At 68.7% G+C, this 56,012-nt stretch carries 55 protein-coding genes, 1 tRNA gene and 2 pseudogenes (2 of these 58 cut by a window edge); 33 read left to right on the forward strand and 25 right to left on the reverse strand.

Features of this window, described 5'->3' with window-relative positions; translation table 11 throughout:
* The 3 genes from GEV07_05570 to GEV07_05580 form a co-directional block, all read left to right on the forward strand.
* A protein-coding gene (locus tag GEV07_05570; GenBank protein MQA02203.1) for an antibiotic ABC transporter crosses the window boundary here: on the forward strand, positions 1-311 show its 3' end. Its footprint begins 1,285 nt before the window's first position; only the last 311 of its 1,596 coding nucleotides appear in the window; its start codon lies beyond the left edge, outside the window; its stop codon occupies positions 309-311.
* A gap of 67 nt (positions 312-378) precedes the next feature.
* A complete protein-coding gene (locus GEV07_05575) occupies positions 379-1,485 on the forward strand; it encodes a ring-opening amidohydrolase (protein MQA02204.1) in 1,107 nt (368 codons plus the stop codon).
* 204 nt (positions 1,486-1,689) lie between these two features.
* Complete coding sequence (locus GEV07_05580) at positions 1,690-2,637, forward strand: amidohydrolase family protein (GenBank protein MQA02205.1); 948 nt, start codon at positions 1,690-1,692, stop codon at positions 2,635-2,637.
* A 7-nt stretch (positions 2,638-2,644) separates the two neighbouring features.
* Here the strand turns inward: GEV07_05580 and GEV07_05585 are convergent, their stop codons facing one another.
* Entirely contained in the window at positions 2,645-3,916 is a 1,272-nt protein-coding gene (locus tag GEV07_05585; GenBank protein ID MQA02206.1) for a hypothetical protein, read from the reverse strand.
* Complete coding sequence (locus GEV07_05590; GenBank protein ID MQA02207.1) at positions 3,913-4,245, reverse strand: hypothetical protein; 333 nt, start codon at positions 4,243-4,245, stop codon at positions 3,913-3,915. The genes GEV07_05585 and GEV07_05590 overlap by 4 nt, the downstream gene beginning before the upstream one ends.
* A 180-nt stretch (positions 4,246-4,425) precedes the next feature.
* Here GEV07_05590 and GEV07_05595 point away from each other — a divergent pair, with 180 nt between their 5' ends.
* Both GEV07_05595 and GEV07_05600 read left to right on the forward strand, forming a co-directional pair.
* Positions 4,426-4,836, forward strand: coding sequence for a MerR family transcriptional regulator (locus GEV07_05595; protein ID MQA02208.1), 411 nt, complete (start codon positions 4,426-4,428; stop codon positions 4,834-4,836).
* On the forward strand, positions 4,833-5,180 hold the full coding sequence (locus tag GEV07_05600; protein ID MQA02209.1) for a thiol reductase thioredoxin: 348 nt from the start codon (positions 4,833-4,835) through the stop codon (positions 5,178-5,180). Before GEV07_05595 ends, GEV07_05600 begins: the two co-directional genes overlap by 4 nt.
* A 22-nt stretch (positions 5,181-5,202) precedes the next feature.
* Here GEV07_05600 and GEV07_05605 read toward each other — a convergent pair whose 3' ends face one another.
* The gene (locus GEV07_05605) at positions 5,203-6,291 is read right to left on the reverse strand and encodes a hypothetical protein (GenBank protein MQA02210.1); all 1,089 of its coding nucleotides are present in this window, start codon (positions 6,289-6,291) and stop codon (positions 5,203-5,205) included.
* Positions 6,292-6,371: 80 nt separating this feature from the next.
* Positions 6,372-7,466: a hypothetical protein gene (locus GEV07_05610; protein ID MQA02211.1), complete on the reverse strand. Its 1,095-nt coding sequence runs from the start codon at positions 7,464-7,466 to the stop codon at positions 6,372-6,374.
* Between the two features lie 353 nt (positions 7,467-7,819).
* Between GEV07_05610 and GEV07_05615 the strand changes: the two genes are divergently transcribed.
* Both GEV07_05615 and GEV07_05620 read left to right on the forward strand, forming a co-directional pair.
* Positions 7,820-9,283: an NAD(P)-binding protein gene (locus GEV07_05615; protein MQA02212.1), complete on the forward strand. Its 1,464-nt coding sequence runs from the start codon at positions 7,820-7,822 to the stop codon at positions 9,281-9,283.
* A gap of 59 nt (positions 9,284-9,342) precedes the next feature.
* The gene (locus tag GEV07_05620) at positions 9,343-10,893 is read left to right on the forward strand and encodes a UDP-N-acetylglucosamine 1-carboxyvinyltransferase (protein ID MQA02213.1); all 1,551 of its coding nucleotides are present in this window, start codon (positions 9,343-9,345) and stop codon (positions 10,891-10,893) included.
* Between the two features lie 12 nt (positions 10,894-10,905).
* On the opposite strand, the gene GEV07_05625 is transcribed toward GEV07_05620, so the two are convergent.
* The 3 genes from GEV07_05625 to GEV07_05635 form a co-directional block, all read right to left on the reverse strand.
* The gene (locus GEV07_05625) at positions 10,906-11,442 is read right to left on the reverse strand and encodes a cupin domain-containing protein (GenBank protein ID MQA02214.1); all 537 of its coding nucleotides are present in this window, start codon (positions 11,440-11,442) and stop codon (positions 10,906-10,908) included.
* A gap of 48 nt (positions 11,443-11,490) precedes the next feature.
* Positions 11,491-11,889 carry a TIGR03618 family F420-dependent PPOX class oxidoreductase gene (locus GEV07_05630; protein MQA02215.1) on the reverse strand — a complete coding sequence of 133 codons (399 nt, stop codon included), beginning with the start codon at positions 11,887-11,889 and terminating at the stop codon, positions 11,491-11,493.
* Positions 11,890-11,956: 67 nt separating this feature from the next.
* On the reverse strand, positions 11,957-12,646 hold the full coding sequence (locus GEV07_05635; protein ID MQA02216.1) for an FCD domain-containing protein: 690 nt from the start codon (positions 12,644-12,646) through the stop codon (positions 11,957-11,959).
* Between the two features lie 191 nt (positions 12,647-12,837).
* Here GEV07_05635 and GEV07_05640 point away from each other — a divergent pair, with 191 nt between their 5' ends.
* From GEV07_05640 to GEV07_05710, 15 genes and pseudogenes are all read left to right on the forward strand, one after another.
* Positions 12,838-13,308, forward strand: coding sequence for an SDR family NAD(P)-dependent oxidoreductase (locus tag GEV07_05640; GenBank protein MQA02217.1), 471 nt, complete (start codon positions 12,838-12,840; stop codon positions 13,306-13,308).
* The gene (locus tag GEV07_05645) at positions 13,155-13,628 is read left to right on the forward strand and encodes an SDR family oxidoreductase (GenBank protein MQA02218.1); all 474 of its coding nucleotides are present in this window, start codon (positions 13,155-13,157) and stop codon (positions 13,626-13,628) included. The genes GEV07_05640 and GEV07_05645 overlap by 154 nt, the downstream gene beginning before the upstream one ends.
* 76 nt (positions 13,629-13,704) lie before the next feature.
* A complete protein-coding gene (locus tag GEV07_05650; GenBank protein MQA02219.1) occupies positions 13,705-14,865 on the forward strand; it encodes an acyl-CoA dehydrogenase in 1,161 nt (386 codons plus the stop codon).
* Between the two features lie 10 nt (positions 14,866-14,875).
* Positions 14,876-15,469 carry a hypothetical protein gene (locus tag GEV07_05655; GenBank protein ID MQA02220.1) on the forward strand — a complete coding sequence of 198 codons (594 nt, stop codon included), beginning with the start codon at positions 14,876-14,878 and terminating at the stop codon, positions 15,467-15,469.
* Positions 15,445-15,906 (forward strand): hypothetical protein, encoded by a 462-nt coding sequence (locus GEV07_05660; protein MQA02221.1) that lies wholly within the window; start codon positions 15,445-15,447, stop codon positions 15,904-15,906. Before GEV07_05655 ends, GEV07_05660 begins: the two co-directional genes overlap by 25 nt.
* Positions 15,843-16,388 (forward strand): hypothetical protein, encoded by a 546-nt coding sequence (locus tag GEV07_05665; protein ID MQA02222.1) that lies wholly within the window; start codon positions 15,843-15,845, stop codon positions 16,386-16,388. The genes GEV07_05660 and GEV07_05665 overlap by 64 nt, the downstream gene beginning before the upstream one ends.
* Positions 16,388-17,887, forward strand: coding sequence for a tripartite tricarboxylate transporter permease (locus GEV07_05670; GenBank protein ID MQA02223.1), 1,500 nt, complete (start codon positions 16,388-16,390; stop codon positions 17,885-17,887). Before GEV07_05665 ends, GEV07_05670 begins: the two co-directional genes overlap by 1 nt.
* 28 nt (positions 17,888-17,915) lie before the next feature.
* On the forward strand, positions 17,916-18,671 hold the full coding sequence (locus GEV07_05675; protein ID MQA02224.1) for an SDR family oxidoreductase: 756 nt from the start codon (positions 17,916-17,918) through the stop codon (positions 18,669-18,671).
* A gap of 13 nt (positions 18,672-18,684) precedes the next feature.
* A complete protein-coding gene (locus GEV07_05680) occupies positions 18,685-20,589 on the forward strand; it encodes a SidA/IucD/PvdA family monooxygenase (GenBank protein MQA02225.1) in 1,905 nt (634 codons plus the stop codon).
* Positions 20,586-22,136 carry an AMP-binding protein gene (locus tag GEV07_05685; GenBank protein MQA02226.1) on the forward strand — a complete coding sequence of 517 codons (1,551 nt, stop codon included), beginning with the start codon at positions 20,586-20,588 and terminating at the stop codon, positions 22,134-22,136. The genes GEV07_05680 and GEV07_05685 overlap by 4 nt, the downstream gene beginning before the upstream one ends.
* Positions 21,995-23,611, forward strand: coding sequence for an acyl-CoA carboxylase subunit beta (locus tag GEV07_05690; protein ID MQA02227.1), 1,617 nt, complete (start codon positions 21,995-21,997; stop codon positions 23,609-23,611). Before GEV07_05685 ends, GEV07_05690 begins: the two co-directional genes overlap by 142 nt.
* Positions 23,612-23,614: 3 nt before the next feature.
* Positions 23,615-24,786, forward strand: a pseudogene (locus tag GEV07_05695) (acetyl-CoA C-acyltransferase).
* Between the two features lie 14 nt (positions 24,787-24,800).
* A complete protein-coding gene (locus tag GEV07_05700) occupies positions 24,801-25,604 on the forward strand; it encodes an enoyl-CoA hydratase (protein ID MQA02228.1) in 804 nt (267 codons plus the stop codon).
* Between the two features lie 12 nt (positions 25,605-25,616).
* Positions 25,617-26,159, forward strand: coding sequence for a hypothetical protein (locus tag GEV07_05705; protein ID MQA02229.1), 543 nt, complete (start codon positions 25,617-25,619; stop codon positions 26,157-26,159).
* Positions 26,104-26,421 carry a hypothetical protein gene (locus tag GEV07_05710; protein MQA02230.1) on the forward strand — a complete coding sequence of 106 codons (318 nt, stop codon included), beginning with the start codon at positions 26,104-26,106 and terminating at the stop codon, positions 26,419-26,421. Before GEV07_05705 ends, GEV07_05710 begins: the two co-directional genes overlap by 56 nt.
* 7 nt (positions 26,422-26,428) lie before the next feature.
* Here the strand turns inward: GEV07_05710 and GEV07_05715 are convergent, their stop codons facing one another.
* Genes GEV07_05715 through GEV07_05740 form a run of 6 tightly spaced genes read right to left on the reverse strand, consistent with a single transcriptional unit; the run spans position 26,429 to position 32,152 of the window.
* Positions 26,429-27,907 (reverse strand): AMP-binding protein, encoded by a 1,479-nt coding sequence (locus GEV07_05715; GenBank protein ID MQA02231.1) that lies wholly within the window; start codon positions 27,905-27,907, stop codon positions 26,429-26,431.
* 20 nt (positions 27,908-27,927) lie between these two features.
* The gene (locus tag GEV07_05720) at positions 27,928-28,659 is read right to left on the reverse strand and encodes a glutaconate CoA-transferase (GenBank protein MQA02232.1); all 732 of its coding nucleotides are present in this window, start codon (positions 28,657-28,659) and stop codon (positions 27,928-27,930) included.
* Positions 28,652-29,479 carry a CoA transferase subunit A gene (locus tag GEV07_05725; protein MQA02233.1) on the reverse strand — a complete coding sequence of 276 codons (828 nt, stop codon included), beginning with the start codon at positions 29,477-29,479 and terminating at the stop codon, positions 28,652-28,654. The genes GEV07_05720 and GEV07_05725 overlap by 8 nt, the downstream gene beginning before the upstream one ends.
* Complete coding sequence (locus GEV07_05730) at positions 29,476-30,195, reverse strand: enoyl-CoA hydratase/isomerase family protein (GenBank protein ID MQA02234.1); 720 nt, start codon at positions 30,193-30,195, stop codon at positions 29,476-29,478. Before GEV07_05730 ends, GEV07_05725 begins: the two co-directional genes overlap by 4 nt.
* Complete coding sequence (locus GEV07_05735) at positions 30,188-31,336, reverse strand: CoA transferase (GenBank protein ID MQA02235.1); 1,149 nt, start codon at positions 31,334-31,336, stop codon at positions 30,188-30,190. The genes GEV07_05730 and GEV07_05735 overlap by 8 nt, the downstream gene beginning before the upstream one ends.
* A 24-nt stretch (positions 31,337-31,360) precedes the next feature.
* Positions 31,361-32,152: a helix-turn-helix domain-containing protein gene (locus GEV07_05740; GenBank protein ID MQA02236.1), complete on the reverse strand. Its 792-nt coding sequence runs from the start codon at positions 32,150-32,152 to the stop codon at positions 31,361-31,363.
* A gap of 158 nt (positions 32,153-32,310) precedes the next feature.
* Between GEV07_05740 and GEV07_05745 the strand changes: the two genes are divergently transcribed.
* From GEV07_05745 to GEV07_05775, 7 genes are all read left to right on the forward strand, one after another.
* The gene (locus GEV07_05745; protein MQA02237.1) at positions 32,311-33,651 is read left to right on the forward strand and encodes an MFS transporter; all 1,341 of its coding nucleotides are present in this window, start codon (positions 32,311-32,313) and stop codon (positions 33,649-33,651) included.
* Between the two features lie 51 nt (positions 33,652-33,702).
* Entirely contained in the window at positions 33,703-34,497 is a 795-nt protein-coding gene (locus tag GEV07_05750) for an FCD domain-containing protein (GenBank protein MQA02238.1), read from the forward strand.
* 78 nt (positions 34,498-34,575) lie between these two features.
* Positions 34,576-35,322 carry an SDR family oxidoreductase gene (locus tag GEV07_05755; protein ID MQA02239.1) on the forward strand — a complete coding sequence of 249 codons (747 nt, stop codon included), beginning with the start codon at positions 34,576-34,578 and terminating at the stop codon, positions 35,320-35,322.
* A gap of 19 nt (positions 35,323-35,341) precedes the next feature.
* Complete coding sequence (locus GEV07_05760; GenBank protein MQA02240.1) at positions 35,342-36,043, forward strand: SDR family oxidoreductase; 702 nt, start codon at positions 35,342-35,344, stop codon at positions 36,041-36,043.
* Positions 36,044-36,054: 11 nt separating this feature from the next.
* Positions 36,055-37,392, forward strand: coding sequence for an MFS transporter (locus GEV07_05765; protein ID MQA02241.1), 1,338 nt, complete (start codon positions 36,055-36,057; stop codon positions 37,390-37,392).
* Positions 37,385-38,203, forward strand: a complete 819-nt coding sequence (locus GEV07_05770) for a polysaccharide deacetylase family protein (GenBank protein ID MQA02242.1) — start codon at positions 37,385-37,387, stop codon at positions 38,201-38,203. Before GEV07_05765 ends, GEV07_05770 begins: the two co-directional genes overlap by 8 nt.
* Positions 38,200-39,639: a hypothetical protein gene (locus GEV07_05775; GenBank protein MQA02243.1), complete on the forward strand. Its 1,440-nt coding sequence runs from the start codon at positions 38,200-38,202 to the stop codon at positions 39,637-39,639. Before GEV07_05770 ends, GEV07_05775 begins: the two co-directional genes overlap by 4 nt.
* Here GEV07_05775 and GEV07_05780 read toward each other — a convergent pair.
* The 9 genes from GEV07_05780 to GEV07_05820 form a co-directional block, all read right to left on the reverse strand.
* Positions 39,634-42,009 carry a beta-galactosidase gene (locus tag GEV07_05780; GenBank protein MQA02244.1) on the reverse strand — a complete coding sequence of 792 codons (2,376 nt, stop codon included), beginning with the start codon at positions 42,007-42,009 and terminating at the stop codon, positions 39,634-39,636. The two genes, GEV07_05775 and GEV07_05780, sit on opposite strands and share 6 nt — an antisense overlap.
* Positions 42,006-42,839, reverse strand: coding sequence for a hypothetical protein (locus GEV07_05785; protein ID MQA02245.1), 834 nt, complete (start codon positions 42,837-42,839; stop codon positions 42,006-42,008). Before GEV07_05785 ends, GEV07_05780 begins: the two co-directional genes overlap by 4 nt.
* Before the next feature lie 63 nt (positions 42,840-42,902).
* Entirely contained in the window at positions 42,903-43,697 is a 795-nt protein-coding gene (locus tag GEV07_05790; protein ID MQA02246.1) for a TIM barrel protein, read from the reverse strand.
* A gap of 10 nt (positions 43,698-43,707) precedes the next feature.
* A complete protein-coding gene (locus GEV07_05795; GenBank protein ID MQA02247.1) occupies positions 43,708-44,742 on the reverse strand; it encodes a zinc-binding dehydrogenase in 1,035 nt (344 codons plus the stop codon).
* A gap of 27 nt (positions 44,743-44,769) precedes the next feature.
* The gene (locus GEV07_05800) at positions 44,770-45,624 is read right to left on the reverse strand and encodes an ABC transporter permease subunit (protein MQA02248.1); all 855 of its coding nucleotides are present in this window, start codon (positions 45,622-45,624) and stop codon (positions 44,770-44,772) included.
* Positions 45,621-46,538: an ABC transporter permease subunit gene (locus GEV07_05805; GenBank protein MQA02249.1), complete on the reverse strand. Its 918-nt coding sequence runs from the start codon at positions 46,536-46,538 to the stop codon at positions 45,621-45,623. The genes GEV07_05800 and GEV07_05805 overlap by 4 nt, the downstream gene beginning before the upstream one ends.
* A gap of 1 nt (position 46,539) precedes the next feature.
* The gene (locus tag GEV07_05810) at positions 46,540-47,823 is read right to left on the reverse strand and encodes an extracellular solute-binding protein (protein MQA02250.1); all 1,284 of its coding nucleotides are present in this window, start codon (positions 47,821-47,823) and stop codon (positions 46,540-46,542) included.
* Between the two features lie 37 nt (positions 47,824-47,860).
* The gene (locus GEV07_05815; protein ID MQA02251.1) at positions 47,861-48,781 is read right to left on the reverse strand and encodes a TIM barrel protein; all 921 of its coding nucleotides are present in this window, start codon (positions 48,779-48,781) and stop codon (positions 47,861-47,863) included.
* Complete coding sequence (locus GEV07_05820) at positions 48,778-49,902, reverse strand: gfo/Idh/MocA family oxidoreductase (GenBank protein MQA02252.1); 1,125 nt, start codon at positions 49,900-49,902, stop codon at positions 48,778-48,780. Before GEV07_05820 ends, GEV07_05815 begins: the two co-directional genes overlap by 4 nt.
* Before the next feature lie 124 nt (positions 49,903-50,026).
* On the opposite strand from GEV07_05820, the gene GEV07_05825 reads away from it, so the two are divergent.
* Positions 50,027-51,220: an ROK family protein gene (locus GEV07_05825; protein ID MQA02253.1), complete on the forward strand. Its 1,194-nt coding sequence runs from the start codon at positions 50,027-50,029 to the stop codon at positions 51,218-51,220.
* Between the two features lie 48 nt (positions 51,221-51,268).
* A tRNA-Lys gene (locus tag GEV07_05830) sits at positions 51,269-51,341 on the forward strand.
* Positions 51,342-51,399: 58 nt separating this feature from the next.
* Here GEV07_05830 and GEV07_05835 read toward each other — a convergent pair.
* Both GEV07_05835 and GEV07_05840 read right to left on the reverse strand, forming a co-directional pair.
* Positions 51,400-51,909 carry a hemerythrin domain-containing protein gene (locus tag GEV07_05835; protein MQA02254.1) on the reverse strand — a complete coding sequence of 170 codons (510 nt, stop codon included), beginning with the start codon at positions 51,907-51,909 and terminating at the stop codon, positions 51,400-51,402.
* A 311-nt stretch (positions 51,910-52,220) separates the two neighbouring features.
* Positions 52,221-52,895, reverse strand: a complete 675-nt coding sequence (locus GEV07_05840) for a TetR family transcriptional regulator (protein MQA02255.1) — start codon at positions 52,893-52,895, stop codon at positions 52,221-52,223.
* Positions 52,896-52,981: 86 nt separating this feature from the next.
* Here GEV07_05840 and GEV07_05845 point away from each other — a divergent pair, with 86 nt between their 5' ends.
* Positions 52,982-54,184: an MFS transporter gene (locus GEV07_05845; protein MQA02256.1), complete on the forward strand. Its 1,203-nt coding sequence runs from the start codon at positions 52,982-52,984 to the stop codon at positions 54,182-54,184.
* On the opposite strand, the pseudogene GEV07_05850 reads toward GEV07_05845, so the two are convergent.
* A pseudogene (locus tag GEV07_05850) lies at positions 54,181-54,704 on the reverse strand (TetR family transcriptional regulator). The gene GEV07_05845 and the pseudogene GEV07_05850 sit on opposite strands and share 4 nt — an antisense overlap.
* 54 nt (positions 54,705-54,758) lie before the next feature.
* Between GEV07_05850 and GEV07_05855 the strand changes: the two are divergent.
* Positions 54,759-56,012: the 5' portion of an MFS transporter gene (locus GEV07_05855; protein ID MQA02257.1), read on the forward strand. It continues 132 nt past the right edge of the window; 1,254 of the gene's 1,386 nt are visible here — the first part of the coding sequence; its start codon is at positions 54,759-54,761; its stop codon lies beyond the right edge, outside the window.

Consider the following 56,012-nt stretch of genomic DNA (forward strand, 5'->3'; position numbering starts at 1 on the left):
TGCTGGGCCTGACGGTGGGCATCGCGCCGGCGATCTGGGTGCTGGTGGGCGTAGGCGTCGCCGCGTACGGCGTGTTCGGGCGTGGCACGGCGGTGATCGCCTGGTTGGCGCTTGCCGTGATGCTCGGCGTCGAGATCGCTGTGCACTGGGGCTTGCCGCAGTGGGTGTTCCGGTTGCTTTCGCCGTTCGCACACGTGAATCCGTTCTACGAGCGGACCGCGGTGACGTACCTCGCTCTGACGATGGTCGCCGCGGCGTTGACGGGCGTCGGGCTGTGGTCGTTGCGCCGGCGCGACATTGCATCTAGCTGAGCGCGGTGTCGGTGTGGTGGGCTAGGCGCAACCGTTCTTCGGTTCGTGACCACGGAGGGAGCCGTCGATGCCGGAAGCCATCGAGGTACGCAAGATCCCGTTGCACTCGGTCAGTGACGCGTCCGAGCTGGTGCGCCTGATCGATGCCGGTGTGTTCGACGCAGACCGGGTCGTCGCGGTGATCGGCAAGACCGAGGGTAACGGTGGCGTCAACGACTACACCAGGATCATCGCGGACCGCGCGTTCCGTGAGGTGCTCGAGGAGAAGGGCACCAGGTCGTCGGCCGAGGTCAAGCAGATACCCATCGTGTGGTCCGGTGGCACCGACGGCGTCATCAGCCCGCACGCGACGGTGTTCGCGACGCTCCCACCGGAACGAACCGTCGCGACCGAAGAACCGCGGCTGACCGTCGGCTTCGCGATGAGCGAGGAGCTGCTGCCCGAGGAGATCGGCCGCACCGGCATGGTCACGAAGGTTGCGGCGGCGGTGAAGGACGCGATGGCACGCGCGGGCATCAGCGATCCGTCCGACGTGCACTATGTGCAGACGAAGACACCACTGCTCACCATCGACACCATTCAGGACGCGAAGAGCCGCGGACACACGGTGTGGACGGAACACACGCTCGAGTCGATGGACCTGTCGAACGGTTGCACGGCACTCGGGATCGCGGTGGCACTGGGCGAGACCGAGCAACCTACCGACGACCAGGTGCTGCGTGACCGTTCGCTGTACTCGTCGGTGGCGTCGTGTTCGTCCGGGGTGGAACTGGACCGTGCACAGGTCGTAGTAGTCGGCAACGCGCGCGGCGTCGGCGGTCGTTACCGGATCGGTCACTCGGTCATGCGTGACGCGCTCGACACGGACGGTCTGTGGGCCGCCATCGAGGACGCGGGACTCGAGTTGCCGCAGCGTCCGCACCCGTCCGACCTGGACGGTCGGCTGGTCAACCTGTTCCTGAAGTGTGAGGCGAGCCAGGACGGCCGCGTGCGTGGCTGGCGTAACGCCATGCTGGACGATTCCGATGTGCATTGGCACCGGCAGATCAAGGCTTGTGTCGGTGGCGTGGCGGCGTCCGTCAGTGGGGATCCTGCGGTTTTCGTCTCCGTATCGGCTGCACACCAGGGGCCGGACGGCGGCGGACCGGTCGCCGCGATCGTAGATCTTGGCTGAGGAGGTCTGGTTCTTGCCGGCCGGATGTCTCGACATCTGGACGAGCTAGGGCGTAGTTGCGCTACCGTGGGTGCACTCGGTGCAGGCGACGGCCGGGTGATCGTGGATGCGTGACACAGCGCTACTAACGCCCTCGGCGGGGTTTCGTACCCTTCAACGTCTTGGTAGGAAGGACGCCAGAGCTTCAGCAAAGCTTGACGCCTCGTGCACCAGACCCGACTGGGCCGAGGTACTGGGGGACAGGGGGAAGTTGCCGTGAGAGGTGTCCGGGTTGATGCCCACGCTCACGTGTTCCGGTCGGTGACCGACGACTATCCACGTGGCGCGAACGAGATGGTCCCTTCGGACCGGGAAGCCAGCATCGAACAGCTGTCCGCGGAGATGGACACCGCGGGTGTGGACGCTGCCGTGCTGGTTCCGCTCGACCACCACGACCGTTACGTCGCGGAGGCTCTCGCGAGCGAGCCGAACCGCTTTGCGGCGGTCGGCGTTGCTGGCGCGGCGGTACTGGGCAAGACCGACGACGATCCGGTCGAGGTGCTGCGTATCAGGCGCACGCTGTTCCCTTTCCACGCGTTGCGGGCCAGCTGGTTGGGTGATGCCGAACGCTCGGTGAAGGAGTCACCCTTCCTGCCGGTCGCGGAAGCGTTGAGCGAGCAGGGCTTGCCGCTGTGGACGTACCTGCCGCCCGATCAGCTGCCGCTGCTCGAAGAGCTGGTCCAGGTGGTGCCAGACCTCGTCGTCGTGCTCAACCACATGGGGTTCTGCCCGTTCGAGAAGCGGGTGGACGGACACGGTCGGCCGTGGTTCCCGGACCCGTTCCCGCAGTCCACCCTGGCGGCGTTGCAGCGGCTGTCCGACGTCGAGAACGTGCACGTCTCGTTCGCGGGGCAGTACGCGTTCTCCAGGCAGCAGCCGCCGTACCAGGACCTCAACGAGGTCGTCGCGTCGATCGTCTCGTGGTACGGCGCCAGCAGGATGATGTGGGGCTCCGACTACCCGTGGATCGAGGAGGAGCCCGGCTACGGCGCCATGGCCGACCTGCCGCGCGCGTCCCTCCCGCAGCTGTCCCAGGCCGACCTGGCCGAAGTGAGCGGCGGCACGGCACTCCGCCTGTTCCCGCACCTGGCCGGCACCCTGCAAGCGGTCTGACAGCCGATTACGGGTCCGTCGCCAGCGCGTCGTCCAGATCGGCGAGGACGTAGCGGGCCACCTGGCGGTCCGCTGCCGATGCGTCCGGGTTGTCGGTGAGCCAGCTACGCAGCTCGCCGCGTAGCTCGGTCGCCTGGCGCACCGCGTCGCGCTCCGCCAGCGGTTGGCCGGTCAGGTCTTCCACCAGGTCATTCAGGCCGGCGGACGGACTGAGCTGCTGACCGGTTGCCCGCTGGTATCTGGCGAGGTCGGCCAGCGTCCCTGAGCCACGGCCTACCGTTACGTCCCCCGCAGCCACGTCGAAGTGGGTCGTGACGATGCCGCGCAGCTCCGCGTCGTCGACTTCGGGTGTACGGCCTGCGACGTTCCCGGGCGCGCCGCCGCGGTCCGGCAGTTGTACGCCTTCGAGATAGGGCTTGAATATCCCGTACAGCGACGGCCCGACATGGAACGTCGCGACTCCACCGCCGGCAACCGCGGCGACAACTGCCACGGGTGGGTTCCACGGTGCGAAGAATCCGGCCGCGGCGAAGAACGGACCGGAGTCGTGCACTGCGGACTCGATTGCCAGCGGCAGCCCCGCAAGTGCTTCGAGCGCTCGGGCGTCGAGCTCACTGGCCAGTTGGAGGTACTGCGCGTACGTGACCGGCGGTGCCTGCTCCCATGCGCGCAGTCTGGCGCGGGCGAGCGCGCCTTCCCGCAGCGCCGCGTCGAGCGCCTGCGTGTTGCGGGCGAGGAAGCCGGCGTCGGCGACGTCGGAGAACACGGGCGTGTTGTGCGCGATGCGGTCGAACGCCGTCCGTGCGGTCGCGTCCGCGGTCTCGGCGAAGATCAGTATCAGCCTGATCACCCGCGTCAGTGCGGCCGCCTTGTCACCGCCGGCTCCGTCGCTGAAGCCGCTGCCGTGCCTGATGGGCTCGCCGACGAACTCCACAGTGCCCTCGTCGGTGAGCCTGAGGTCGGGATCCGCGTCCACCTCGCGAACGGCCTCGAGTAGGCCGCCCCTGGCGCGGTGCAGCGCGAGGCCGAGCGTGCGCGCCGTGGTGTCCGCGGCGGTCATCTGCGCTCGCGCGACGGCCAGGGCGAGCGCGTCGATCTGGACGACCGTGCTCGCCTCCGGCTGGCCTTCGCCGCTCCACACCCGACCAGCCCTGACGGCGCTCCTGACCCGGTCGAAGGCATCAGCTGCGCTGCCTGCCCGGTCCGCCGCGGTGATGAAGCCGAGCGACTCGAGCGCGCCCGGGTTGACCCCGCGTAGCGTGTCGACGGTGACGGTCATCGGATCCCCACGTCTCCCGGGTCGGTGGTGACGACCCGTCGGTAGGCCGCGGCCGAGTCCACGTCGGCGGATCCTGCCTGGTTGGCCGTCGCGTCGAACTTGTCGCCGACGCTGACGAGCTTGGTGGCGATGCCGCCGAAGATGCCCTCCCACACCTGCAGACAGCGCTCGATCGATGGCCGTGATCCGAACCCGGCCAGGCGAGCGGCGGCCAACGTGCCTGTGCCGGCGTCCAGTACGCGCACTGCGGGCCGTACGTCCTCGTCGCCGATCGCTCTCGTGACGCCTGCCAGGTTGCGCAGGTCGCCTACGCGGACGCTGAGTTCCATCAGGGACCTCCCTCGAACTGTTACGTCCCTTCGACAAGCAGTGTCGCGAAGCCGTTCCGGACAAGGGATTACGTGGCTCTTACACCCGATTACGAGGTTCTTACCCAGCGAGGGCGCGGGTCACCGAACAGCCGCTGTCGACGTTGGCCTTGATGTCGGCGGCAAGGTCTACCGTCGGGTATGCGGATAGGAGAGCTGGCCGAGCGCGCGGGTATCACGACCCGTGCGTTGCGGCACTACGAGAACGGCGGGCTCCTGTCGGCCAGGCGTACGACCAACGGCTACCGCAGCTATGACGAGTCCGACCTCCGCGTGGTCGAACAGATCCGGGCGCTGGTGGACATCGGGTTCTCGCTCGACGAGACCCGCCCGTTCGTCGAGTGCCTGCGTGAGGGCAACGACGCCGGCGACTCGTGCCCCGCTTCGCTGCACGCCTACCGGCAGAAGATGCGGGAGCTGGAGACGTGCATCGCCAGGCTGCAGGAGGTGCACGCCAGGCTGGGCCAGCAGCTGCAGGACGCGCTCGTACGCCACGGCGTCGGCGCCCCCGACCCCGCGTGCGCCTACTTCCCACCGAAGGAGCAAGCATGACCACGGCCAGCAGCGAGGGCACGGTGGAGATCGTCGACGTGACCGAGGCGACGTTCGCGGAGCTCGTGCTCCGCAGCGGGACGCCGGTGCTCGTCGAGTTCTGGGGACGCGGCTGCGCGCCGTGCCGGATGCTTGCGCCGATCCTCGCGGAGATCGCCGCCGAGTTCGCCGGCCGGTTGCGGGTCGTGCGGGTGGACGGCGACTACGAGTCCGCGCTCGTCATCGCCGGCGGGGTGATGGGTTTCCCGACGCTCCACCTGTACAAGGCCGGCGAGCTGGTGTCGAGCATCGTCGGGGTCCGCTCGAAGGCCAGGCTGCTCGGTGCTCTCCGGGAGGCACTCTGACCCGACTCTCCGCTGACCGCGGTCAGCCCTGGTACTCCCAGTGCCACGGCTCGAGCCGCGTAGTCTCGGCCCACCGCGGGTGCACCCAGCCGAACTTGGGCGCGTTGCGTTTCATCCAGCGGTACGGGGTCGAGCCGAAGATCTGGATGCCGCAGCCGAGGTCGACCGCCATGCCCAGGCCGTGCCGGCTGGTGCCTGGCACCGCGGCAAGGCCGGGCTTCGCCCGGTAGACGGCGTGCTGCGCCGCCAGCGAGCGGTACGAGTCGGTGATGCAGATGTGGCGGTCGAAGCGCATCTTGTACGCGGTGTCGAGCAGCCAGAAGCCGCGCGCCGCGTCGGCGCGCAGCGAGTGGCCCGGCTGCGGCAGCGGGCACAGCAGCGCCATTGGGATCAGCCCGTTGGGGAAGCCGCGCACGGTCGGCTTCTCGCAGGAGGCGCCGCTCGCGCCGCTGCGCTTCAGGCGCTCCCTGCTGACCTGGAACGCGTCGCCGTACCGCTTGGCCTTGACCAGCCGCACGGTCAGCCGGTCGAGCCGGTCGAGCAGCTTGTCCGTGATGCGCTTGGACTCCGCCTGCAGCCGCTTCTGCTGGGCGGCCAGCCGCTTCTGCTGGCCGGTGACGGACCGTTCGAGCGTCTTCGCCTGCCGGTGCAGCGCCCGTTGCCTGGCCAGCTCCTGGCCGTACGAGCGGACGGCGTGGGCGCGGCTGTCCGCGAGGTACGCAGCGTCGCTGGTGGAGCGGGAGCGCGCGACCGTCGCCAGCGGGTTCTCCAGCAGCCCGCTGAGCTCGTCGCCGCCCGGTCCCTGGTACGCGGCGACGGCGAAGTCGACGAGCCCCTGCCGTGCCTGCTCGCGGTCGTCGCTCACCCGTTGCTCGTGTTGTGCGGTGGCGAGCAGCCGGCGTTCGGTCTGCCGCAGCCGTCGCCGCGCCTCCTCGTAGCGGCTGGTGTTCTTCGTCAGCGCCTTGGTGGCCCGGTTGGCTTCGACGCGAAGGTCGGCCACCTGCCGCTGCAGCGTCGTGACGCTGTCCGCGGAGACCGGCCGGACGGGAAGGAGGAGCGACGTCGCGAGGACGGCGAAGGTGGCCAGCACGCGTACGACGAGCTGGAACACGGTGTCACGGTAACCGGCGACGGTGCGGTGACCGCGCTACGACACACGGTTATCGTGCTATTGCCCGCAAATCGGACGTGTCAGCCGGTCCCGGGCTTGTACTCGAAGTGCCAGGCCTCGGCCGGGCAGCACTTCGCCCAGTCCGGGTGCACCCACCCGTACTTCGGGCCGTTGGCGGCCAGCCAGTTGTGCTCCGCGGTGCCGAACCGGTTGATGCCACCACACAGGTCGAGAGCGAGACCCTCGCCGTGGTTGCTCGTGCCGGGTACGGCGGCCAGGCCGGGCTTCTGTGCGTACACCGCCTGCTGTTCCGACAGGCTGCGGTACGAGTCGGTGATGCACATCTTCTTGCCGAACTGGTCGTGGAACGCGGCGTTCGCGTCCACGAAGCCGCGTGCGGCGTCGCCGCGCAGCTGCTCACCCGAGTAGCCGGGCAGGCTGCACAACGCCCACTCGGGCACCAGTCCGTTGGAGAACGAGCCCGAGTCGTAGTCGGCGTTCTTGCACCGCGCGTCAAGCACCGCACGCGAGGCGTAACGGGACGCGGCGCCGCCGGCGAGCCGGTTGAGCAGCTTGGTGAGCTTCCTGGTCGACTCCGCGGACCTCTTCCGCAGCGTCTTGACCTCGGCGGCGAGCTTCTTCTGCATCGCCGTCGTCTTGGCGGCCAGCTTCTCGGCCTGCTCGGCGAGCACGTCGGCCCGCCGCTTCTCCGTGCTGGCCAGCTCGACGGCGGCCTGCTCGCCCTTGCTCATGATGTTCAGCGAGGTGGCCTTGTCGATGGCTTCCTTGCCGTCCTTGGAGGTCAGCAGGACGCTGTTCTGGTCCGGCAGCGGAGCCTGGTACGCCGAACCGGCGAACGAGCCGACCCTGCTGCGGTACTTCTCGTAGACCTGGTCGGCGCGGGCGGATGCGACCTGCGTGCGCTGTAGCCGTGCCTTGGCGAGCTTGACGCTGCTCTTGTTCTTCTCGTACCGCTTGGTCGCGGCGCTGAGTTCGGCGGACGACTTGTCGGCCTGCTTCTTCAGCTTGGCCAGGGTTGCCTTGACGTCCTTCTTGACAGGGCGGGCCTGATCCAGGGACAGCGCTCCCTGGTCGCCCGCGGGCCCTGCGGCCTGCAGCAGGGCAAGGAACATCAACGCTGGGAGCACCCATGCGAGTGCGAGGGCACTGCTCAAGCGTCGTCGGTGGGGGGGTCGGGGCTGGGAAATAATCCGCAGGCCTCGCCGACTCGGCAAGGTCACAGGAAGATTTCTCCTCGGGGCATGAATGGTTACGTACTAGGGGCGAAAAGCACGATACATAGTCCGTCCATGCCCCTCAATCCCCGGGGGGTCCCCGCGTGTTGTCACTGACCGTAGTTGGGCCTTGGCGGACCGCCTGACCACCAGGGAGTCGCCGTCGTGGTGCCTGCTGTCCTCGCAGCTCATGCTGGCTTCCGCGGGATGCACGCGGAGTGTCCGCGGCGGGCGGTGCAGACTGGCAACCGGGGTACCCGCAGAGCGTGGCTGCACGGAGAGTAGGCGTCGGTATGACGGACTGCCCGGATGCGATCGTGGTCGGTGCCGGCCCGAACGGGCTGGCCGCCGCGGTGACGCTGGCGGCCGCGGGACTCGGTGTCCGCGTCTACGAGGGCGCCCCTGAGATCGGTGGCGGATGCCGGACGAGCGCGCTCACCTCGCCCGGGTTCGTGCACGACGTCTGCTCCGCGGTGCACCCGATGGCCGTCGCGTCGCCGTTCTTCCGCGCGTTCGACCTCACCGCACGCGTCGACCTGCGGGTGCCCGAGGTGGCGTACGCCCATCCGCTCGACGGCGGCCGCGCCGGGGTGGTGCTCGGCTCGGTGGCGGACACGGCGGCGCGGCTGGGGCCGGACGCGGACGCGTACCGCCGCATCTTCCGGCCGCTTGTGGCGTCCGCGACCGAGCTGAGTGAGCTGCTGCTCGCGCCGCCGCTTCGCCGGCTGCCGACCGACCCTGGCGGCGCCGCGGCGCTGGCGGCCGCGATGTTGCGGCTGACCGGCCGGGGCGTGCCCCGCACCTTCCGCACCGAGGAGGCCCGCGGCCTGTTCACCGGCGCCGCGGCGCACGCGGTGCAGCCACTGCGCCGGCTGGCCACCGCGCCGTTCGGGCTGCTGCTCACGATGCTTGCGCACACCACCGGGTGGCCGATGCCGCGCGGCGGCAGCCGGGCCATCACCGACGCGCTGGCCGCCGCGCTGCGCAGCCTCGGCGGTGAGATACGCGTCGGCGAGCCGGTGCGGGACCTGCGGGAGCTGCCGCGCGCGCGAGCCGTGCTGCTCGACCTGGCGCCGAAGCAGTTCCTCGCCCTTGCCGGCGGCCGACTGCCGGCGTGGTACGCGGCCGCCGTACACCGTTTCCGGCCGGGTGCGGGCGTGTGCAAGGTCGACTACGCGCTGTCCGAGCCGGTGCCGTGGGCGGCGGCGGAGTGCCGCCGTGCCGGCACCGTGCACGTGGGCGGGCGCTGGGCCGAGGTCGACCAGGCGATGGCCGACGTGGTCGGCGGCCGGCACCCGCAGCGCCCGTTCGTCCTCGCCGCCCAGCCGAGCCTGGTCGACGACTCGCGGGCACCGGCCGGCCGCCACGTGCTGTGGGCGTACTGCACCGTGCCCCCTGGCTCGGACGTGGACGTCTCCGACCGCATCGACGCCCAGCTCGAACGGTTCGCCCCCGGCTTCCGCGACGTCGTCGTCGACCGGGCCGTCCGTACGGCGGTCGACTACGAGCGCTACAACCCGGCGTACGTCGACGGCGACTTCACCGGCGGCGCAGCCACCGTGCGGCAGCTGCTCTTCCGGCCGGTGCCGCAGTGGGACCCCTACCGCACCCCGCTGCCCTCGGTCTTCCTCTGCTCGTCGTCCACGTCCCCGGGTGCGGGGGTGCACGGTATGTGCGGCTTCCAGGCGGCGAAGTCGGCGCTGCGGCACCGGTTCGGCGTCCGCCGTGCCCCCGAGCTGGGCGGCGTCGGCCGCTGAGCGCCCAACACGCGGGTCGTGCCACGGTTTAACTCATATGTGAGATATCTTCTCCTCTCGTGTCCGAGGAACGAGAACTCCAGTCCACCGACTACCTGCGCAAAGTCGGCATCCTGATCCGCGATGCCCGCAAGCACGGCGGGTGGACGCAGGCCCAGCTGGCCGAGGCCATCGGCACCAGCCAGAGTGCGATCAACCGGATCGAGAACGGCCACCAGAACGTCAGCCTCGAGATGCTGGCGCGGATCAGTGAGGCGGTGGACTCGGAGATCGTCTCGCTCGGGCACGCCGGCACCATGCATCTACGGGTCGTCGGCGGCCGCCGGCTGTCCGGCAGCATCAACGTGAAGACGAGCAAGAACGCCGGTGTCGCGCTGCTGTGCGCCGCGATGCTGAACAAGGGCCGCACGACGTTGCGCAAGGTCGCCAGGATCGAAGAGGTCAACCGGATCGTCGAGGTGCTGACCAGCATCGGCGTGAAGATCCGCTGGCTGAACGAGGACAACGACCTGGAGATCGTGCCGCCGGAGCAGTTCGACCTGGCGAACATGGACGTGGAGGCGGCGCGCCGCACCAGGAGCATCATCATGTTCCTCGGCCCGCTGATGCACACCGAGGAGAAGTTCGAGCTGCCGTACGCCGGCGGCTGCAAGCTCGGTGCGCGTACCGTCGAGCCGCACATGACGGCGCTGCGGCCGTTCGGCCTCGAGGTCAAGGCGACGTCGGGCAGCTACCACGCGGAGGTGGACCGGACGATACGGCCGACGCGGCCGATCGTGCTGACCGAGCGGGGCGACACCGTCACCGAGAACGCGCTGCTGGCCGCGGCCGGTCGCGAGGGCGTCACGGTGATCCGCAACGCCAGCCCGAACTACATGGTGCAGGACCTCTGCTTCTTCCTCGACGCACTCGGGGTGAGGATCGAGGGCATCGGCACCACCGCGCTCACCGTGCACGGCGTCGGCCAGATCGACTTCGACGTCGACTATGCACCGTCCGAGGACCCGATCGAGGCGATGAGCCTGATCACCGCCGCGATCGTCACCGACTCGAAGATCACCATCAAGCGGGCGCCGATCGAGTTCCTTGAGATCGAGCTGGCGCTGCTCGAGGAGATGGGCCTCAGCTACGAGCGCAGCGACGAGTACCCGGCGGCGAACGGCCGTACCCGGCTGGTCGACCTCACCATCCACCCGTCGGTGCTGAAGGCGCCGATCGACAAGATCCACCCGATGCCGTTCCCCGGCCTGAACATCGACAACCTGCCGTTCTTCGCGCTCATCGCCGCGACCGCACACGGTTCCACGCTGATCCACGACTGGGTGTACGAGAACCGCGCGCTCTACTTCACCGAGCTCACCAAGCTCGGCGCGAGCGTCACCCTCCTCGACCCGCACCGGGTGTACGTGGAGGGCCCGACGCACTGGTCGGCCGCCGAGGTGATGTGTCCCGCCGCCCTGCGTCCCGCGGTGGTCACGCTGCTCGCCATGCTCGCCGCCCGCGGTACGTCGGTGCTGCGCAACGTCTACGTGATCAACCGCGGCTACGAGCAGCTGGCGGAGCGGCTGAACCTGCTCGGCGCCAGGATCGGGGTCTTCCGCGACATCTGAGCCGCGGCTGGATCAGGCCCGGTAGCCGAGAGCGCGCGCGGGCACGGCCAGCACGCAGCCCACGGCCGCGGCGACGGGGTAGGGCGGCGAGGTGAGCCGGAACTCCTGCCGGTACGTCCACATCAGCAGCACCGACTGCAGGAACGGCGGGCGCGGCTGCCCGTGCCTGCCCATGGTGCCGGCCTCGACCAACCCCCACATCGTCTCGAACATGTTCTCCGTACGCAGCGCGGGCGTCGTGCGCCAGCGGAAGCGCACCGGCTGCGAGCCCGCGTTCCACGCCATGTGCGGCTGCCGGCGGGGGATCGTCAGCTCGTCGCCGGCAGCCACGGTACGGAGCTCGCGGTCGAGGTCGAACGTCAGCTCCCTGTCGAGCACCTGGAACAGCTCGACCTGGTGCGGGTGGTAGTGCATGGGCGGCCGCAGCTCGCCCATCGGCCCGTACGTCGTCTCCACCTCGAGGTACTCACCGTCGCTGTCCGCGCCGGTCGTGTGGAACACCATCGTGTCGGTCTCGCCCTGGTGCAGCGTGTCTCCCGCCTCGACCACCGTCGGTCACCTCCGTCAGCGCGGCATCCCGCTTTCTGCGGACCACGGTCAGTGCGTGCTGGTCTTCGTCGGCCGCACCACGAGCACGGCCCGGTCCGCCGCGTCCTTCGGCGGTTTGGTGCCCCACGGTGCGCCGTAGCGCTGCGCCAGCTCGACGTAGAGGTCGCCACGGGGATCGGGGTCAAGCCGCTCCACCACACCGCGTACTTCCAGATGCCGGTACGGGTTGTCCGGGTCGATCACGGAGAACGCGACGGCCGGGTTCGCCTCCACGTTGCGGTGCTTCTGCCTGGTGACGACGTGGGTGAACAGGAGATGCTCACCGTCCCACTTGAACCACATCGCGTTCACCTGCGGAGTGCCGTCCGGCCGCACCGTGGCGAGATCGCCTACCAGCGGACGCTCGAGCAGGTCACGGTAGTCCTCGGGAATCGTAGTGGCGGTCATCGATGCATCGTCCTCTCCCTCGCCTGCGGACGACAACACCTCATCACACAGTCACATTCCGAGCCGGTTACGACTCCTCGTGGTCCCAGAAGCCGTTCTCGCGCAGCATCTGGACCGCTTCCTTGCCCGTGTGGGTGAAGTGCTCGATCAGCGCGGTCGACGCGGCCTGACCGTCCCCGTTACGCAGCGCCTCGAGGATGGTGTCGTGTTCGTCGAGCGCCTGCTCGCGAAAGCCACGGCCGGTGTGGTGCTCGAAGAAGTGCGTCGGCATGGAGCCGGACAGGGTTCGTAGCACCGCGACGAGCCGGCGCGAGGCTCCGGCCTTGTTGATGACCTGGTGGAACATGAAGTTGAGCCGGTCGTGCTCGCGTGGGTCGGTGTTCACGCGCATCTGGGCGACGATCTGCTCGAGCTGTTCGACCATGCCGTCCGGTCGTGCGATGGCGGCCCTGGCGGCCGCGAGGCCGCTGAGCAGCCCGTACATCTCGAACTGGTCGCTGATGTCAGCCGGCTCCAGGGACGCGACGTACGAGCCGTGCCGCGCGACGTTCTCGACCAGCCCCTCGCCTTCGAGGGTGATCAGGGCCTCGCGCACCGGCAGTCGGCTGACGCCGAGCTCCTCGGCAATGCGGTCCTGGTCCAGTCGCTGGCCGGGGCGTGCGCCGCCGGACAGGATCAGGTCACGGACGTACTTGGCGACCTCCTGCTTGAGGTTGGGGCGCTTGACGGTCACGTCAGCAGCATCGAGCTTCGCCACGCGCGGCTAGCACCTCCATCGTCGGTCGTGTCCGTCCCCATCGAAGGACCGCTTTGATACTTAATCATAGCGGTCCAATCCAGCGCTAGTCCGCAGCCGTGCGACCTGTGGACCGATCCAAGTGGCTTGTTTTGATAAAAAATGTTTGATAGACACAGCCCTAACATCGCAACGCTGCGAAGGAGTCATTCATGCGTCTGGGGCTCGAGGGACGGACGGCGCTCGTGACGGGCGCCACGAGCGGGATCGGTCGCGCCGTCGCCGTCGAGCTGGCCACCGAGGGTGCCGACGTGGTCGTCGTCGGCAGGGACACCACCCGCCTCGACAAGGTGGCGCAGGACGTGGAGACCGCAGGCCGCCGGGCCTGGGCGGTCGCGGCCGACATCACGGAACTCGCCGGCACCGACCTGGTCAAGCAGCAGGTCGACGACCTCGGTGGCGTGGACGTCCTGGTCAACAACGCAGGCGGCACTCCGTGGGGCGGCCTGGAACGGTTCGACGACCAGCAGTGGCGGGATGGGCTGCGGCTCAAGCCGCTGTCCTACGTACGACTCACCAGGGACGTCCTGCCCGGGATGAAGCCAAGAGCTGGGGCCGGATCGTCAACGTGGGCGGGCTGGAGAGCCGCACCGCGTGGCCGGACTACAACCTGGGCATGGTGAGTGCCGCCATCATCCAGGCCTTCACCAAGTCCGTCTCCGACGAGGTCGCCAAGTACGGCATCTGTGTTACCGCCGTCCATCCGGGGCCGGTGGACACTCCTCGGCTGCGCAAGAAGGTCGCGTGGGCCAACCAGACCGGCCAGCCCGACCTCACCGTGGAGCAGCACCTCGCCAACCTCGCCGGCGAAACGGCGCTCGGCCGGTTGGGTACGCCGGAAGACATCGCCGCTGCGGTGACCTTCCTCGCGTCCGAGCGGGCCGCGTTCATCACCGGCGCCTCGCTCCTCGTCGACGGAGGCGCCAGTCGATCGGCCGTCTGACCGACGGCGCGTGCCACTGTGTAGATTCACCTGGTTTCCCCATTGATTTAGTGGGCTTTAGCGACGGAGGACGTACATGACCAGCGTTGTTCTCGACCTGGACGACACCGACGAGCAACGGGCGTTCCGCAGCTCGGTCCGTGCGTTCGCCAAGCGAGAGCTCGCGCCACGCTCCGACGAAGCCGAGGCGACTGGGAAGTATCCCCGTGAGCTGCTGAAGAAGGCCGCCGACCAGGGACTGATCGGCCTCACCCTTGCCGAGGAGCTCGGCGGGCTCGGGGCCGGCGTGCGCTACCAGGCGATCGCGACGGAGGAGCTCGCCTACGTCTGCGCCGGCCTGGCTACCGGGCTCAACGGCCTCGGCCTGAACCTGTTCAAGTACGCGTCGCAGGAGCAGCGCGACAGGTACCTGGTGCCGACTTTGGCCGGCGAGTGCACGGGCTCGTTCGCGATCACCGAGCCGGACGCGGGCTCCGACGTCCTGAACATGTCGGGCCGCGCCGTACGGACGGCCGACGGGTGGCGCATCACGGCCAACAAGATGTACATCACGAAGGCGCCGTTCGCGGAGTACTTGTTCGTCGTCGTCTACACGGACAAGGAGGCGCGGCGCAATGGGCTGAGCGCGTTCCTCGTCGATACGAGCACGCCAGGCGTGACCGTCGAGAAGATGGACAAGCTCGGCCACTGGTCGATGGAGACCGGCATGGTCTACCTCGACTGCGAGCTCCCGGCGGAGGCGCTGCTCGGCGAGGAAGGGCGCGGGCTGGAGTACGTCGGCGAGACGCTAGAGCTGGGTCGGGTGAACCACGCTTCCCGCAGCCTGGGTGTGGCCAGGGCGGCGTACGACGCCGCGGTGGCGTACGCCCACGATCGGTCGACGTTCGGCAGGCCGATCAACCAGCATCAGGCGATCCAGTTCAAGCTCGCACGGATGCTGACCACCGTGCGTTCGGCGGCGCTGCATGTCAGGGATGCGGCCGTACGAGTCGAGCAGGGCCAGACGACCACCGGCGCCACGAACATGGCGAAGCTGGTTGCCAGTGAAGCGGCCGTCTCCGTCGCGACCGACGCTATGCAGGTGTTCGGCGGAATGTCCTACATCATGGAGACGCCTGTGCAGCGCTTCTTGCGCGACGCGTTCTTGTATCCGGTCAGCGAAGGCACCAGCGAAATTCAACTGCGCAATATCGCACGACTCACGGGGATCGTATCTACCACGGGGTGCGGCCACTAACGGAGTGGATATGACCGAGAACAAGAAGCAGTTCACGCGGCGGCAGGCCCTCATCTACGGTTCGGTCGGCGTTGCGGGGGTCGCGGGCATTGGCGGCCTCACGCTGTTCGGCAAGGAGAACGGCAAGGGCAGTGGCGGGGCGGCCGATGACTATCCCACCAAACCCATCAGCCTCTACAGCGGCTACGAGCCCGGCGGATCGACCGACGTCATGGGGCGAGGCGTGGTCGAGTACGCCAGCGAGCTACGCGGGCGGCCGACCAAGCTGGAGTTCATGCCAGGCGCCTCCGGCCTGACCGCCGCGAAGTACCTGTTGAACCAGCCGGCGGACGGCTACAAGTGGTACATCCGCCCGCACCTGGACTTCGAGATGGTCATGCTCCAGCACAAGAAGATGCCGGTGCAGTTCGAGGACTTCGCGACGATCGGTGCATCCGGGGTGGGCGAGTACTTCGTCGTCGTGCCGAAGAAGTCGCCGTTCTCCTCGATGGAGGAGCTGCTCGACCACGCCAAGTCCAAGCCAGGAAAGGTGTCATACGGCTCGTCAGGCGCCGGCTCCGCGCACCCGTGGCGAGCGCCATGCTCGGTGAGAAGGCCGGGGTGAAGATCACCCACGTACCGTTCGCCGGCGGCGGACCGGCGCTCGAGGCGGTGCTCGGTGGACACGTCGACTTCCTGATGGCGACCATGCCGAGGATCAAGGACCACATCGTCTCCGGCGGTCGGCTGCGAACCCTGATCTGCTGCGGGAAGAAGCGGTCACCCGACCGGCCCGACCTGAAGACCCTCATCGAGCTTGGGTACGACGTCGACCTCGACCTCCGCCACACCGTCTGCGTGTCCGCGAAGACACCGAAGGAGATCGTCAGCAAGCTGCGCGCCTCGATGAAGGAGGCCGTCGACACGCCCAAGTACGCCAAGATGATCAAGGAGACTGGCTACCGGGCCGAGTGGTTCGACCATGAGCAGTTCCAGGAGTGGCCGGACGCCAGCATCAAGACCTATCGGCCCGTCATGCAGCGGCTGGGTCTGATCAAGTGATCGGGCGCGCTCCCGTGCTGTCGGTGGACAGGGTCGGTCCGTTCGTCGCATGGGCCGCCCTGGCCGCGTTCGTGGTGTGGGCAGCGCGCGGCCTCGAGTTCGGGTCGTTCGCGAAACCCGGGCCAGCGCTGTTCCCGATCCTGATGAGCGTAGCCATCGGCGTACTTGTCGTTGTCGACCTGCTGTTGCCGAGCCACCGGCGTACGCAGGACGCGAGCGAGGAGGCCGACGACCGTGGGCAGCTGCGGCTACGACGCGCGCTGGTGATCCTCTGTGTGGTCTTGTTCGCAGTGCTGCTGCCGTATCTCGGCACAGTTCTGGTGTCGGTGCTGATGATGATGTTCCTGCTCGTCGCCGTGGAGAAGCAGCCCGTGCCCAAGAGCCTGGCGATCAGCATAGGGACCTCGCTCGGCATGTACGCCGTCCTCGCGGTCGCGTTCGGAGTGCCGCTGCCCAACGGTCCGCTCGAGGCCCTGTTCTGATGGCCGACACCCTCAGCGCGTTGCTCTCCGGCTTCGCGACCATCCTCACGCCGATCAACATCGCGGCGGTGTTCGTCGGGGTCGTGATCGGCAACCTGATCGGTGTGCTGCCCGGCCTCGGGCCGACGGCGTCGATGTCGCTGTTGTTGCCGGTCACCTTCTATCTCGAACCGACCACGGCGATCGTGATGCTCGCGGGCATCTACTACGGCTCGATGTACGGCGGTACCATCACCTCGGTGCTGCTGAACATCCCCGGTGAGGCTACGGCCATCGTCACGGCCTTCGACGGCCATCCGCTGGCGAAGAAGGGCAGAGCGGGCGCGGCCTTGTGTATCGGGGCACTGGCGTCGTTCGTCGGCAGTCTGTGCGCTGTGGTCGCCATGGTGTTCCTCGCGCAGGTGCTCGCAGACTTCGGGCTGCGGTTCGGTCCGCCGGAGATCTGCGCGATCATGCTGTTTGCCCTGACGCTCGTCAGCTCCCTGACGCAGGGCTCGTTCCGCAAAGCGATGATCATGACAGCCGCCGGGCTGTTGCTGACGACCGTCGGCACCGACATGTTCACCGGCGACCAACGGTTCACCTTCGACTTCCTGTTCCTGCAGGACGGCTTCAACCTGGTCGTCGTAATCATGGGCCTGTTCGGCATCTCGGAGATCCTCATGTCACTGCGGGACCAGCGGACCACGCCGATCTCCGTACGCCTGCGCGAGATGGTGCCGACAGGTGCCGAGCTGCGCGCTTCCCTGGCTCCCGTAGCGCGGGGTACGGGCACCGGCATGATCCTCGGTCTGGTGCCCGGGGCAGGAGCGCTGCTGTCGTCGTTCGCGTCGTACAGCCTGGAGAAGCGCGTTGCCAAGCAGCCGGCCAGGTTCGGCAAGGGTGCGATCGAGGGTGTGGCTGGTCCTGAGGCCGCGAACAACGCCGGCAGCACGAGCGCGTTCGTCCCGATGCTCAGCCTCGGCACCCCCACGACTGCGACGACGGCGGTGCTGCTCGGCGCGCTGATGATCAACGGTGTCGAGCCGGGCCCATTGCTCATCGACAAGGCGCCCGAGGTGGTCTGGGGCCTGATGGCGAGCATGTTCCTCGGCAACATCATGTTGGTCATCCTGAACATCCCGCTCATCCGGGTGTGGACGAAGCTGCTGGAGATTCCTTTCCCCGTCCTGTACCCGATCCTGCTCGTGATCATCGGGTTGGGCACCTTCGCATTGAACAACTCGGTCGCGGACGTGATCGCTGTCGCGATCTTCGGCGTGCTCGGCTACTTCGCCCGCGTCCACGGGTATCCGTTGGCGCCGTTGGTGCTGGCGTTCGTCATCGGCAACCAGTTCGAGAGCAGCCTGCGCCAGTCGCTGACGCTGTCGCAGGGCTCGTTCGCCATCTTCTTCACCCGGCCGCTGAGTCTGGCCATCCTCATCGGGACCGTCGTCCTTTCCGCGCTCTTCGTGGTCCTGGCGAAGCGGTCCCGAATACGTACGGAAGACGAAGACTGATCAACCGCAGCAGAGGGAGGACGACAGTATGACGGCCGAGTTCGAGGGTCAGGTCGCGATGGTGACGGGCGCCGGTCGCGGCATCGGTGCAGCGACCGGCAAGCGGTTGGCGGCGGGCGGTGCCAAGGTCGCCGTACTCGACATGGACCAGGCGACCAGCACCCAGGTGGCCGGCGAGATCGGCGAGGACGCGATCGCCGTGACGTGCGACGTCACGAGCTCGGCGGATGTGCAGTCGGCGGTCGACACGGTGCAGGAGAAGTTCGGCCGGATCGACATCCTCGTGAACAACGCCGGTGTCACGAGGGACAACCTGCTCTTCAAGATGACCGACGAGGACTGGTTCGCCGTGATGAACACGCACCTCACCGGGGCGTTCTACTGCAGCAAAGCGGTCCAGGCGGTGATGGTGTCGCAGCGGTACGGGCGGATCGTCAACCTGTCGTCCACCTCGGCGCTCGGCAACCGGGGTCAGGTCAACTACTCGGCGGCCAAGGCCGGGTTGCAGGGCATGACCCGCACGCTCGCGACCGAGCTGGGGAAGTTCGGCATCACCGTCAACGCCGTGGCGCCCGGCTTCGTGGAGAGCGAGATGACCAAGGGCGTCGCGGAACGCACCGGGGCGTCCTGGGAGGACGTCAAAGCGCGAGCCGTCGAGCGGTCTGCGGTGAAGCGCACCGGTCTACCCGAGGACATCGCGGACGCGATCGCGTTCTTCGCCTCCGAACGCGCGGGATACGTGACGGGGCAGATCCTGTACGTCGCCGGCCGGCCCACGGTATAAGGGTCGGGGCAGCATGACGAGGGACCCAGAGCCACACCGGAACCTTTCCGTCGCCGACCCGCGGATACTCGCGGCTGCGACAGCGCTCGTCTCCGGTGATCGTGAGGTGCTCGCGGCGATCGACGCGTACCTCGACCAACCGCCGGGCGAGCGGCGCGCGTACGTGCTCGCCGACGACCAGGACGGCTTGGTCGCCCGTGCGGCCACGCTGTTCGACGAGCACGGTTGGCGGCGGCCTGCGACCACGCGGTTGTCGGCGGCCGAGCTGCGACGTGTCATGCAGTTGGTAACTGCGCCACGTGTCGGCGACGACTATCTCGCCAAGTTCCGACACGACCTGGGTCTCGACGAACCCGCCACGGTTGCCTCGGACACCCGTTGGGACGCACGCATCGACGTGGTGGTCATCGGCGCCGGCCTGTCCGGGCTGGCTATGGCCACCCGGTTGGACGAGCTGAACGCCGACTACACCATCTTGGAGAAGCACGAGGACGTCGGCGGGGTCTGGTTCGAGAACACCTATCCCGGCTGCGGTCTCGACACCCATCCGCACGTCTACACCTGGAGCTTCGCGCCCAAGAACGACTGGCCGTCGTACTACGTCAAGCGGCACGAGATGCTGGGCTACCTCAAGGACTACGCCACGAACCGCGGGCTGCGCGAACGCGTACGGTTCGGCACCGAGGTGCAGGGCGCGTGGTACGACGAGGAACAGCAGCGGTGGCACGTGCACGCCGTCGACAGCGCCTCGGGCGCCGCACGCGAGTACACGGTCAAGGTGCTGATCACCGCTGTCGGCACGCTGAACCAGCCGAAGCCGCCGGACATCCCCGGCCTCGACGCGTTCGCCGGCGAGGTCTTCCACACCGCACGTTGGCGGCACGACGTGGCGCTCGAAGGCAAGCGCATCGCGTTGATCGGCAACGGGTCGAGCGGCGTTCAGGTGGCGAAGGCACTCGCCGAGCTGGGGGAAGTCACCGTCTTCCAGCGGTCGCCGGCGTGGATCAAGCCGCGGCGGGTCAAGGCTGTCGACGAGCAGATCGCACCCGAGCTGATCTGGTTGCTCGACGAGCTGCCGTACTACGGACAGCTCTACCGGTTCGCGCTGTACTGGGAGTACGGCGACCGGATGCATCCCTACCTGATCAAGGATCCGGCCTGGTCGGGCAGGGGTACCAACGAGGCGAGCGAGCAGTTGCGCGCGGACCTGGAGAAGTACATCTGGGAACAGACCGGTGGCGACGCCGAGCTGGCCGCGAAGGTGACGCCGCAGTACCCGCCGTACGTCAAGCGGATGGTCATCGACAACGACTGGTACAAGACCCTCACCAAGCCGAACGTCACCCTGGTGGCCGACCGGATCGTGGCGGCCGACGAGTCCGGTCTGCGCACCGCCGATGGCGGGCACCACCGCGCCGACGTGATCGTCGTGGGGACAGGCTTCCAGGCGGCGAAGTTCCTGTTCCCCATGGAGGTGCGTGGCCGCAGCGGCCGTACCCCTGGCGAGATTGCCGGCAGCTCGGACGACGCACGCGCATACCTGGGCATCACACTGCCCGACTTCCCGAACCTGTTCGCCATCCAGGGACCGAACTCCAGCATCGGCCACGGTGGCGGTGCCACATTCGTCGGTGAGACCCAGTCGCACTACGTCGCCGAGGCGCTGAAGCTGATGAACGCCGAGTCGATCGCGGAGATCGAGTGTAGGCAGGCGACCTGCGACGCCTACAACGCTGAGCTCGACAAGGCGATGGAACAGATGGTGTGGACCGAGGAAGGCGTGAACAGCCGTTACAAGAACAGCACCGGCCGCATCGTGGCCAACCATCCCTGGACCCTGCAGCAGTACTGGAACATGACCAGAAAGCCCGAGCTCGACGACTTCCACGTGGTCAGGCAACGGCAGGCGTTGCCATGACGACTGACGTCGACGCCGCCGAGGCGGTACTTGACCCGTACGCGTACCTGCGTCGGCACGCTACCGGGACACCTACGAAGAGGTTCCTCGTCGATGCGGAGGGCGAGTACACCTTCGCGTACGTCCACGGTGCCGCGACGCAGTTGGCGAACCGGTTGACCGGGCTGGGCTGTGTGGCCGGTGACCGGGTGGGGATCTGGCTGCCGAACTGTCGTGAGTTCGTGTTCGCCCAGCTGGCCTGTCATGCGGTCGGCGCGGTCGCGGTTCCGCTGAACCCGCGCCTGCGCACGCGCGACCTGGCCTTTGCGCTCAACAACTGCTCGGCCAGGTTCCTCGTGCTCGGAGGGGCAAGCAGGCACCTCGACTACGAGCAGCTCGTCGCGGAGCTCGCGGCAGCGGGCGAGCTACCGGTGCTCGAGCACACGCTGAGCTACGTCGACGACGGCGTCGTGACCACTCCGGAGGAGACCTTCCAGCCAACCGCGCACCGACCGGGCGACCCCGCGTTCATCATGTTCACCTCGGGCACGACCGCGGACCCGAAGGGCGTCGTGCTCACGCAACGGAACATCCGTAACGCGGTGAAGGTCGCAGGCGGACTGAGCCCGGACGACGTGACCCTGCTCGGCTATCCACTGTCCGCCATCACCGGTTGCCACAACGGAGTGCTGGCGAGTCTGGTCGTGGGAAGCGCACTCATCCTCTACGACGACAGCGACCTGACGACCGCCGCGCTACTGAGCAAGACGTACGGCGCCACCCACCTGGCCGTGCACCGGCAGGTGCTCAAGGCGCTGGGCGCCGGCGGCCACTGCCAGGAGCTCAGGTTTCTGAAGGCCAGCATCTTCCCCCGGATGGCTGTGGACGCGCCGATCTACGAACGGCTCGGCGTCGAGAGCCTCGTCGTCGGCTACGGCATGACGGAGACCTGCGGCCCGGCCACGTACGCCAACGAGCTGAGCGTCGACGATGCGATCCACGCCGGCTGCGACGGTTGGCCCTCGCACGGCGTGGAACGCGTGATCGTGGGCCAGGACGGGCAGCCGACGGAAGCCGACCGGCCCGGGGAGATCCGGTTGCGTGGGCCGCAGGTCAGCCCCGGCTACTGGAACGGTCCCGGCGACTTCACGCCCATCACGGACACCGACGGTTGGCTGCGTACCGGCGACATCGGCGAGATCCGGGCCGACGGCTCGCTCCACTTCGTGGAGCGCAGGAGCGAGACGTTCAAGAGCAGGGGATTCACCGTGTCGCCGGGCGAGATCGAGACCGTGATCCGTGACCATCCCGGCGTCCACGACTGCGCCGTGTTCGGGTTGGAGGCGGCAGCCGGCGGCACCGTCCCCGTCGCCGTCGTGGAGACCGAGGACGTCACTGCGGAGCTCGTCGACGCGCTGTATAGGAGATGCCGGGAGTCGCTGGCGTCGTACAAGGTGCCGCAGGCGATCCTGCCCGCGCATGCGTTGCCGCGTACCCGCACCGGGAAGCTGTCCAAGCGCGACATCGCGAGTCGACACGGCGACGAGTTGAGGAAGCCGCTGCCATGAGTTGGAGCGAACGGCTCGCCGAGCTGGCGGAGTTCAAGCGGCGGTACCACGCGCACGGGTCCGACCGGGCGAAGAAGCGGAACACCGAGCGCGGCAAGCTGTTGGCGCGCGAACGCATGGCGTACCTGTGTGACGAGGGGTCGTTCACCGAGCTCGCCGGGCCGGCACACGAGGCGGGTCGCAACACCGCTGCCGTGGACGAGCCGGAGGCGCCTGGCGACGGTGTGGTCACCGGTGTCGGCCTGGTCGTCGGCCAGCCGGTCTGTGTGCAGGCCGACGACGGCACGGTCTTCGGCGGTGCGCGCGGTACAACCGGGGCGCGGAAGATCGAGCGGCTGAAGCGGCTCAGCATCGAGCGGGGCTACCCGTACGTCGCGCTGCTCGAGGGCTCGGCTGGGCGCATCCAGGAGTCGATCGGGGCTACGTCGGCGTTCGTGGGTGCCGGGTTCCGTACCCAGATGGAGCTGCGTGCCGCGGTGCCTACGGTGGCCGCGATCATGGGCAAGTGCTTCGGCGGTCCGGCTTTCTACGCGGCGCTGTCCGACTACGTGCCGATGGTTGCCGGCACGGGATTCCTCGCGATGTCCGGCCCTTCGGTCATCCGGGCGGGCACCGGGCACCAGCTGACCGAGGACGAGATCGGCGGACCTGCGATGCAGGAGGCCGGCACCGGAATGGTCGACTACGTTGCCACCGACGACGCCGACTGCCTGGCGTCCATCAGGACGTTCCTGACGTACGTGGGAGCCGCCGGCCGGCCGACCGCCGACCCGGCCGACCGCCAGGTGCCGGAGCTGGTCGAGACGGTGGCGGAGCGCTTCACAAAGCCGTACGACATGCTCCAGGTGTTGCGTGGTGTGCTCGACGACGGTGACTTCTTCGAGCTCAAGAGCGGCCATGCACGTAACCTCGTCACCGGGCTCGGCGCCTTCGACGGCATCCCCGTAGGGATCGTCGCCAGCCAACCGAACCGGAAGGCAGGTGTGCTCGACACCAAGTCGTCGGTAAAGGTGAAGAACTTCCTCGACCTCTGTCAGCGCCGACGACTGCCGGTGGTGTTCTTCCAGGACGTTCCTGGCTTCATCGTCGGCCTGGACGCCGAACGGGAGGGCCAGGTGCGATACGCAGCCGAGCTGTTGTGCGCGGTGGCCGGCGTGACCACACCGAAGATCACCCTCATCCTGCGCAAGTCGTTCGGGCTCTCCTACCTGGCCCTGGGCGGCAAGGCGATGGGGGCGGACTTCGTCTACGCGTGGCCGGGCGCGGAGATCGGTCTGATGGGTCCTGAGGCGGCCGCCCGCACCATCCTCGGGCCCGGCGCGACGGTGGACGAGTTGGCGAAGGCGACCGACGACTACCGCGCGCAGATGAGCCCGTACATCGCGGCAGGCGACGCCTACCTGGACGATGTCATTGCGCCCGCGGGCACCAGACAGGTGGTCTGCCGTGCCCTGACCCTGGCAGGAGCGAGGTGAACCATGCGTCCTGAGCCCGTTGTTGTCGACGCTGTGCGGAGTCCGATCGGCCGTGCCTTCAAGGGATCCTTGGTGGACTGGCGACCCGACGACCTCGCTGCACACGTCGCGCGCGGCCTGTTGGCGCGCGTACCAGAAGCCGAGGCTGCGGCGATCGACGACGTGGTGCTCGGTGCCGCCAACCTGGTCGGCGAACAGGCGAAGAACCTCGGCAGGATCGCCGGCTCGCTCGCGGGACTGCCCGACAGCGTGGGCGGAGCGACAGTGAGCCGCGCGTGCGCGTCGTCGTTGCAGGCGGTGCGGATGGTGTCGGACGCGGTGGTCGCAGGCGGCGGGGACACATTCCTCGCGCTCGGGGTGGAGAGCACGACGCGGACCCGGCACGACGCCTTCGTCCCCGGCAAGCACGGCAACCCGAGGTTCCTCGAGGCGGCCCGCGACGACTACGTCAACGACATGTACATCGCGATGGGCGTGACGGCGGAGAATGTCGCGAAGCGGTTCGGTGTGTCTCGTGAGCGGATGGACGAGTTCGCCGTCCGCTCGCACGCACGTGCCGTCGCCGCACAGGACGCCGGTTTCTTCGACCGCGAGATCGTCACGGTGCCGCTCCAGGACGGCAGCGCGCTGGCGGCCGACGACTCACCACGCAAGAAGACGTCGGTGGACCTGCTCGCCACGCTGCCCGCGGCGTTCGCCGACGACGGTGTCGTGACGGCGGGCAACAGCTGTCCGCTCAGCGACGGCGCAGCGGCCGCGCTCGTCATGTCGCACACCAGGGCCGGCGAGCTCGGCCTGCGGCCGCGGGCGAAGGTCCTCGGCTGTGCGGTCTCCGGTGTCGCGCCTGAGTTGATGGGATCGGACCGATCGACGCCACCCGCAAGCTGCTGGACAGGCTGGGGCTGACCATCGGCGCCTTCGACCTGGTGGAGCTGAACGAGGCGTTCGCCGCACAGGTACTCGCCGTCGTCGACGAGCTGGGGATCGACGAGGAGAGCCAGCTGAACCTGCACGGTGGTGCGATCGCGCTCGGTCACCCCTTCGGCATGACGGGGGTGCGGCTGCTCACCACACTGCTGAACGGTCTGGAGACCTCGGACGGCACGTTGGGTCTCGCCACCATGTGCGTCGGTGGCGGGCAGGGCTTCGCCATGGCGGTCGAACGACTGCCCTGACGGGAAGGAACGCGATGGAACGCAGGACGTGGACGAGCAAGGACTCTGCACTGTATGCCCTTGCCGTAGGTGCCAGTGGACTCGACAACGCCACGGAACTGGCGTACTCCACGGAGGATCTCGGTGCGGACGGACAGCGGGTGCTGCCGTCGTTCGCCGCGGTCGTCGGCCGCCGTACCGCGGACGCGTGGGACGGGCTCGGTGACCTCGACAAGCGGGGACTCGTGCACGGTGAGCAGGCGCTGCGGCTGTACGCGCCGCTGCCGGCCGCGGGCACGGTCGACGTGCAGAGCAAGGTCCTCGAGGTGCTGGACAAGCGCACCGGCACACTGATCCGCACTCGCACGACCGGCTTCGGCCGCGGCGGCAAGGCGTTGTTCGAGGCCGACTCGGGGACCTTCCTGCGCGGCGTGACAGGTATCGGCGACGCCCAGGGCGCCGCGAGCGAGCCGTGGTCACTACCGGAACGCGATCCCGATGTGAACATGCGGCAGCACACCCATCCGGAACAGGCGTTGCTCTATCGCCTCACCGGCGACATGAACCCGTTGCACGCCGACCCGGAGGTCGCGCGGCGAGCCGGCTTCCCCGGGCCCATCCTGCACGGGCTGTGCACCTACGGCTTCGCCTGCCGTGCGGTCGTCGCGCAGCTGGAGTCCGGTGGCGGGAAGCTGAATGGGATGAGTGCACGGTTCTCGGCGCCGGTCTACCCGGGAGATGCGCTGATCACGCGGATATGGCTGGACGGTAACGACGTGACGTTCGTGGTCGACGATGACGACGGTCGACGCGTCTTGGACAGGGGACGGGCATGGTAGATAGAGACGCGAATGGACGACGCTGAAAGTAGTGAGCGACGCGTGCACACCTCGGTGGAGGTGCGGGACGGGATAGCGCTGCTGACGTTGCGGCGGCCCGAGGTGCGCAACGCGTTGGGCACACAGATGCGGGCAGAGCTGAGGGATCTCGCCTACGAGTTCGCCTCCGACAGTGCAGTACGCGGCGTGATACTCACGGGCGAGGGCACGAGCTTCTGTTCCGGTGGCGACCTGAAGGAGATGCACGCGCTGCGCGAGAGCTCACTGGAGAGCGGGATCGCGCGCTACCTGCACGACTCGATGGCGACCGTGTTGGCGTTGCGGTCGCTGGGCAAGCCGATGATCGCTGCGGTCAACGGGCCGGCCGTGGGCGCGGGCTTCGGTCTCGCGCTGCTGGCCGACCTGCGTGTCGTCGCTGCGGATGCCTGGTTCGCCGCGCCGTTCGTGGAACGGGGGTTGATGCCCGACTGGGGCCTGTCGTACTCGCTGGCCGAAGTACGTGGGCCTGGAGAAGGCCAGATACCTGTTGCTGTCCGGCGCGCGTTGCGATGCTGAGTCGGCGAGCCGCGCCGGCTTCGCGTCAGAGGTGGTGCCTGCGCCCGGCCTGCTGGAGACGAGCTTCGAGCTGATGGCGCAGATCCTCGTCGGTGCCCCGCCTGCCATCGCCGCCACCCTCTACGGGGTGGACCGCTTCTTCGGCCGGGTGGACCTGGTGGAGGCGATGATCGCGGAGGCGTACGAACAGGGCCGACTGCGTAGGAGTGAAGACCACCTCAACGCCGTGCAGCTCTTCGTCGACCGCGGTCGAGCCAGCTGACTACCGCTCAGTCGAGGGCGAGGCGGCGTAGTGCGGTGCGGTCTACCTTGCCGACGCCGTTGGTGGGGAGGCGATCGACTACGGTGACGGCGGCCGGGGCGTAGACGCGGGACAGGCGGGTGTGGACCAGCTCCTGCAGCTCGTGCTCCGACGGCTGCTGGTCGCCGTGGAACGCGACGAACGCTACCGGTACCTCGCCGAGGTCGGCGTCGGGCCGGCCTACGACACAGCACTCGCGGACGGCTGGGTGCGCGACGAGCTCGCCCTCGATGACCGCGGGGGACAGGTTCTCGCCGCCGCGGATGATGACGTCCTTCAGCCGGCCGGTGATGGTGAGGTAGCCGTCGGCGTCGAAGGTGTCGAGGTCGCCGGTGCGCAACCAGCCGTTCCGCACCGGCTGTTCGACGTCGGTGCCGAGGTACCCCTGCATCAGTGCCGGCCCCGAGATCCGGATCTCGCCGGTCGCGCCTACCGGTACCTCCTCGTCGGTGTCCGGGTGGAAGAGCGCCACGCGTTGCCCGGCGAGCACGGTGCCGACCGTGCCCACCCGCCGGTCGTCCGGCGGGTTCATCGTCGACGTGCAGGTCGCCTCCGACAGTCCGTACGAGACGACGAGTGGCACGCCGAACGCGCTCTCGATCCGTTCGTGCTCGGCCACGGTGATCGGTGCGGAGCCGCAACGCAGGAACCTGAGGTAAGGGAACGAGTCCGATGCCTCCACGTGCGGCAGCATCCGGTTGTACATGGTCGGTACGCCGGTGACGTACGTCGGCCGGAACGTCCGCAGCTGCTCGACGGCGTCGGCGGCGCGGAAGCGCGGGATCAGCACCATCGTGGCGCCGGCGAGCAACGGCACCACCAACTGGTTGTTCACGCCGTTGGTGTGGTGCAACGGCATCAGGTGCAGCAGTCGGTCATCCGGTGTCACCCGTGTGTGCTGCCACACGCCAGCGGCGTTCGTGGCCATGTTCGTGTGGGAGAGCAGCACGCCCTTCGGCTGGCCGGTGCTGCCGGACGTGAACAGCATCATGGCGCGGTCGTCGCCGGGTACCGTGTCGTCGAGGTACGCGTCGGCGGTGCCGTCGACGCGGAGTACCTCGATCCCCGCCGCCGACAGTGTGGCAGCGGGCAGCGTGCCTTCCGGGTCGACGAGCTTGCGCATCCCCACGATGGTCAGCCGCTGTACCACCCCGTCGTCCTCGAGCCTGGGCTCGAGGAAACACGGACAGCCGCCTGCCTGCAGTACACCGAAGAACGTGGCCACCGTCTCGACCGACTTCGTGCCGGCGATGCCGACCACGTCACCGCGCCGCACACCAGCCGCGTGCGCCGCGCCGGCGTGCGCGTCCACCAGCCGGCCGAACTCCGCGTATCCGACGGTGCCGTCGGTATGGTCCACGAACGCGACCCGTCCGGCGTCGGCGTGCGCGGCGATGGCCGTGCGCAGTTGTGCGGGGAGCCCTGTACTCGTGTCGATCAACGTCATTCCTCCGAACGGGCGGTGCGTCAGCCGCGGATGGCGGCATCACGATCGAACTGGCCGTCCGGGTCGAGTGCGGCGAGCGCCTCCACCTCGGCCGGAGTGGGCGGCGGGGTCGGGCTCGCCGTGCTGATGTCGAGCCCGAAGCCGGTGCGGGCGACCACCTCGTCCACCGTGGTGTCCGGGTGCCAGGAGTCGAGTACCAGCCGGCCGTCGCGCAACACGAGCACCGCGATCGGTGTGACGACCCCGTGCATGCCGCCGGACGCGGTGACGAAGTCGAGCCGCTCGACCATCGTCCTTGTCGAGTGCTCGGTGCGCCAGGTGCAGGACCGCCGGGCGGTCGGCAGCATGACCGCGCCGCCGCCTCCGCCGGGCAACCGCACCTTCGGGTGGTGCCAGTCACCGATGCACGAGACGTTGGTCTGTCCCCGCCCGTCGACCTGTGCCGCGCCGAGGAAGCAGAGGTCCATCCGGCCGCGGGTGCACAGGTCGTAGAAGTCCTCGTTGTCGAAGATCGCCGTCGAGCCCTCGGCGAGCACCGGGTCCGAGCTGGACAACGGTGCCGACGGTGGCGTCGGGTCGACGCCGCCCGCGACGTTGATGTAGACGAAGTCGAAGTCGTACGCGCGCTTGGCGAGCAGGCAGGCGAGCATCGGCAGTGCCGAGTTCACCCCGCTGAACGTCACCTCCTGCGGCCGTACGAACCTGGCCAGGTTGGTGACGATGTACGAGAACGGCGACCACTGCTCAGCCATGCGCGCCGACCTCCGCTTCCGGTGCCGCGGCGAGGTGCTCCTGCAGCGCATCGTCGCCGTCGCGCAGGTAGCGCTCCACGCTCGGATAGTCGACGCCGTAGTCCGGCCAGCACGACCCCGGCCAGGCGCCGTTCGGCAAGACACTGACCGCCTCGACCATGAAGTGCGGCACGAGCGTCAGCTCCGGCTGCTCCTTGAACCTCTCCGTCGGCGCCAGCCGCTCGGCGACGACGAGCACTCGGCGTGCGGCCCTCGTCATCACCCGGTCCCAGTGCGTGGTGCCGAAGACGCGCACGTCGCCCTGCGGGCTCACCTCGTTCGCGTGGATAACCGCGACGTCAGGTGTGATCTCGGGGATCACCCACACCGATCGGCCGGAGCCGTACGGGTCCTCGATCTCGTGCCAGCCGTTCAGCGCGGGCAGGTCGGAACCGTGCAGTCCGCCGCACGGCTGGAAAGGTACGCCGAACGCGGCGGCACGCAGACCGGCGGTGAGGCTGGCGCACGCGTGCTCTTCGAGCGTGACGTCACCGTTCTCCACCGCCCTGCGGTACCACGGCGCGAGGCCGAAGTTCCCTTCCAGTGCCACGATCCCCGTACGCGCCCGTGCGACGCACCCGGCGCGGCAGAGCAGGTCGATGTCGTAGCCGGGCGACTGCTTGACGACCTCCAGGCCCGTACGTCGCTGCCGGACGAGCTCGCGTACGAGCGCGAACGGCCCGCGGTGCAGGAAGCTGCCGCCCAGGGTGAGCGACGCCCCGTCCGGTATGCGCTTGGCGAGCTCGGCGAGTGGGACGACCTTGTCGTCGTCTGTGGTCACCGGTGTGCCCCCTCCCTGAATCGGCGGATGCGGTGCGCGAGACCCGGGCTCGCCGCACTGCGGACCAGGTCGGCCAGGTCGGCGTCCCTGGTGTCCGGCGTCAGCACGTCGTGCAGCCGGGCCCGGGTCTTCGGCGTCAGCGTGTCGGTGTCGTGCTGTAGGCGGGTTACGTGCGCGTCCCACTCACCGGGTTCGACGACTGCGGTGGCCAGCCCGGCCGCCGATGCCTCGGCGGCGTCGACCGTACGTAGGCCGGCCAGCGTGCTCTGCGCCCACGACGGCGAGGTGCGGTGGGCCAGCCGTCGCGTGCCGAGCACCAGACCGAAGGCGAGCCCGGGGAAGCGAAACGTCGCGTCCGGGCTGGCGACGCGGTGGTCGCAGGCGACGAAGAGGTCGGCACCCGCGCCGAAGTTCCTGCCGTGTGCGAGGGCCACTGTCGCGTACGGCGCGTGGTGGATCGCCTGGAGCAGCAGCTCGATCCGGACGAACCGGTGCAGCAGCTCCGTATCGGGGTCGCCGCCTTCGCCGAAGTCGAACCCTGCGCTGAGGTTCTTGCCGCTGCCACGCAACACCAGCAGCTGTGTGTCGTCGGGGGTTGCTTGCACGGCGTCGATGAGCTCTTCGACCAGGTCGGCGGAGAGCGCGTTGCGTTTGGCCGCCCGGTTCAGGGTGACGGTGACCACCGCGCCGGTACGGGTGACGTCGAGCTCAGCCATTGGCCGTCCCCTTCACCCAGTCCTCGCCAGTCAGTTCTGCGCCGTGCTCGCCGAGCGCCGGTGGCTGGCGGTAGACGGGGAAGCCGGCTCCGTCGAAGCGGACCGGTGAGCCGAACGTCCGCGTACGCTGACCGCCCGGCAGCTCGATCTCCTCGATCCAGCCCATGTGCTCGACCTGCGGGTCGGCGAGCGCCTCCGAGTACGTGTGGATGGGGGCGCAGGGCACACCGGCCGTACGGAACAGGTCGAGCAGCTCGGTGCAGGTGCGGTCCTTGAACTCGACCTCCAGGATGTCGCGCAGCGCCTCCTGGTGGCTCGCGCGCGCCGAGGTGCTGACGAACCTCTGGTCGTCGAGCAGGTCTTGCCGGTCGATGGCCGTACACACGGCACGCCACAGGCTGTCGTTGCCGGCCGCCATCGCGAAGTGCCCGTCGCTGGCGCGGAACGCCTGGTACGGCGCGTTGCGCGGGTGTGCGGACCCGAGCTTGCGTGGGTCGGTGCCACGGCCGAAGTACTCACTGGTCTGCAGTGCCGCGATCGCCAGTGACACGCCGAGCATCGGTGCGTCGATGTGTACTCCGCGGCCGGTGTCGCGTGCCTGGACGAGTGCGGTGACGATGGCGAACGCCGCGTAGAGGCCGCTGCTGAAGTCGGCGATGGGCACGCCGCACTTCACCGGGGCGCCGTCGGGTTCGCCGGTGACGCTCATGATGCCGCTCATCGCCTGCACGGTGAGATCGAAGCCCGCCTCTTCGGCGCGCGGTCCGTCCTGGCCGAAGGCCGAGATCGAGCAGTACACGAGGGCCGGCTTCTCGTCGCGGAACGACTCGTAGTCGAGGCCGAGGCGGGCCATCACGCCCGGTCGGTTGTTCTCCACGACGACATCGGCGGCGAGCACCAGGCGGCGGGCCCGTGCGGCATCGTCGGGGTCCTTCAGGTCGAGCGCGACCGAGCGCTTGTTGCGGTTCAGCGAGGCGAAGTTCTCGCTGAAGCCGTCGGTCAGCGGTGGCCACTGCCGCAGCCCGTCGCCGCCGTGCGGGTGTTCGATCTTCACCACGTCCGCACCCATGTCGGCGAGCAACATCCCGCAGAACGGGCCGGCGGCGACGTTGCAGAACTCGACGACTCTGATTCCCGCCAACGGTCGTGGCACCCGATCATCCCCTCAGCTCGGTATCTTCTTGCCGCCGAAGCGGCCGGTGGCTTCCTCGTAGTCCACGCAGCCGAGCTGCTCGGAGAGCGTGCGTGCGGTGTCGAGGACGATGGTGCTGTGGCGCTTCAAGGTGGCCGGCCGCAGCCGGTCCGCGGGCCCGGAGATACCGATGGCGGCAGTCGGCGAACCGGTCGCGTCCAGCACGATGGCGGCCAGGCCGCACACCGACTCGCGCCACTCACCGCGGTTCATCGCGTAGCGCTGTCGTCTGACGGTGGTGAGCTCGTCGAGCAGTGCGTCGCGGTCGCCGAGCGTGCGTTCGGTGTGGGTGGACAGCCGCTTCGGCAGCGCGGCAAGCGTCTCGTCGGCCTGGTAGGCGAGCAGTGCCTTGCCGGTGGCGACGCAGTGCGCGGGAGCCCGCCCGCCGATCGTGGAGTATGCACGCACGGGTTGCGGGCTCTCGATCTTGTGCAGGTAGATGACCTCGATGCCGTCGAGTGCCGCGAGGTGCACGGTCTCCTCGGTCGCCGCGGCGAGGGCGTGCATGTGCGGCTCGGCGACGCTGCGGACGTCCACCCGCCCCATCACCGAGCTGGCCAGCTCGAAGAGCTTGAGGGTGCACTCGTACGTCCCTGCGGTCTCGGCCGGACGGACGTAGCCCGCGCTCACCAGCGTCTGCAGGGTGCGGTGCACGTTACTCTTGGTGAGCTCCAGTTCGCGGGAGAGGTCGGCGATGCCTCGCGGTGCCGGGCTCTTGGCCAATGCCTCGAGCATCGTCAGGCCCTTCAGTAAAGTCGAGTCCATTGTTCTAATATATAGAACCTCGTTCTATATAACAATATTCGACCGCAGAAATGACGGTCAAGCAGTTGGCACCCCACAAGCGCTCTGCTGTCATATCTCTGTTCTACATCACGATACATAGTTCTAAAAAATAGAACGCCACGATCGATGGAGATGTGCTGGCCAGCGGAGCTCGCAAGGTGTCGAAGGGTGGTTCCGTCTTCCGGGTGGTGGGCGGCAACTTCCTCGAGATGTTCGACTTCATGGTGTACGGCTTCTACGCCTCCGCCATCGCTACGGCCGTCTTCCCCAGCGACAACGAGTACGTCTCGTTGATGTTGTCGTTCGTGACGTTCGGCATGGGCTTCCTGATGCGGCCGTTGGGCGCGATCATCCTCGGCGGCTACATCGACAAGCACGGTCGCCGCAAGGGCCTGATCCTGAGCCTTGGGCTGGTGTCGATCGGCGTACTGCTCATCGCGCTCACGCCCGGGTACGCGACGATCGGGCTGGCTGCGCCGATCCTCGTGCTCCTCGGCCGGTTGCTGCAGGGCTTCTCCGCGGGCGCGGAGTCGAGCGGCGTCTCCGTGTACCTGGCGGAGATCGCGACGCCGGGCAAGCGCGGCTTCTACGTCAGCTGGCAGTCGGGCAGCCAACAGGTGTCGGTCATCTTCGCCGCCGTCATCGGTGTCGTGCTCCACTTCACCCTCGCCGACGCGCAGATGCAGGCGTGGGGATGGCGGGTGCCGTTCCTCATCGGCTGTCTGATCATCCCGTTCCTGTTCTGGATCCGGGCCACACTGACGGAGACCGAGGACTTCGAGGCCCGCACAAAGCAACGCAGGCCGAAGTTCCGCGAGGTCTACGCCACCCTGGTGCAGAGCTGGCGGATCGTGCTGACGGCGATCATGTTGGTCACGCTGACGAGCGTGATGTTCTACCTGATCACCACGTACACGCCGACCTTCGGGGAGCGTGAGCTCGGCCTCTCGCAGACGGACAGCTTCGTGGTCACGCTGTGCGTAGGGTTCTCGAACCTGTTCTGGATCCCCGTCATGGGTGCGCTCTCCGACCGACTCGGCAGGTTGCGGGTGCTGACGGCGTCCGCCGTGCTGGTCGCGGTCACCGCGTTCCCGCTGATGCTCTGGCTCACCGCGGCGCCGTCGTTCCCGCGGATGCTGGCGGTGTTGCTCGCCCTGTCGTTCATGTACGGCGGTTACCAGGGCGTCATGGTGGTGACTCTTACGGAGATCATGCCGGCGAAGGTACGGGCCAGCGGCTTCGCGCTCGCGTACAGCCTCGCGCAGGCGATCTTCGGCGGCTTCACCCCGGCGATCGCCACCTGGCTGATCAACGTCACGGGGAACAAGGCCATGCCTGGCGTGTGGCTGTCGTGTGCCGCGCTCGTGGCGCTCGTCGGCGCGTACGCCGTGCACCGCAGCAAGGTGCTGACCCGGGCCGACGACAGCTTCGTCCCCACCGCCTCCACTGCCGACCAGGCCGCGGAGCGGGTCGGCTGACCGTCCGCGGCGCGCGGCGCGAGAGGATGGGCACGGAAGCGGAGGGTGCCCATGGTTGGCGAGACGGATGCGGTGGCCGCGGCGGAACAGCTCCCGGCCGGCCGCGCGTACCGGCAGATCGTCGACGCGGTGGAACGGGATCTCTACGCCGGCGTGCTGCAGCCCGGCGACCGGCTGCCCAGCGAGCGCGAGATGGTCGCGCGTTACGGGGTGAGCCGCGCGTCGGTGCGCGAGGCGTTGCGGGTGCTGGAGAACTCCGGACTGGTGCGGTCGCGGCACGGTGACCGGGCCGGGCCGCTGGTGCTCGACCCGGCCGGTGGGCCGCTGGCCGACACCATGACGAGGATCGCCAAGCTGCACGGCTGCACCCCCGGTGAGCTGGTCGGGTTCCGCATGGTGCTGGAGTCGGCGGCGAACCAGCTGGCCGCGTATCTGCGCACGGAGGACCAGCTGACCGAGATCCGCGGCAGTCTGGCCGCGATGCGCGCCGCCGTCGACGAGGGCGGCGAGGCGTTCGGCCGGGCGGACTTCGCCTTCCACGAGTGCATCGTGCGGGCGAGCAGGAACACGCTGCTGGAGTACAACCTGAAGGCCGCGCGGCAGGCCGTGCTCGCGCAGATCGGCGACAAGATCGCCCAGGCCGGCGACGCCAGGGCGCAGCTGGAGGAGTCGCTGCGCCACCACGAGCTGGTGTTCGCCGCGATCGAGTCCGGTGACGGCGAGCTGGCCGCCGCGCTGGCGAAGCAGAGCTTGCTCGCGTACTACGGGGACGCGCTCGCCGTGGACGAGCGGCTGGCCCTGGCCAAGCTCTGCGGTCCCGGCGAGAACCCCTTCGTCAACTCCTAGCCACTCACCACTGGACAGACCAGTGCGGAGCGCTTACCATCGTGCACTGGTCTGACCAGTCATTTCCCGAGGAGTGACATGCCCCGCCCCTGGGCCCTGGTGACCGGCGCCGCCGCCGGCATCGGTGCCGCCTGCGCGGCCGAGCTCGCCGCGCGCGGCTACGCGCTGGTGGTCGCGGACCTCCCCGGCGAGCCGGCCGACCAGCTCACCGCGCAGTGGCGCGCCGCGGACGCCGAGGTCGTGCCGGTAGCCGCGGACGTACGCACCGACGAAGGGGTGGACGCGCTGGGTGCGGCCGTCGACCGGGCGGGGGAGCTGGCCGCGCTGGTCAACAACGCCGGCACCGGCCTGACCAAGCCGGTGGAGGAGATCGCCCCGCGGGAGTGGGACGACCTGTTCGGCGTGCACGTCCGCGCCCACTTCCGGCTGGTCGCGCGCTGCTCCGCCGCGCTACACGCAGCCGGCGGCGCGGTGGTGAACGTCAGCAGCGTCGCCGCCCACGTCGGGCTGCCAGGCCGCACCGCGTACGGCGCGACGAAGGCGGCCGTCGAGGGCTTCACCCGGTCGCTGGCCGGCGAGTGGGCGCCGCACGGGGTGCGGGTGAACGCGGTCGCGCCAGGCACCATCAGGACCCCGCTGGTGGAACGCAACTTCGAGCGCGGCCTGCTCGACCCCGACATGGTGCTCGCCCGCACCCCGATGGGCAGGTTCGGCACGACGGCGGAGGTGGCGAAGGTGGTCGCGTTCCTCGCGAGCGCCGACGCCTCGTACGTCACCGGCCAGACCATCTGCGTCGACGGTGGCTGGACGACGTGGGGAGGCTGACGTGACGAACGGACGACAGGTGGCCGTGGTCACCGGTGGCGCGTCGGGCATCGGCGCGGCGACCGTGCAACGGCTGGTCGACGGCGGCTGGCGGGTCGCCGTTCTCGACCGCGCCGCCGAGCCCGGCGTGCACCTGCAGGTCGACGTACGCGACGGCGATGCCGTCGCAGCCGCGTTCACCGAGGTATGCGATCGCTGGGGCGACGTCGACGCGGTCGTGCACTGCGCCGCGATCGCGCAGCGCGGCGAGTCCGTGGCGGAGCTCAGCGTCGACCAGTTCAGGGAGCTGGTCGACGTCGATCTCGTCGGTAGCTACGCCGTCGCCCGCGCGGCTGCCGACGCCATGCGTACCGGCGGCGGCGCGATCGTGCTGGTCTCGTCCGGTTCGGGGATCCGCGCACGACGCGGGATGGCGGGCTACGGCGCCGCGAAGGCCGGCGTGATCCACCTGACCAAGCTGCTCGCCGTGGAACTCGGGTCGGCAGGCATCAGGGTCAACTGCGTCTCACCCGGCGTCACGCTCACCCCGCTGATGCTCGACGCGTGGGGCGCCGCGGATTCCGACCAGGCCTTCGCCATGGCCGACGCGCAAGCACCGATACCGATCGGCCGGCTGGTGACTGCGGACGAGGTGGCGGCCGCCGCCTGCTACCTCGTCTCGCCGGACGCCGGCGCGATCACCGGCCACAACCTCGTCGTCGACGGTGGCCGCTCACTGTAGGCAGCAAACCCATGGGAGACATGATGACCGGTTCGGCGACGGCGACGCCCGACACCTCGCCCAGACGGACCCGCAAGGCAGTGTTCGCCGGCGGGATCGGGAACTTCATCGAGTGGTACGACTACGGCGTCTACGCCGCGTTGAGTCCCGTGCTCTCGCAGCTGTTCTTCCCGTCCTCGAGTGTGGTGGCGTCGACGCTGGCGAACTTCGCGGTGTTCGGCGTCGGCTTCGTGGTGCGCCCGCTCGGCGGCCTGTTCTTCGGCCAGCTCGGTGACCGGAAGGGGCGCAGGGTCGCGCTCGGGCTCGCGCTGATCATGGTGTCGCTGGCCACCTTCGGCATGGGCCTGCTGCCGACGTACGCGTCGGTAGGCGTCGCGGCACCCATCGCGTTGACGTTGCTGCGCCTGGTGCAGGGCTTCTCCGCCGGCGGTGAGTGGACCGGTTCCGCCGCGCTGATGGTGGAGAACGCCCGCGAGGGCAGGCGCGGCTGGATCGCCAGCTGGCAGCAGTTCAGCGTGATCGTCGGCCAGCTCGGCGGCATCCTCGTGGTCACCGCGATCACCAACGTCTGGTCCGAGCAGTTCCTGCGCGATGTCGGCTGGCGGTTCCCTTTCCTCATCGCCCTGGTGCTCGGCCTGGTCGGGCTGTACGTGCGGTTCCGGATGGAGGACACGCCGCACTTCCAGAAGCTGGAGCAGGAGGAGCTGGTCGCGGCGACGCCGACGAGGGAGGCACTGCGCACCCAGCGCCGCGCGATGCTCACGGCGTTCTTCTTCGTCGCGTTCCCGAACGTCGGGTTCTACACGTTCATGGCATACATGCCGACGTACCTGAACCAGGCCGCCGGGTTGAGCCTGACGGACGCGTACACGGTGAACCTGGTCGGCATGTGTATCTACGCCGCGCTCACGCCGGCTCTCCGACCGGGTGGGCCGGCGGCCGATACTCCTCGTACACGTGCTGGGCATGATCGTGTTCTCGCTGCCGATCTACTGGCTGCTGTCGCACGGTTCGTTCCACGTGGCATTGATCATGCAGGTGCCCGCGCTCGGCCTGATGTCGCTCTACGGCGGTGCGGGCACCGCGGCCGTGACGGAGATGTTCCCGAGCCGGTTGCGGTACTCCGGGCTCGCGTTGCCGTACAACCTGAGCTCAGCCGCGTTCGGTGGCACCGCACCGATCGTCGGCACCGGCCTGATCGCGCTGTTGGGTACGCCGATCGCCCCGGCGTTCTGGGCGATGGCGGTGGCGGTGCCGACGCTGGTCGTCTACCTCAGGCTGAAGGAGACCGCACACGAACCGCTGCGCGACGTGTGAGCGTACGCCAGGGAGGAGATCGTTGTGAGTGAACCGATCGACGTCGTGCTCACCTTCGACGTGGACGCGGAGACGCTGTGGGAGGCGCGTGACCCGGAGAGTGCGAGCAAGCCGATCTGGCTCTCCCAGGGCAGGTACGGCCCGACGGTCGGGCTGCCGCGAGTGCTCGATCTGCTTGCCAGGTACGCGATTCCCGCGTCGTTCTTCGTGCCTGGGCTCGTCGTGCAGCGCTACCCGGCGGAGATCGGTACCATCGTGGAGGCTGGGTTCGGCATCGGCCACCACAGCCACACGCACACCTGGGCGAAGGACCTCGGCGAGGCGCAGGAGCGCGAGGAGTTCGAGACCGCACTCGGCGTGCTCGAGGAGTTCACCGGCAGCAGACCGCGTGGTTACCGGTCGCCGTCCGCCGAGTTCACCCTGCGCACCATCGCGCTGATGGAGGAGTACGGGTTCGAGTACTCGAGCAACATGTTCGACGGTGACTCGCCTTACCTGCTGCGCGACGGCGACCGGGAGACGGACATCCTGGAGTTCCCGTTCTCCTGGTATCTCGACGACGCGCCGTTCTTCTTGTACAGCAACAAGTTGCCAGGCCGCACGATCTCCGCGCCGAGCGCGATGTTGGAGACGTGGACGATCGAGTTCGACCAGTTGAGCAGGGAGCCGGACCGCTGCCTGGTCGTCGCCATGCACCCGCAGGTGATCGGGCGGCCGTCGCGGCTGTGGGTGCTCGAACGGTTCGTGGAACACGTGTTGGAGGCGGGCAACGCGCGGTTCCGTACCTTCGAGGAGCTGACCGACGAACTGCGCCCCGCGCTGTTGCAGAGGCGATCTGGTTGAGCGATTCCAGCGAGGCGGGCCGGTTGCTCGACGGGCCTGCGTGGGCGATGCGTGATCGCCTCGTACGGCACGAGCTGACCGTTGCCGAGGTCGTGGACGAAGCGTTGCGGCGGATCACGGAGCGAGACGGCGCGGTGCACTCGTTCCTCACCGTCGACGAGGCGGGTGCCAGGGAGACGGCACAGCGGTTGCAGGCGAAGCTCGACGCCGGCGAGCAGCCAGGGCCGTTGTTCGGCGTGCCGGTGTCGTTGAAGGACCTCTACGAGACCGCCGGCGTGCGCACGACGTCGGGATCGCGGGCACTCGAGGACTACGTGCCGGACTTCGACTCCGTGCACGCCGAGCGGTTGCGCGCCGCGGACGCCGTCATCGTCGGCAAGACGAATACGCCGGAGTTCGCCATCTTCATCCGCACGGTGAACGACCTCGCGCCGGAGACGGTGAATCCCTGGGACCCGGCACGCACGTGCGGTGGTTCGAGTGGCGGCGCCGCGGCGAGCGTGGCGGCCGGGTTCACCCAGCTCGCCGTCGGCAGCGACGGCGGCGGCTCCACCCGTATCCCTGCGGCGTTGTGCGGCACCGTCGGCGTGCAGCCGAGTCGCGGTGTGGTGCCGCACGTCGGCGGTCTGGTCGGCACGTTACTGTTCTCGTCGGCCGGCCCGATTACCAGGGACGTACGCGATGCCGCGACCATGCTGCAGGTGCTCGCCGGTCCCGACGACCGAGATCCGGCCTCCGTGCCGACCCCGCCCGGCGACTACCTGACCGGTCTCGACGACGGCGTCGCCGGCCTCCGGGTGACCTGGTTGCAGCGGTCCGGGCTGTTCGACGCGACCGAAGAGATCGCAGCGACTTGCAGGGAAGCGCTGGCCGCGCTTGAACGCGCGGGCGCAACGGCGCGGGAGTCCGCAGGCAGCATGGAGGCGGCGCGCTGGCGCGAGGGTTTCTACGCAATGATGATGGCCGACAGGTACGCGGTCGGTGGCGCCAGGTTCTACGAGGACATCACCGCCAGGGGTCTGCTCACCGACTACGCGCGCACGCACTTCGAGCGCGCCGCCACGGTCACCGGCGCGCAGTACTCGGCCGCGTTGGCTGACCGGTTCGCCGCGATCCGGTTGGTGGAGGACCTCTTCGACGGCGCCGACCTGCTCGTCACCCCGACCGTCGGTATGGTCGCCGCTGAGCTGTCGGACGACCTAACCAGGATCCCCGACGAAGCCAGATTGCCGTACGTCGCGTACACGTACCTGGTCAACTACACGGGCTACGCCGCAGCGACCGTACCCTGCGGCCTGGTCGACGGCCTGCCGGTCGGCCTCCAGCTGATCGGCCGCCCGGGCAGCGAGGCGACCGTACTGCGCGCCTGCCGCTCGCTGGAACACGCGCTCGCACCGTTCCGAAGCCCCACTTCCCCACGCACGGCGTGCTCATGAGCCCTGGCGCGTGACGACGGTGACCTCCGCGGTCCCCAGGCGTCCGTGCTCGGCGCGCAACCGCACCGTGCCCGCGCGGCTCGCCACGCTGCGCACCCAGACGGCGCCGACACCCCCGTTCGCGCCGAGGTCGAACGGGTCGTCGCCGACGAGCTCACCCGGGCCTTCGACGGTCAGCGACAGCTTGCCCGTCACGTAAGGGCGCGGCGAGCCGTGCCTGTCGACCGCGCGGAACGAGACCCTGGTGGCGTCCGAGCCGTCCGCGCGGATCGCGTCGTCGTCGGCGTGCAGCGCCAGCCGGTCGCCCTTGGTGTCGGCGGAGAACCGGCGCCGCAGCACGCGTTCGCCGTCCACGTAGCCGTCGATACGCAACTCGCCGGCGGAGGCACCGTCGACGGTCAGGTCGAGGAACGACGGCGGGTACGGCAGGTAAGGGAACCGCGCGACCGCTGGCCGCACGGTCGCACGGTGCCCGTCGCCGACGTACACCTCGAGCCGCTCACAGTTGGAGCAGACCATCGCCTCCTTGCCAGGACCGTGCTCTGGCGAGTCGGCACCGAAGTCCCAGAAGAAGGCGGGCTCGATCACCGGGCGCACGCGGGGGTCGACCTGGGCGCGGTAGATGGTCGCTCCGAGCTTGGGCATGCGGAACGTGTCGAGCACGCCGTTCCACTTGAGTCCCTCGTAGATACGGTTGCCGCCGTTGATCGACTGGTAGTCGATCGCCGACCAGGCGACCAGGCCGGCGTAGCGGTCGTCGCTGCCCGCCTGGTTGTGCACCTGCGCGTGCAGGTACGCCTGACGCGCCTGCACGTCGGCGGGGTCGGTGTGCCGGTAGAGAGGTGCGCCGTCGAGCGACCCGACAGACTCCGTAACGTAGTACGGGATGTCGGGCAACGGCGGCCGCAGCGTCGCCACCTCGCCGGCGCCGAGGTAGTTGTTGTAGGCGAACACGTCGTGCTGGAAGTCCCTGCGGGAGTACAGTCCACCGACCATCGCGCCGGACGTCTGGCGCGAGTCGTCGAGCTGCTTCGCCACCTTCTCCGTGCGGGCATAGAAGCCGGGGAAGTTGGCCGACTCGTTGATCCGTACGCCCCAGACGACGACCGACGGGCGGTTGCGGTCGCGCCGGATCATCGTCTCGACGTCGCGTACCGCAAGGTCCTGCCAGGCCTCGTCGCCGACGTACTGCCAGCCGGGTATCTCCTCGAAGACCAGCAGGCCGAGCTCGTCGCACGCGTCCATGAACGCGGCGGACTGCGGATAGTGGGCGCAGCGAACCGCGTTGCAGTTGAGCTCGTTGCGCAGGATCTGGGCGTCGCGACGCTGCACACGGTCCGGCATGGCCATCCCCGTGTACGGGTACGTCTGGTGCCGGTTGAGGCCGAACAGCTTGACGTGCCGCCCGTTGAGGTAGAACCCGTCCGCTTCGAACCGCGCGTCGCGGAACCCGATCCTCGTGGCGTACTCGTGCATCCGCTCGTCGTCCACGATGAGCGTCGCGGTGACGTCGTAGAGGTGCGGGTCGTCGACGTCCCAGAGCCTTACGTCGCCGAGATCGTCGAGCGTCGCTTCGACCGTGGTGCGCCCCGGTTTGCCGAGCTCGACCGGCACCGACCTGGTGGCCACTACCCGGGCGCCGTCGGTGAGCCGCACCTCGACGCGTGCACTGCCTGGCAGTGCTTTCGCGCCGTCCAGCGTGCACTCGACGTCCACCCGCCGCTTCGCGGACAGTACGCTCACCGGCTTGGCGAACACGTCGTCGATGAACACCTGTGGCACCACGCGGAGCGTCACGTCACGGTAGAGCCCGGCGGGCTGCAGGTAGTCGACGGTGATCGCGCCGTTCTCGTGTCCGGAAGGCGGTACGTCGAGCCAGCGTCCGTCGAGCACGACGGCGAGCACGTTGTCGCCCTCGCGCACGAGGTCGGTGAGCTCGTAGCTGAACGGCAGGTAGCCGCCGAGGTGTTCCTCGAGCTCGGTGCCGTTGACCGTCGGTGCCACCGCACTGAGTGCACCTTCGAAGTCGACGAAGACGCGCTTGTTCGCCAGGTCGTCCGGCGGCCGGAAGTGTCGGCGGTAGATCCACCGGTGTTCCCACGCCTCGATGTCCCAGTTCCGCCAGGAGAGGTCGACGGCGGAGTGCGGCAGCGTGACCCGTTCGAAGTCGGCGTCGCCGTAGTCGGGACGGGTGCTGCCCTCGATGCACCTGCCGCCGAACAGCCAGTCGGTCGTCAACGGGACCCGATCTCCCTCCTGGCCGCGCGCCGTCGCGGCCGCGACGGGCAGGTGCCGCCCGAGCGCGGCGACGGTCGCGAGGCCGGCGCTTGCGCCGAGGAGCTGTCGCCGGGACAGGCGCCGTACGCTCATCGCCCGACCTCCAGCCGTGCGTCCGCCCAGTCGGCGCCGTCGTTGGCCTGCCCGTCGGCCGTGGGGTCGGCGACCAGGTCGAGCTGCTCGATCCCCGTGACGTCGACGGATACCTGCTCCGCGGCCGAACTCCCTGTAAGCACGGGGCTCTCGTAGAGCACCCGCCCGTCCCCGAGCACCCGGAACTGGACGCTGCCGGCGCCGCCGCGCACGTCGTCGATGCCGACCACGGCCGTGAAGCGCGTGCACTTCCCGCCGAGATGTACGCCGACGACGCTGCGGGCGTTGGTCCCGATGCCCTTCTCGTACGTCTTCCCGTCCAGCCGGATCGGCCCGCCGTCACCGGGCCTCAGCTGGCCGTTCGCCGCGTCCCGCTCGATCGGGCCGTACCCGTTGGTCGCCCAGGAGAAGTCCAGGTCGCTGACGTAGACGTCCTTGTCAGGTGCCGGCGGCGGCACCACGGCGACGCTGCGCGCAGCGGTCACCGATCTGCGGTCACCTGGCCGGCCGTACGTGGCTGTTGCAGTCAGCTGCATGTCGTACGGCGGTGCCTCTGCCCGCAACGGTGCCGCCCATCGCCAGCGCGATCTGACCGAGCTACCTGACCGCACGTCGGAGTGCTTGGTCGCGGTGGTGGGGGAGAAGACCCCTGGACCGTGGAGCGCGAGGACGACATCGCCGGCCAGCGGTGCGTCGAACGTGACGCCGACTTCCGTCACGAAGTCGGGCACCCCCTGCCGGTCCGGCCGTGCGGATGCGAACGCGATGTCCCACACGGTCAGCGGGGCGTCCACCTGCTCGGGAGCATCGATGCTCAGGCCGTCGTCCATGTCGGAGGTCTTACCACGTTGTAGAACAGACGGACAAGGCCGAGCACGCGGCGTTACGCCGGCTCAGCGCCTCAACAGCTTCGCGACGCGGGGGAGCACCTCGGCGGGCGGGCCGCTGAGGCGACACTCCATGGCCAGCCAGCCGTCGTAGCCGATGTCGGCGAGGGCGTCCAGGCAGGCGTCCCAGTCCAGGTGGCCGGCGCCCGGCTCGAGCCGGTTGGTGTCGCCGAGCTGGCCGTGCGCGATGAGCGGTCCGACGTCCCTGAGGCTCTGCGCCGGGTTGCCCTCTTCGATGCTCATGTGGAAGAAGTCGGCCATTACACGTACGGACGGTAGGTTCACCTCACGGACCAGCTCGGCGGCCTTGGCGAGGGTGTTGACCATGTGGTCCTCGTACCGGTTCAGCGGTTCGAGCAACACCACGGTGCCTTCGCGTGCGGCGTGCTCGCCGAGCGCGGTGAGCTCCTCGACCAGCACGGCCCTGTCGTCCTCGGGCGACCGGGGTGGCGTGAACGGCGGCAGCCGGCGGGAGAACAGGCCGTACGCCGCGGGCGTGACGGCACCGAACCCGCCGGCGACCGCGATCGTCGACAGCAGCTCTTTCATCCCGGCGCGTGCCTGCGCCCTGCGGTCGGGGTCGAAGTCGCCGATGAAGCGGTCCATCTGCACACAGACCGACGGCATCACCACGCCGGCTTCCCTGGCGGCCGCGAGCTCGTCGCGGCGTGCAGCGAAGATGCCGTCGCCCTTGCCGAGCAGCTCGATGCCGTCGAAGCCTACGGAGCGCGCGAACTCGAACTTCTCGACCAGATCGGCACCTTCGAGCATGTGCTCCTGGGCAGCGAGGCGGATGGGCATCGACTCTCCTTCAGAACTCGATGACGACTTGCAGGGACTTCGCCGGCGACTCGTCGAGCGCGCGGAACGCTGCCGGTGCCCCGTCGACGGGCACGACCTCGCTGATCAGCGGCAGCACCTGGAGCTTGCCGCTGGCGGCGAGGTCGACCGCCGTGCGCTGCAGCCGGTACGTGTCCCAGCGGTACGACAGCGCCGGCGCGACACCGGAGATCTGTGAGCACATGACCTGCACGCGGTTGTGGTGGAACTCCTCCCCCAGCGCCAGGCCCATGCCTTCCCGCTGGAAGAAGCCGGCGGCGACCACCCGCGCGCTGTACGCCACCGACCTGATGGCCTCGTGCAGCGCGGGATACGCACCGCTGACCTCGAGTGCCACGTCCGCGCCGCGTCCTTCTGTCAGCTCGTGGATCCGTTCCGCGACTTCGCCCTTCGTCGCGTCGAGAACGGTGTCGGCGCCGAGCTCCCGCGCTTTCGCCAACCGGTCAGACAGGGTGTCCACGCCGATGACCCTGGCTCCGTTCAGCGCGGCGAGCTGCGCGACCAGCTGGCCGGGTACACCGAGCCCGAACACGGCGACGGTCTCGCCGACGTGGATGTCGGCGTCCAGCATGACGTTGAGCGCGATCGCGCCGATCTGGGAGAAGATGCCCACCTTCGGGTCGATGCCCGGGGCGAGGACGCGTTGCGCCGCGTACTCCGCCGGCTTGGTCGTCAGCGCCCGGTGACCCCAGGTGCCCCACACCACCTGTCCCAGCTGCACGTCACGGACGTCGCCGCCGACCTCGACGATCTCGCCGACCTCCTCGTAGCCCCAACCGTCGACCGGGTAGGCGAGCGTGCTGTCGCCGGGGACGAAGAGCCTCCGCTCGGGGTCCCAACGCTTGTCGAGGTACGGGTTGGAGCCACGGTACGCCGTCAGCTCGGTGCCCGCCGAGATGCCGGAGTAGAGGGTGCGGATGCGTACGTCGCCGGCGCCGAGCTCGGCCTCCGGCTCGTCGACGACCGACGCCTCGCGTGCAGCCGCGAACCTGACCACCTTGGCCATGGAACGGATCCCTTTCTCTCGTAGGAGTCAGCCCTTGACCGCGCCAGCCATGAAGCCGCGGAGCAGCTGTCGCTGGGCGACCAGGAAGACGGCGATGACGGGAAGCACGGTGAGCAGCGAGCCGGCAGCCAGCGGGCCGATGTCCAGTGTGCGGCCGCTGGCAAGAAGGTACAGGCCCGCGGTCAGCGGCCGGTACTCCCCACCGGGCAGGTAGAGCAGCGGCACAAGGAAGTTGTTCCAGTTCTGCAGGAAGGCGAACACCGTCAGCGCGCCGGCGGCGGAGCGGACGAACGGCAGCATCACGTGCAGGAAGATCTGCCACTCGCTCGCACCGTCCACCCTGGCAGCCTGCTCGAACTCGTTCGGGATGTCGATGAAGAACGACCGCATCATGAACGTGCCGAACGCCAGCTGGGTCATGGTGAGCACGAGGATCGCGCCGATCAGAGTGTCGAGCAGACCGAGCTGACGCAGCTGGAAGTACAACGGGATCATGATGGTGAAGAACGGCACGAGCAGCCCGAGCATCATCGCGTAGAACAGCAGGTCCCTGCCCAAGAACGCGCATCGCGCGAACGCGTAGCCGGCCGCGGTCGCCAGCACCACGACGAGCACGGTGCTCGGCACCGCGAGCAGCACGCTGTTCAGGAAGTACTCGCTGAAGTTCGCCCGCGTCCACGCCGCGGCGATGTTCTCCACGCTGAACGAGGTGAACAGATCGAACGGCGCCGTCCGTACGTCCTCGGGAGTTCGGATGGCGGTGGAGAGGATCAACAGCGGCGGGAACAGTGAGAGGAACGCGAACGCCAGCAACACCAGCTGCCTTACGGCACTCGTCGACGGGGTCTGTCCGGGTCGGCGACTCGAACCCGTGATGGTCATCCGGCCTTCTCCTGTACGTGCCTGCGCTGCATCCGGTTCAGGATGATGACGAACGGCAATGAGAGCAGCGTGACCATCAGTGCCAGCGCGGTGCCGTAACCGACCCGGTTCAGGGTGAATGCGTTCTCGAACGCGTACGTGCCGAGCACCTCGGTGGCGTTGCCCGGTCCGCCGCCGGTCATGATGAAGACGATGTCGAAGACGCTGAAGCCGCCGACGAGGATCACCGTCGTCACCATCAGGAAGACGGGCATGATCTGTGGGAGTACGACGTGCACGAGACGCTGCAACGCGTTCGCGCCGTCGATGCGTGCGGCGTCGACCAGGTCGAGGTCGACGTTCTGCAGGGCGGCGAGGAAAATGACCACCGCGAAGCCGAACGTCGCCCAGATCGCCGTCGCGAGCACGGCGAAAAGCGCTGTGTCAGGTTCACCGAGCCAGCCGCGTGCCAGGGCGTCAAGCCCGATTGCGTTCAGCACCTTGTTCACCCAGCCGTACACCGGGTCGTAGATCCACGTCCAGGCGATGCCGATCACCACCTGGGGGAGCACGTAGGGCAGGAAGAACGCCAACCGGTAGGCGAGCACGCCCCTTGCGCCGCTCCAGAGCAGCACGGCGAGCAGCAGGCCGATGACCAACGGCGCCGCTGTGCCGATGACGATCCAGATGGCGTTGTTCGCGAGTGCGTGCCACACCTGGCCGTCGGTGAGCATCTCCACGAAGTTGCGCAACCCGACGAACGGGGCCTGCGGCACCACCCCATTCCAGCTGGTCAGCGAGAAGTAGCCGGCGCTGACCAAGGGGAAGAGAAAGAAGAGGGCCATGAGTGCCATCGCGGGCGCGGCGAGCAAGACGCCGAGTCGCGCCTTTGCTCGCCGCGTCGCGGTGACACCGGCCTCCCTTACTGCGGCCACGTCACTTTCCTGGTTTCTCGTACGCGTCCGCCATGTCCGCCGCGCACTCCTTCGGTGTCTTCTGATCGACGAGCACGCCCTGGAGTCCGTCCCACATGGCCTTGTTGAACGACTGCTTCATCAGCACGTCGATGTTGTAGCCGAACTTGCCTTCGCCGGACGCGATCGAGCTCGTGTCGTCCAGGATCTGCCGGAAGAGCGGGGTCGCCTGCACGTCGTCCGTCTTGACCGGGAAGGCGGGGATGCTCTTCATCTGCTCGACCTGCCACTTGCCGTGCTCCTGCGTCTGGACGAAGTCGAGATACTTCACGGCCAGGTCGGGGTTCGCGGTCTTCGCCGAGACGAACGTGCCGGAACCGAGGCCGGCGGCCGGATAGCCGGGCCCGGACTCCGAGGGGAACGGCATGAAGCCGACGTCGAACTCGGCGGACTTCTCGATGTCGTGTGCCAGCCAGGAACCGGTGAGTGTCATGCCGGCCTTCTGCTTGTAGAGGAGCGCGTTCGCGTTGTCGTACGTGATCGCGTTCGGGCTCTTCGGCAGAAAGCCCTTCTTGCGGTAGTCGACGAAGAACAGCTCGATGGCGTCGACGACCTCGGGGCTGTCCCACGACTTCTTGCCCTCGATCAGGTCCTGCATCACCTTCGGCCCGACGGCGCTGCTCAACGGCGCGCTTAGTGCGTGGCCGGCTTCCCAGCCCTCCTTGTTGGAGAACGCGATCGGGGTGACGCCGGCATTGCTCAACTTCGAGGCGCCGGCCTCCAGGTCGGCGAGGTTCTTCGGCTCGTCGATGCCGTGCTTTGCGAACATGTCCTTGTTGTAGAAGAGGCCGATCTCCTCCACCTGGTCGGGTACGCCCACGACCTTCCCGCCGAACGTGACCCGCTGCTTCGCCCAGTCGTAGATGGGCCAGTCGTTCTTCTTGTACGCGTCGGACAGGTCGTAGAGCAGACCCGCCTCGGCAAGCACACCCGCGAAGCCTGGCCCGGTGTCGTAGCTGAAGATGTCCGGGCCCTTGCCGCTCTGCAACTGCGTCTGCAGCACGGTGCGCAGCTGGTCGTTGGGCATCACATTGAGCTTGACGTGCTTGCCCGGGTGTTGTTTCTCGAACTTCTTGATCTGGCTCTTGATCGCCGTCACCTGCTCGGGGTCTTCCGGTTGCCCGATCAGGTAGGTCAGCGTGTCTTCGTTCCCCCCGGATGACTGGGTGGCGCCGCCGGTGCACCCGGCGAGTAGCCCTATCGCAGTCACAAACGCGAGCCCCGTCGTTGCGGCTGCACGTCGCATGGTTCCTCCTCGTTGAGTTGACCGGGGTGTGTGCCGGCTAGGCGACGATGAGCGGGCGCAGTGTCCGGTGCGCGATCTGCAGGCCCTGGGTCACCCGCTCGTCGGTGCCGCCCCAGACCGGGTCTTCGTGCTCGACCGAGACGGTGCCCTCGTACCCGCCCTCGTAGAGGGTGTCGACGACCCGGCGCCAGTCGACGTCGCCGAGCCCCGGGATCCGGTACCGCCACCAGCCGATGTCCCACGGCGACTTGCGTTCCTGTGTCTTGCCGAAGATGCCGTACCTGTTGCGTGCCTGCAGGTTCACCTCGGCGTCCTTCGCCTGGGTGTGCAGTACCCGGTCGGTGTACGGCTGCAGTGCGGTGACCGGGTCGATGCCGAGCCACACCAGGTGGCTCGGGTCGTAGTTCAGGTAGAAGCCGAGGGTGAACATCCACTCCCACAGCTCCGGTGAGTACGCCAGGTTCGCCGGGTAGCCGTCCAGGTGCCAGCCCTCCATCGGGCAGTTCTCAACGACGAGGCGTACACCGTGGTCTTCGGCGTACTTCGTCAGCGGCGGCAGGATGCGTTCGCCGAGCTCGAGGTTCTCTTGCACGCTCTTGCCGATGTCGCGGCCGATGAAGGTGCCGACGTAGGGGCAGCCGAGCAGCGAGGCGGCGTCGATGCAGTGCCGCAGGTGTTCGTGGATCTGCTCGCGCCTGCTCTCGTCGCCGTGCAGGTTGTTCTCGTAGTAGCCGATGGCGGAGAGGCCGAGGCCGTGCTTGTCGAAGAGCGCGTGTACGTCGTCGGCGGCGGCGCGGTCGAAGTTCGCGACGTCGATGTGGCTCGCCTCGAAGGCGCGGGAGCCGACGCGCGGCCAGGCGGCGACCTCGAGCGCCTCGTACTCGGCGCCGGCCGCCCAGGCGGCGATGTCGGCGAGCTGCCAGGACGGCAGGCAGGCGGTGAGGAATCCAAGCTTCATTGCGGTACCTCGATCCAGCGACCTTGACGGGCGGAGTTCAGCACGGTGTCGGTGAGCACGGCGGTACGGGCACCGTCGGTGAGCGTGGGGAAGGTGGCAGGTGCCCCGGTCTCGATGGCGGCGTAGACGTCGGTGAGGAACGCGGCGAAGCAGTCCGCGTACCCCTGCGGGTGCCCAGGCGGCAGGGTGACCAGGCGCGCCGCGTCGCTGCTGAGGCTGTCGGCGGCACGGGGCAGCATCCGGTTGGCAGTGCGGCTGCCCGACCACAGCCACTCCGGTTCCTCCTGGTTGAACGCGATGCTGGCGTCGGCGCAGTCGACCTCGAACCACAGCCGGTTCTTCCTGCCGGGGGAGACCTGGCTCAGGAGCAGGTTGCCGAGCGCGCCGCCTTCGGTACGGAAGATCACGGCCGCCGCGTCCTCGGTGTGCACGGACTGACTGTCGGACGTACGGACGCTCTTCGCGAACGTCCGGCCGGCGGCACGGTTGCGTTCCGGCAGCAGGATCTCCGTCCTTGCGATGAGCTCGACGATCCGTTGCCCGGTGACCCACTCGACGAGGTCGCACCAGTGCGACCCGATGTCGGCGAACGTGCGGGACGCGCCGCCCGCGGCCGGGTCGACGCGCCAGTTCATGTCCGCGCTCTCCGACAGCCAGTCCTGCAGGTACGAGCCGTGCACCAGCCGGATCGGGCCGAGACCGCCGTCGCGCACCTGGTGCCGCGCTTCCCAGGCGGTCGGGTAGTAGCGGTACACGAACGGCACCGCGGTGACTGTCGCCGCCGCGGCGGCGCGCTTGGCGAGGTCGATGGCGTCCGCCGCGTTCGTGGCGACCGGCTTCTCGCACACCACGTGCTTGCCGGCGTCCAGGGCGAGCTGGGTGAGCGGGTGGTGGCTCTGGTTCGGGGTGCACACGTGCACGACGTCCACGTCGGGTGCGGTGACGAGCTCCTCCGTCGTCGGGTAGGAGCGCGCCGCGGCCATCGACGCGGCGACCTGCGCGCCGCGTTCCGGCGTGGAGGCGGCCACCGCCGTGACGCGCGCACCGAGCCGCCGTGCGGTCTCCGCGTGCATGCGGCCGGCGAACCCGGCGCCCACGATCCCGACCCGCACGTCTCGCATCGGCTGTCCGTCCCTTCCGGCGTGTATTGACAACAGAAGCTATTAAGCGCGCCTCTTATGGGCAAGATCTGCGTAACTTATTTCGTTTTTGGATTAAGAGAGTCGTCTTCAGTATGCTGCCGGCATGGAAGGCGCTGAGGGCACCGTGCTGCGCCGGGACCCGGCCGCGCTGAGCGCGATCGTGTCGCTCGTCGCGCAGGGCACGGCCACGTCCAGGTCGGACATCGCACGGCACACCGGCCTGGCCAGGTCGACGGTGTCGCAGCGGGTGGAGCAGCTGCTCGACCTGGGGCTGCTCGTCGACGCGGGGCGGTCGCCGTCCAGGGGTGGCCGGCCGCCGGTCAGCCTGTCGTTGAACCCGCGCGCCGGTGTGTTGCTGTCCGCGGACGTCGGCGCCAGCCACGTCCGGATGGCGCTCAGCGACCTGGGCGCGAGCCTGCTGGCCGAGCTCAGCGAGCCGATGGACGTCAACGACGGCGCGCAGGCGGTGCTCGGCCAGGTGTGGGCGGGGTTCCGCGAGCTGCTCGCGGAGACCGGTAACGACGTGACGGACGTCCGCGGCGTCGGCCTCGGCATGCCGGGCCCGGTCGAGTTCGCCACCGGCACCGTCGTACGGCCGCCGATCATGGCCGGCTGGGACGGCTACCGCGTACCGGGCTACTTCGTCGACCTGCTCGACGCGCCGGTGATCGTGGACAACGACGTGAACATCATGGCCCTCGGCGAGTACTGGGCGCGCCAGGACGTGGAGTACCTGCTGTACGTCAAGGTCGGCACCGGCATCGGCTGCGGGATCATCAGCGAGGGCCACCTGCACCGCGGCACCGACGGCGCCGCCGGCGACATCGGCCACATCCAGCTCCCCGGCCACGAGTCGACCAGGTGCCACTGCGGGAACACCGGTTGTGTGGAGGCGGTCGCGTCCGGCTCCGCGTTGGTGCGGGCGTTGAGCCAACAGGGCCTGGACGTAAGCGACAGCCACGACGTCGTCCGGCTGGCCGAGGACGGGAACGTGCTCGCGCGGCACGCGGTGCGCGAAGCCGGCCAACACATCGGCGAGGTGCTGGCATCCCTGGTGAGCTTCTACAACCCTGCGGCGATCGTCCTGGGCGGTGCCCTGGCGCAGGTGTCCGAGGAGCTACTCGCCAGCATCCGCGGCGTCGTCTACCGCCGTGCCCTGCCCCTGGCGACGAGGAACCTCCGGATGGAGACCAGCCGCCTAGGTCCACAAGCCGGCGTGCTCGGCGCCACCGTCCTCACCCTCCAGCACGTCCTCTCCCCGGCCGGCCTGGCCACCCTGCTGAGAGCCACCATCTGACCGCTTGCCACCCTGCGAGCCCCACCCCCCACCCGATACCCTGCGATGGGGCCGTTAGCTCAACTGGCAGAGCAGCGGACTTTTAATCCGCGGGTTCAGGGTTCGATCCCCTGGCGGCCCACTTTCATCGCACAATGCGAACCGTCGCTATGCGGGTGTTCTGTAGGTCAGATGCCCTGCTAGCGGCAGTCTGGGCTGATGCCGAAGAGTGATCTCGCGGTGAGGTCTGGCCGGTCCAGGGCATCGAGCGCGGTGACGATTGTGCGTTCCTCGAAGGTGAAGTGCGATTCGATGATCGCGGCGGGTCCGTCTAGCTCACCCGTGACGCGCACGGTGTCCTGCGCGTCCGGGTCGGTTGGCAGTTCGCCGAGGAGCTGGTTCAGCCGCTGCAGGATCGACGCGACGAGGGCGCGGTCTTCTTCGAGTTTCGTGATCACCGGCGCGAGGTCGGAGAACTCCTGCCTAAGCGCCGGGAACGCGCTGCTGTCCTCACCCGAGTGGTGCTGGTCGAGCGCGGAGCAGAACGCTAAACAGTGGGCCGCCAGCGAATGCACCTGACCAGGGCCGTCATGGTGGCCGTCCTGCAGGCTCTGTCGGACGGTGGCCAGTTCCTGACGGAGGTGGTCGTGGATCGCGATCAGCTCGGTGCCGAACGCGGCCAGTCGCTCTTGTCCCCGTTCGCGCTCCATCGCGGTGAGCGTACCGGGTCTTCGGAGGCGATGCAGCGGCTCGTTCGACTGCGGAGGGGTGAGACCCTAGCGGCGAGGATGCCTTGCCCGGTAGGAGGTGGCGGCGACAAGGGAGACGATGGGATGTCTGGGCCTCGACAGTGCGAGGTTGTATTCGAGCTTCGCAGTGGAACGGGGTGCGGGAGCGTATCCATGCCCTCGTAGCAGCTGGAACGCCGCTGCTGAGTCCGTCACCTGTGCTGACCTCTCTTCGCGCATGGTCGTGCCAGGCGCTCTTGAGTTGCGCCGCCTGCTCTACTGGACTCGACGTGTCAGCGCGTTGCGTCGGAGAGTGTCACTGCTGACGGGATGGCGTCGAACGCCTCCTCGATTCGGCGGAGCAGGGCCCGGCGTTCGGTTGCGTCGGGCTTCCCCCGGCCGGTGCGGGCCTGCGATTTCAGGCCGCGGACCCAGTTCTTCGCGCCGCACCGCCAGGCGCTCATGGCGAACTCGCAGACGAGGCGGAGCCGGACATCCCTGCGGCTGTCGATGCCGAGCTTGGTCTCGAGCGCGTCGACCAGGTGCTCTTGGATTCTGATGCTGGTGAGCGCGCTGTACTCACGGAGCTCTGGGGTACGGCCGGCGAGCCCCCTGGTCGCGATGAAGCGGCGCTCCCAGTCGTCGTCCATGCCGTTCAGCGCCGAGACGAGCGCGTGCCGCAGCGCGTCAAGGACGTTGCCGTCGGCGTCGGTGTCGGCGACCACGTCGAGGTAGGCGTCCCACAACTCCTCCTCGGCGGCAATGGCGACGGCTTCCTTGCCGGAGTAGTAGCGGAAGAACGTCCGCATCGACACCTCTGCCTCGTCTACCAGCTGTTCCAGGGTGGTCTGGTGGAAGCCCTGCTCGATGAATAGGCGGAGTGCCGTCTCCGACAGCGTGCGGCGGACACGCAGCTTCTTGCGCTCGCGCAGCGGCAGCGCACGGTCCGTCGCGACCGGTTCGATCATACGTTCATACTAGCAAACTGCCTATCGCTGGTTGAAGCTTGCGGTTAGTTTGAGCTTATCAAACGCTTATGCTAATGAGTGGCAGATTGTTGAGCCGGCGGACCCTGGTTCTGTGGACCCTGCTGTTGGCGTCGACGCTGGGAGTGATGGCTGGAGCGACGGTCGCTCCTGTCCTCGCCGTGATCCAGAACGACCTCGGTGTCTCCGGCACCGCAGCCGGCTTCATCATCACCACGCACGGCCTGACGATCGCGGTCACCAGCCCGCTGGTCGGCCGGCTCGTGGACAGGCGCGGAGTCCGCGTGCCGTTGACCGCGGGGCTGGTGCTGTACGGCCTGGGCGGTGGTTCCGGGCTGCTGGTCACCAGCTACCCCGCATTGATCGCCAGCCGGTTCGTGCTCGGGCTCGGCGCAGCCGTGGTGTTCACGGCGACGACCGTCGCCCTCCTCTCGCTGTACGAGGCGGCGAAGCGCGACCGGGTGATGGGCTGGCGCACCACGGCGACCACCGTCGGTGGCCTGGTGTGGCCGCTGCTCGCCGGTGCGCTGGGCGACATTTCGTGGCACGCCTCGTTCGCCGTGTACCTGGTCGGCGTCCCGCTCGGCGTCGCGGTGCTGCTGGCGATGCCGAAGGACGTGACCGCGGTGGGCGCGGAGCGTTCCGGAGGCGGTGCGTTGCGGCTGATGCGGGCGCATCCCGTGCTGCTCGGCCTCTGCGGACTGGTCCTCGCGACCGGCGTGATGATGTACGTGCCCGCGGTGTTCCTGCCGAAGCGACTGGAACAGATCGGCATCACCTCGACGTTCCTGGTCGCCGTCTACGCCGTGACCCTGGGGGCAGTGGTCGCGAGCCTGATCGGCCTGTTGTATGGGCGGCTGCGGTCTCGGTTGAGCGTCGCTGCGGTCACGCGGCTCGCCGCCGGCTGCTGGATGCTCGCGTTCGTCATCTACGCTCGCGTCGATCAGCCGGTGCTCCTGCTGCTCGCACCGGCCCTCGCCGGCGCCGGCAATGCCCTTGCCATGCCGGCGCTGACGGTGCTGTTCGCCGACGCCGTCGCGCCCGAACAGCGTGGTCGCGCGACGTCTCTGCAGGGTACGTCGATGTTCGCCGGGCAGTTCGTCTCGCCACTCATAGCCGGGCCGCTGATCGCCGCCACCGACTACTCGATCGGCTTCCTCGCCGCCGGCGGAGTTGCGCTGGTGATGCTGATCGTGCTGCTGACCACGAAGGTCACCGCACACCGGCCACCGACTGCCGTCTCGACCGAGTCCGCGACCGCCGCGCGCTAGGCGGCGAACAGCCGGTCGAGGTGGGTGCGCAAGACCGTACGAACCTCGTCGACGGTGTGCTTGCCGACCAGGACCATGGTGCCGAGGCCGTGGTTGAGCGCCACCAGGTGCGCCGCCTCGCGGTCGGGGTCGCGGTCCGCTGCCAGCTCGCCGGTGTGCTGCGCGTGCCGGAGGGCGTCGGCGAGCTGCTGGTCAGCTGGGTCAGTCCGGCGACGACGGGTTCGCCTGCGAGGCCGGGGTCGGTCATCGTCAGCACGGCGTAGGAGGTGCCGGCGAGGTGGAAGGTGCGGCCCTGCTCGTCGGTGGGCAGCGCCTCGTCGAGGAACGTCTCGACGAAGTCACGCGCCGACACCGGCTGGGGGAGTGCGGTGAGCTTCGCTGTCCAGCGTTCGTTGCTCTGCCGCTCCAGGTGTCGGAGCGTTCCCGCCAACAGCTGCGTCTTGGTGTCGAAGTAGTACTGCACGAGGCGCAGTGATACGCCCGCTTCGGCGGCGACCGACCGCATGGTGACGGCAGGCATGCCGTCGCGGGCTAGGACGCGCACGAGTCCGTCGGCGATCTGTGTGCGCCGCGCATGCGGGCGCGTGTCGATAGCGGCGGTGTGCTCGGGCTCGCCTGCGTAGGGCTGTTCGTCGTGGTGCTCGACGTGTCGGTCGTCAACGTGGCCCTGCCGTCGATGCGGACCGGACTGGGGTTCGGTCCCGGCGGGCTGCAGTGGGTCGTCACGGCGTACGCGTTGGCGTTCGGCGGGCTGCTCATGCTCGGTGGTCGGCTCGCCGACCTGCACGGGCACAAGCGGGTCTTCGTCGCCGGCATCGGCGTGTTCTCCGCGGCGAGCCTCGCCGGCGGGCTGGCGGCCGGTCCGTGGACGCTCGTCGCTGCGCGTGCCGCGCAGGGGCTTGGCGCGGAGGTGCTCGCACCCGCCACGCTCACGTTGCTGACCACCGCGTACCCCGAGGGCTGTAGCCGCACTCGAGCCCTGGCGACCTGGACGGCGGTGAGCATCGCGGGCGGCGCGGCGGGGAACATCGTCGGCGGCGCGCTCACCCAGGTCCTGTCCTGGCGGGCGACGTTGCTGGTGAACGTGCCGATCGGCGCGGTCGCGATCCTGGTCGCCGCGCGCACGCTCGCCCCCGACGGCCCAGCGAGGCAGCGGCGCGAGCTGGACGTGCCGGGCGCCCTGCTCGCGCCGCTCGGCTTCGCGTCGCTGACCTACGGCATCACCCAGGTGCAGGACGGTGGCTGGACCGTCCCGACGACGGTGATCCCGCTGCTGGCCGGCGCCGTCGCGCTGGTCGGCTTCGTTCTGGTCGAGGCACGCGTCGCGGCCGTCCCGCTGGTGCCGCTGCGATTGTTCCGTGTGCGGGCGATCAGCACGGGCAATGTCGTGATGCTGCTCGCCGGTGCCTGCCTGCAGGTGCCGATGTGGTATTTCCTCACGCTCTACATGCAAGACGTGCTCGGCTACGGACCGTTGCAGACCGGGCTGGCGTTCCTACCGCACGCGGTGATGAGCATCGTCGGCGCGCGCCTCGCGCCACAGCTGATGGAGCGCTTCGACGCGAGCACGCTCATCGTCGCCGGTGTCCTACTCGCCGCCGCTGGGTTCTGGTGGCAGAGCCGGATCACCGCCGACAGCGGCTACCTCACCGGCATCCTCGGACCCGCGGCGGTCTACACGTTCGGCGGCGGGCTGCTCAACACGCCGCTGACCGCGACCGTCACCACCGGTGTCGCCTCCGGTGACGCGGGTGCATCGTCCGGCGTGATGAACACTGCCAAGCAGGTCGGTGGCGCGCTCGGTCTCGCCGTCCTCGTTACAACCACG

The sequence above is a fragment of the Streptosporangiales bacterium genome, assembly GCA_009379825.1.
In the GTDB taxonomy this organism is placed as follows: Bacteria; Actinomycetota; Actinomycetes; order Streptosporangiales; family WHST01; genus WHST01.

Excerpts from the sequence above, each read along its gene's own strand:
- GEV07_05575 (MQA02204.1), top strand. The coding sequence starts at position 379 with ATGCCGGAAGCCATCGAGGTACGCAAGATCCCGTTGCACTCGGTCAGT.
- GEV07_05585 (MQA02206.1), bottom strand. The coding sequence starts at position 3,916 with ATGACCGTCACCGTCGACACGCTACGCGGGGTCAACCCGGGCGCGCTC.
- GEV07_05590 (MQA02207.1), bottom strand. The coding sequence starts at position 4,245 with ATGGAACTCAGCGTCCGCGTAGGCGACCTGCGCAACCTGGCAGGCGTC.
- GEV07_05595 (MQA02208.1), top strand. The coding sequence starts at position 4,426 with ATGCGGATAGGAGAGCTGGCCGAGCGCGCGGGTATCACGACCCGTGCG.
- GEV07_05600 (MQA02209.1), top strand. The coding sequence starts at position 4,833 with ATGACCACGGCCAGCAGCGAGGGCACGGTGGAGATCGTCGACGTGACC.
- GEV07_05615 (MQA02212.1), top strand. The coding sequence starts at position 7,820 with ATGACGGACTGCCCGGATGCGATCGTGGTCGGTGCCGGCCCGAACGGG.
- GEV07_05630 (MQA02215.1), bottom strand. The coding sequence starts at position 11,889 with ATGACCGCCACTACGATTCCCGAGGACTACCGTGACCTGCTCGAGCGT.
- GEV07_05640 (MQA02217.1), top strand. The coding sequence starts at position 12,838 with ATGCGTCTGGGGCTCGAGGGACGGACGGCGCTCGTGACGGGCGCCACG.
- GEV07_05650 (MQA02219.1), top strand. The coding sequence starts at position 13,705 with ATGACCAGCGTTGTTCTCGACCTGGACGACACCGACGAGCAACGGGCG.
- GEV07_05655 (MQA02220.1), top strand. The coding sequence starts at position 14,876 with ATGACCGAGAACAAGAAGCAGTTCACGCGGCGGCAGGCCCTCATCTAC.
- GEV07_05660 (MQA02221.1), top strand. The coding sequence starts at position 15,445 with ATGCTCGGTGAGAAGGCCGGGGTGAAGATCACCCACGTACCGTTCGCC.
- GEV07_05670 (MQA02223.1), top strand. The coding sequence starts at position 16,388 with ATGGCCGACACCCTCAGCGCGTTGCTCTCCGGCTTCGCGACCATCCTC.
- GEV07_05675 (MQA02224.1), top strand. The coding sequence starts at position 17,916 with ATGACGGCCGAGTTCGAGGGTCAGGTCGCGATGGTGACGGGCGCCGGT.
- GEV07_05680 (MQA02225.1), top strand. The coding sequence starts at position 18,685 with ATGACGAGGGACCCAGAGCCACACCGGAACCTTTCCGTCGCCGACCCG.
- GEV07_05685 (MQA02226.1), top strand. The coding sequence starts at position 20,586 with ATGACGACTGACGTCGACGCCGCCGAGGCGGTACTTGACCCGTACGCG.
- GEV07_05690 (MQA02227.1), top strand. The coding sequence starts at position 21,995 with ATGCCGGGAGTCGCTGGCGTCGTACAAGGTGCCGCAGGCGATCCTGCC.
- GEV07_05700 (MQA02228.1), top strand. The coding sequence starts at position 24,801 with ATGGAACGCAGGACGTGGACGAGCAAGGACTCTGCACTGTATGCCCTT.
- GEV07_05705 (MQA02229.1), top strand. The coding sequence starts at position 25,617 with ATGGACGACGCTGAAAGTAGTGAGCGACGCGTGCACACCTCGGTGGAG.
- GEV07_05715 (MQA02231.1), bottom strand. The coding sequence starts at position 27,907 with ATGACGTTGATCGACACGAGTACAGGGCTCCCCGCACAACTGCGCACG.
- GEV07_05720 (MQA02232.1), bottom strand. The coding sequence starts at position 28,659 with ATGGCTGAGCAGTGGTCGCCGTTCTCGTACATCGTCACCAACCTGGCC.
- GEV07_05730 (MQA02234.1), bottom strand. The coding sequence starts at position 30,195 with ATGGCTGAGCTCGACGTCACCCGTACCGGCGCGGTGGTCACCGTCACC.
- GEV07_05740 (MQA02236.1), bottom strand. The coding sequence starts at position 32,152 with ATGGACTCGACTTTACTGAAGGGCCTGACGATGCTCGAGGCATTGGCC.
- GEV07_05750 (MQA02238.1), top strand. The coding sequence starts at position 33,703 with ATGGTTGGCGAGACGGATGCGGTGGCCGCGGCGGAACAGCTCCCGGCC.
- GEV07_05755 (MQA02239.1), top strand. The coding sequence starts at position 34,576 with ATGCCCCGCCCCTGGGCCCTGGTGACCGGCGCCGCCGCCGGCATCGGT.
- GEV07_05765 (MQA02241.1), top strand. The coding sequence starts at position 36,055 with ATGGGAGACATGATGACCGGTTCGGCGACGGCGACGCCCGACACCTCG.
- GEV07_05780 (MQA02244.1), bottom strand. The coding sequence starts at position 42,009 with ATGAGCGTACGGCGCCTGTCCCGGCGACAGCTCCTCGGCGCAAGCGCC.
- GEV07_05785 (MQA02245.1), bottom strand. The coding sequence starts at position 42,839 with ATGGACGACGGCCTGAGCATCGATGCTCCCGAGCAGGTGGACGCCCCG.
- GEV07_05790 (MQA02246.1), bottom strand. The coding sequence starts at position 43,697 with ATGCCCATCCGCCTCGCTGCCCAGGAGCACATGCTCGAAGGTGCCGAT.
- GEV07_05795 (MQA02247.1), bottom strand. The coding sequence starts at position 44,742 with ATGGCCAAGGTGGTCAGGTTCGCGGCTGCACGCGAGGCGTCGGTCGTC.
- GEV07_05800 (MQA02248.1), bottom strand. The coding sequence starts at position 45,624 with ATGACCATCACGGGTTCGAGTCGCCGACCCGGACAGACCCCGTCGACG.
- GEV07_05810 (MQA02250.1), bottom strand. The coding sequence starts at position 47,823 with ATGCGACGTGCAGCCGCAACGACGGGGCTCGCGTTTGTGACTGCGATA.
- GEV07_05815 (MQA02251.1), bottom strand. The coding sequence starts at position 48,781 with ATGAAGCTTGGATTCCTCACCGCCTGCCTGCCGTCCTGGCAGCTCGCC.
- GEV07_05820 (MQA02252.1), bottom strand. The coding sequence starts at position 49,902 with ATGCGAGACGTGCGGGTCGGGATCGTGGGCGCCGGGTTCGCCGGCCGC.
- GEV07_05825 (MQA02253.1), top strand. The coding sequence starts at position 50,027 with ATGGAAGGCGCTGAGGGCACCGTGCTGCGCCGGGACCCGGCCGCGCTG.
- GEV07_05835 (MQA02254.1), bottom strand. The coding sequence starts at position 51,909 with ATGGAGCGCGAACGGGGACAAGAGCGACTGGCCGCGTTCGGCACCGAG.
- GEV07_05840 (MQA02255.1), bottom strand. The coding sequence starts at position 52,895 with ATGATCGAACCGGTCGCGACGGACCGTGCGCTGCCGCTGCGCGAGCGC.